The organism is Achromobacter sp. FW305-C-13 (assembly GCF_058783475.1).
Map to the genome: position 1 here is coordinate 1 of NZ_JBYSYN010000006.1, position 57,054 is coordinate 57,054.

General features: G+C 65.1%; 48 protein-coding genes. 25 read left to right on the plus strand and 23 right to left on the minus strand.

Annotation, left to right across the window (positions count from 1 at the left end; all coding sequences use genetic code 11):
- Nucleotides 1-168: 168 nt before the first annotated feature.
- From AC3WMU_RS28510 to AC3WMU_RS28520, 3 genes are read right to left on the minus strand one after another with little or no spacing between them, the layout of a single operon-like run.
- Entirely contained in the window at nt 169-744 is a 576-nt protein-coding gene (locus AC3WMU_RS28510; RefSeq protein ID WP_492283325.1) for a GNAT family N-acetyltransferase, read from the minus strand.
- A 6-nt stretch (nt 745-750) separates the two neighbouring features.
- On the minus strand, nt 751-2,124 hold the full coding sequence (locus AC3WMU_RS28515) for a sigma-54-dependent transcriptional regulator (RefSeq protein ID WP_492283351.1): 1,374 nt from the start codon (nt 2,122-2,124) through the stop codon (nt 751-753).
- Between the two features lie 38 nt (nt 2,125-2,162).
- Nucleotides 2,163-4,022, minus strand: a complete 1,860-nt coding sequence (locus AC3WMU_RS28520; RefSeq protein WP_492283326.1) for a sensor histidine kinase — start codon at nt 4,020-4,022, stop codon at nt 2,163-2,165.
- A gap of 406 nt (nt 4,023-4,428) precedes the next feature.
- Here AC3WMU_RS28520 and AC3WMU_RS28525 point away from each other — a divergent pair, with 406 nt between their 5' ends.
- A complete protein-coding gene (locus AC3WMU_RS28525; protein ID WP_492283327.1) occupies nt 4,429-5,775 on the plus strand; it encodes a dicarboxylate/amino acid:cation symporter in 1,347 nt (448 codons plus the stop codon).
- A gap of 76 nt (nt 5,776-5,851) precedes the next feature.
- Here AC3WMU_RS28525 and AC3WMU_RS28530 read toward each other — a convergent pair whose 3' ends face one another.
- From AC3WMU_RS28530 to AC3WMU_RS28560, 7 genes are all read right to left on the minus strand, one after another.
- Nucleotides 5,852-6,475 (minus strand): Maf family protein, encoded by a 624-nt coding sequence (locus AC3WMU_RS28530; protein ID WP_492283328.1) that lies wholly within the window; start codon nt 6,473-6,475, stop codon nt 5,852-5,854.
- Between the two features lie 34 nt (nt 6,476-6,509).
- Nucleotides 6,510-6,980 (minus strand): 23S rRNA (pseudouridine(1915)-N(3))-methyltransferase RlmH, encoded by a 471-nt coding sequence (gene rlmH / locus AC3WMU_RS28535; protein WP_424624826.1) that lies wholly within the window; start codon nt 6,978-6,980, stop codon nt 6,510-6,512.
- Nucleotides 6,981-6,989: 9 nt separating this feature from the next.
- The gene (rsfS, locus tag AC3WMU_RS28540; RefSeq protein WP_006227568.1) at nt 6,990-7,394 is read right to left on the minus strand and encodes a ribosome silencing factor; all 405 of its coding nucleotides are present in this window, start codon (nt 7,392-7,394) and stop codon (nt 6,990-6,992) included.
- 74 nt (nt 7,395-7,468) lie between these two features.
- Nucleotides 7,469-8,056 carry a nicotinate (nicotinamide) nucleotide adenylyltransferase gene (nadD, locus tag AC3WMU_RS28545; protein WP_006227567.1) on the minus strand — a complete coding sequence of 196 codons (588 nt, stop codon included), beginning with the start codon at nt 8,054-8,056 and terminating at the stop codon, nt 7,469-7,471.
- Nucleotides 8,053-8,964 (minus strand): oxygen-dependent coproporphyrinogen oxidase, encoded by a 912-nt coding sequence (gene hemF / locus AC3WMU_RS28550; RefSeq protein WP_424624829.1) that lies wholly within the window; start codon nt 8,962-8,964, stop codon nt 8,053-8,055. Before hemF ends, nadD begins: the two co-directional genes overlap by 4 nt.
- Before the next feature lie 14 nt (nt 8,965-8,978).
- The gene (gene purD / locus AC3WMU_RS28555) at nt 8,979-10,286 is read right to left on the minus strand and encodes a phosphoribosylamine--glycine ligase (RefSeq protein WP_006227565.1); all 1,308 of its coding nucleotides are present in this window, start codon (nt 10,284-10,286) and stop codon (nt 8,979-8,981) included.
- Nucleotides 10,287-10,357: 71 nt separating this feature from the next.
- On the minus strand, nt 10,358-11,089 hold the full coding sequence (locus AC3WMU_RS28560) for a YebC/PmpR family DNA-binding transcriptional regulator (RefSeq protein WP_006227564.1): 732 nt from the start codon (nt 11,087-11,089) through the stop codon (nt 10,358-10,360).
- Between the two features lie 162 nt (nt 11,090-11,251).
- On the opposite strand from AC3WMU_RS28560, the gene AC3WMU_RS28565 reads away from it, so the two are divergent.
- From AC3WMU_RS28565 to AC3WMU_RS28575, 3 genes are all read left to right on the plus strand, one after another.
- A complete protein-coding gene (locus tag AC3WMU_RS28565; protein ID WP_006227563.1) occupies nt 11,252-12,775 on the plus strand; it encodes a helicase HerA-like C-terminal domain-containing protein in 1,524 nt (507 codons plus the stop codon).
- 120 nt (nt 12,776-12,895) lie between these two features.
- A complete protein-coding gene (locus AC3WMU_RS28570) occupies nt 12,896-13,963 on the plus strand; it encodes a tartrate dehydrogenase (protein ID WP_006227562.1) in 1,068 nt (355 codons plus the stop codon).
- A 35-nt stretch (nt 13,964-13,998) separates the two neighbouring features.
- A complete protein-coding gene (locus AC3WMU_RS28575; RefSeq protein ID WP_035214153.1) occupies nt 13,999-14,985 on the plus strand; it encodes a WaaZ-like lipopolysaccharide core biosynthesis protein in 987 nt (328 codons plus the stop codon).
- 29 nt (nt 14,986-15,014) lie between these two features.
- On the opposite strand, the gene AC3WMU_RS28580 is transcribed toward AC3WMU_RS28575, so the two are convergent.
- The 5 genes from AC3WMU_RS28580 to AC3WMU_RS28600 form a co-directional block, all read right to left on the minus strand.
- Nucleotides 15,015-16,637 carry a DHA2 family efflux MFS transporter permease subunit gene (locus tag AC3WMU_RS28580; protein WP_492283329.1) on the minus strand — a complete coding sequence of 541 codons (1,623 nt, stop codon included), beginning with the start codon at nt 16,635-16,637 and terminating at the stop codon, nt 15,015-15,017.
- On the minus strand, nt 16,634-17,827 hold the full coding sequence (locus AC3WMU_RS28585; protein WP_492283330.1) for an HlyD family secretion protein: 1,194 nt from the start codon (nt 17,825-17,827) through the stop codon (nt 16,634-16,636). Before AC3WMU_RS28585 ends, AC3WMU_RS28580 begins: the two co-directional genes overlap by 4 nt.
- A 22-nt stretch (nt 17,828-17,849) precedes the next feature.
- Complete coding sequence (locus AC3WMU_RS28590; RefSeq protein WP_035214151.1) at nt 17,850-19,304, minus strand: efflux transporter outer membrane subunit; 1,455 nt, start codon at nt 19,302-19,304, stop codon at nt 17,850-17,852.
- Between the two features lie 108 nt (nt 19,305-19,412).
- Nucleotides 19,413-19,919 (minus strand): MarR family winged helix-turn-helix transcriptional regulator, encoded by a 507-nt coding sequence (locus AC3WMU_RS28595; protein ID WP_035214150.1) that lies wholly within the window; start codon nt 19,917-19,919, stop codon nt 19,413-19,415.
- Between the two features lie 31 nt (nt 19,920-19,950).
- Nucleotides 19,951-20,841 (minus strand): DMT family transporter, encoded by an 891-nt coding sequence (locus AC3WMU_RS28600; RefSeq protein WP_492283331.1) that lies wholly within the window; start codon nt 20,839-20,841, stop codon nt 19,951-19,953.
- Nucleotides 20,842-20,913: 72 nt separating this feature from the next.
- Here AC3WMU_RS28600 and AC3WMU_RS28605 point away from each other — a divergent pair, with 72 nt between their 5' ends.
- From AC3WMU_RS28605 to AC3WMU_RS28650, 10 genes are all read left to right on the plus strand, one after another.
- Nucleotides 20,914-21,894, plus strand: coding sequence for a DMT family transporter (locus tag AC3WMU_RS28605; protein WP_006227553.1), 981 nt, complete (start codon nt 20,914-20,916; stop codon nt 21,892-21,894).
- A 52-nt stretch (nt 21,895-21,946) separates the two neighbouring features.
- Nucleotides 21,947-22,936: a quinone oxidoreductase family protein gene (locus AC3WMU_RS28610; protein WP_006227552.1), complete on the plus strand. Its 990-nt coding sequence runs from the start codon at nt 21,947-21,949 to the stop codon at nt 22,934-22,936.
- Between the two features lie 192 nt (nt 22,937-23,128).
- Nucleotides 23,129-24,640, plus strand: a complete 1,512-nt coding sequence (styD, locus tag AC3WMU_RS28615; protein ID WP_006227551.1) for a phenylacetaldehyde dehydrogenase StyD — start codon at nt 23,129-23,131, stop codon at nt 24,638-24,640.
- A gap of 70 nt (nt 24,641-24,710) precedes the next feature.
- Entirely contained in the window at nt 24,711-25,592 is an 882-nt protein-coding gene (locus tag AC3WMU_RS28620; RefSeq protein ID WP_492283332.1) for a transporter, read from the plus strand.
- A 28-nt stretch (nt 25,593-25,620) separates the two neighbouring features.
- Nucleotides 25,621-26,814, plus strand: coding sequence for an amine dehydrogenase large subunit (locus tag AC3WMU_RS28625; RefSeq protein WP_006227549.1), 1,194 nt, complete (start codon nt 25,621-25,623; stop codon nt 26,812-26,814).
- The gene (locus tag AC3WMU_RS28630) at nt 26,811-27,365 is read left to right on the plus strand and encodes a MauE/DoxX family redox-associated membrane protein (RefSeq protein ID WP_006227548.1); all 555 of its coding nucleotides are present in this window, start codon (nt 26,811-26,813) and stop codon (nt 27,363-27,365) included. The genes AC3WMU_RS28625 and AC3WMU_RS28630 overlap by 4 nt, the downstream gene beginning before the upstream one ends.
- 11 nt (nt 27,366-27,376) lie before the next feature.
- Nucleotides 27,377-28,012: a methylamine dehydrogenase accessory protein MauD gene (gene mauD / locus AC3WMU_RS28635; protein ID WP_006227547.1), complete on the plus strand. Its 636-nt coding sequence runs from the start codon at nt 27,377-27,379 to the stop codon at nt 28,010-28,012.
- Nucleotides 27,996-28,529, plus strand: a complete 534-nt coding sequence (locus AC3WMU_RS28640) for a methylamine dehydrogenase light chain (RefSeq protein WP_006227546.1) — start codon at nt 27,996-27,998, stop codon at nt 28,527-28,529. Before mauD ends, AC3WMU_RS28640 begins: the two co-directional genes overlap by 17 nt.
- A gap of 95 nt (nt 28,530-28,624) precedes the next feature.
- A complete protein-coding gene (locus AC3WMU_RS28645) occupies nt 28,625-29,059 on the plus strand; it encodes a cytochrome c family protein (RefSeq protein WP_234704860.1) in 435 nt (144 codons plus the stop codon).
- A gap of 150 nt (nt 29,060-29,209) precedes the next feature.
- A complete protein-coding gene (locus AC3WMU_RS28650) occupies nt 29,210-30,163 on the plus strand; it encodes an AraC-like ligand-binding domain-containing protein (RefSeq protein WP_492283333.1) in 954 nt (317 codons plus the stop codon).
- A 33-nt stretch (nt 30,164-30,196) separates the two neighbouring features.
- On the opposite strand, the gene AC3WMU_RS28655 is transcribed toward AC3WMU_RS28650, so the two are convergent.
- Both AC3WMU_RS28655 and glnE read right to left on the minus strand, forming a co-directional pair.
- Nucleotides 30,197-30,871 (minus strand): epoxyqueuosine reductase QueH, encoded by a 675-nt coding sequence (locus tag AC3WMU_RS28655; protein ID WP_006227543.1) that lies wholly within the window; start codon nt 30,869-30,871, stop codon nt 30,197-30,199.
- A 54-nt stretch (nt 30,872-30,925) separates the two neighbouring features.
- A complete protein-coding gene (gene glnE / locus AC3WMU_RS28660) occupies nt 30,926-33,691 on the minus strand; it encodes a bifunctional [glutamate--ammonia ligase]-adenylyl-L-tyrosine phosphorylase/[glutamate--ammonia-ligase] adenylyltransferase (RefSeq protein WP_492283334.1) in 2,766 nt (921 codons plus the stop codon).
- Nucleotides 33,692-33,781: 90 nt separating this feature from the next.
- On the opposite strand from glnE, the gene AC3WMU_RS28665 reads away from it, so the two are divergent.
- Entirely contained in the window at nt 33,782-37,471 is a 3,690-nt protein-coding gene (locus tag AC3WMU_RS28665; protein WP_492283335.1) for a YhdP family protein, read from the plus strand.
- Between the two features lie 64 nt (nt 37,472-37,535).
- Here AC3WMU_RS28665 and rho read toward each other — a convergent pair whose 3' ends face one another.
- A complete protein-coding gene (gene rho / locus AC3WMU_RS28670; RefSeq protein ID WP_006218533.1) occupies nt 37,536-38,795 on the minus strand; it encodes a transcription termination factor Rho in 1,260 nt (419 codons plus the stop codon).
- Nucleotides 38,796-38,912: 117 nt separating this feature from the next.
- The gene (trxA, locus tag AC3WMU_RS28675) at nt 38,913-39,239 is read right to left on the minus strand and encodes a thioredoxin TrxA (protein ID WP_006218534.1); all 327 of its coding nucleotides are present in this window, start codon (nt 39,237-39,239) and stop codon (nt 38,913-38,915) included.
- 327 nt (nt 39,240-39,566) lie between these two features.
- Here trxA and parE point away from each other — a divergent pair, with 327 nt between their 5' ends.
- The 5 genes from parE (at nt 39,567) to AC3WMU_RS28700 (ending at nt 46,479) form a co-directional block, all read left to right on the plus strand.
- On the plus strand, nt 39,567-41,528 hold the full coding sequence (gene parE / locus AC3WMU_RS28680) for a DNA topoisomerase IV subunit B (RefSeq protein ID WP_088590933.1): 1,962 nt from the start codon (nt 39,567-39,569) through the stop codon (nt 41,526-41,528).
- Nucleotides 41,528-42,124 carry a YcxB family protein gene (locus AC3WMU_RS28685; RefSeq protein WP_492283336.1) on the plus strand — a complete coding sequence of 199 codons (597 nt, stop codon included), beginning with the start codon at nt 41,528-41,530 and terminating at the stop codon, nt 42,122-42,124. The genes parE and AC3WMU_RS28685 overlap by 1 nt, the downstream gene beginning before the upstream one ends.
- Before the next feature lie 45 nt (nt 42,125-42,169).
- Nucleotides 42,170-44,500 carry a DNA topoisomerase IV subunit A gene (gene parC / locus AC3WMU_RS28690; protein WP_088590935.1) on the plus strand — a complete coding sequence of 777 codons (2,331 nt, stop codon included), beginning with the start codon at nt 42,170-42,172 and terminating at the stop codon, nt 44,498-44,500.
- A 135-nt stretch (nt 44,501-44,635) separates the two neighbouring features.
- Complete coding sequence (locus AC3WMU_RS28695) at nt 44,636-45,280, plus strand: TetR/AcrR family transcriptional regulator (protein WP_492283337.1); 645 nt, start codon at nt 44,636-44,638, stop codon at nt 45,278-45,280.
- Nucleotides 45,277-46,479, plus strand: coding sequence for a DUF418 domain-containing protein (locus AC3WMU_RS28700; protein WP_492283338.1), 1,203 nt, complete (start codon nt 45,277-45,279; stop codon nt 46,477-46,479). The genes AC3WMU_RS28695 and AC3WMU_RS28700 overlap by 4 nt, the downstream gene beginning before the upstream one ends.
- Here the strand turns inward: AC3WMU_RS28700 and AC3WMU_RS28705 are convergent, their stop codons facing one another.
- The 4 genes from AC3WMU_RS28705 to AC3WMU_RS28720 form a co-directional block, all read right to left on the minus strand.
- A complete protein-coding gene (locus AC3WMU_RS28705; protein ID WP_492283339.1) occupies nt 46,480-49,143 on the minus strand; it encodes a TRAP transporter permease in 2,664 nt (887 codons plus the stop codon).
- 85 nt (nt 49,144-49,228) lie between these two features.
- Nucleotides 49,229-50,233 (minus strand): TAXI family TRAP transporter solute-binding subunit, encoded by a 1,005-nt coding sequence (locus AC3WMU_RS28710; RefSeq protein WP_006227532.1) that lies wholly within the window; start codon nt 50,231-50,233, stop codon nt 49,229-49,231.
- A 158-nt stretch (nt 50,234-50,391) separates the two neighbouring features.
- Complete coding sequence (locus tag AC3WMU_RS28715; protein WP_280029093.1) at nt 50,392-51,732, minus strand: aspartate aminotransferase family protein; 1,341 nt, start codon at nt 51,730-51,732, stop codon at nt 50,392-50,394.
- Nucleotides 51,733-51,790: 58 nt separating this feature from the next.
- Nucleotides 51,791-52,723 carry a MurR/RpiR family transcriptional regulator gene (locus tag AC3WMU_RS28720; RefSeq protein ID WP_492283340.1) on the minus strand — a complete coding sequence of 311 codons (933 nt, stop codon included), beginning with the start codon at nt 52,721-52,723 and terminating at the stop codon, nt 51,791-51,793.
- Between the two features lie 258 nt (nt 52,724-52,981).
- On the opposite strand from AC3WMU_RS28720, the gene AC3WMU_RS28725 reads away from it, so the two are divergent.
- From AC3WMU_RS28725 to thpD, 5 genes are all read left to right on the plus strand, one after another.
- The gene (locus tag AC3WMU_RS28725; protein ID WP_006227529.1) at nt 52,982-53,533 is read left to right on the plus strand and encodes a MarR family winged helix-turn-helix transcriptional regulator; all 552 of its coding nucleotides are present in this window, start codon (nt 52,982-52,984) and stop codon (nt 53,531-53,533) included.
- Nucleotides 53,530-54,090 (plus strand): diaminobutyrate acetyltransferase, encoded by a 561-nt coding sequence (ectA, locus tag AC3WMU_RS28730; protein ID WP_006227528.1) that lies wholly within the window; start codon nt 53,530-53,532, stop codon nt 54,088-54,090. The genes AC3WMU_RS28725 and ectA overlap by 4 nt, the downstream gene beginning before the upstream one ends.
- A 124-nt stretch (nt 54,091-54,214) precedes the next feature.
- Nucleotides 54,215-55,522, plus strand: a complete 1,308-nt coding sequence (gene ectB, locus AC3WMU_RS28735) for a diaminobutyrate--2-oxoglutarate transaminase (RefSeq protein WP_006227527.1) — start codon at nt 54,215-54,217, stop codon at nt 55,520-55,522.
- Entirely contained in the window at nt 55,519-55,923 is a 405-nt protein-coding gene (locus AC3WMU_RS28740) for an ectoine synthase (RefSeq protein ID WP_006227526.1), read from the plus strand. Before ectB ends, AC3WMU_RS28740 begins: the two co-directional genes overlap by 4 nt.
- A 19-nt stretch (nt 55,924-55,942) precedes the next feature.
- Nucleotides 55,943-56,869 (plus strand): ectoine hydroxylase, encoded by a 927-nt coding sequence (thpD, locus tag AC3WMU_RS28745; protein WP_006227525.1) that lies wholly within the window; start codon nt 55,943-55,945, stop codon nt 56,867-56,869.
- The last annotated feature ends 185 nt before the right edge of the window (nt 56,870-57,054 follow it).

The following is a 57,054-nucleotide window of genomic DNA, read 5'->3' on the forward strand; positions in this document are numbered from 1 at the left end:
ACGTCTGTGAAAGTAGGTCATCGTCAGGCTTTTATTCCGCAAAACCCCACAGGTAATCCTGTGGGGTTTTGTCTTTGGGAAAACGGATTTGAATTAAAGAACCCCCTCGCGGCGCCAGCCGCGAGGGGGTTTTGCATTGGAGCGGAGGATTCAAGAAGGTGTTCGCGATTAGAGATCCGCGGGGTTTATCAGTGCGGTCAATACATGATCGTGCCAGGCACCGTTGATTTGCAGATATGACCGTGCCTCTCCTTCGCGCTGGAAGCCCAAGCTGGACAGCAGGCGCGCGCTGCGCGCATTTTCGGGGCGGTAATTAGCCATGATCCGGTGCAGCTTCATGTTCTGGAAGACGTGGGCGATGGCAGCCGTCAACCCTTCGCGCATCAAACCCTGGCCTTGCCATTGTTCCGCAATCGAATAGCCCAAATGACACGCTTGGAATGCACCACGGACGATATTGCTGAAGTTGCAGACGCCAATGAGCTCGTCGGTATCCTGGATGAACAACAGCAAGTGAAGCGACTCGCCGTTGGCGTTCCGCTGAGCCATCCCTTGCAGCCGTTCGGCGACGGCATAGTGTTCAAAGAAGCCGGCATGGCGCAGCGGTTCCCAGGGCTGCAAATAGTCATGGTTGTCCAGCAGATACGTGCGAACGCTGGCGGCATGGGATACCGCCGCCGGTACCAGGCGTAGCCTCGGCGTGAGAAGCCCGTTGGCGGGAAAAGCGAAGGGAAGGGAAATCACGAAGCTTCAACCCGGGCCACGCAAGTATTGTTGGCGATCGATGCCGTGACGTTGAAGCTTGTCGTAGAAAGTCTTGCGGGGGATGCCGAGCGACTCCAGCGTGGCTTTGATGTCGCCTTGATGTGTGGACAGCGCGTCGCGTATGAGCTGCGCTTCGAAGTGCTCCATCCGCTCCGGCAGGCTGCGCGTCGCGTCGTGCTCAGACGGTGTTTCCAGCGAGGGGCTGTTCAGCACCCCCAGGACCACGCGCTCAGCGAAGTGTGCGAGTTCTCGCACATTGCCTGGCCAATCGTGCGTCATGACATATTGCTTGATCGACGCGGGCATCTCCGGGATGTCGCGGTGAAAGCGGCGCGATGCGTGGCCAAGGTAGTGTGCGAAGAGCAGCGGGATGTCGTCACGGCGTTCGCGCAGGGGCGGAATGCGGATCGTGACGACATTCAGCCGATAGAACAGGTCTTCGCGGAATTTGGCCCGGATGGCAGGGCTGCCCAGATCTTCCTTGGTGGCGGCGACGACGCGCAGATCCAGGTTGCGGACGTCATTGCTGCCTAGTGGGGTGATCTGACGCGATTCGAGCACACGCAGCAGCTTGACCTGCACGGCCAAGGGCATGCTTTCGATTTCGTCCAGGAACAGGGTGCCGCCGCTGGCGTGTTCGATGCGGCCGATACGTTTTTTCTGGGCGCCGGTGAAGGCGCCGGGTTCGTGTCCGAATAGTTCGCTTTCGATGACGCTTTCGGGCAAGGCGCCGCAATTGATGGCGACCAGGGCGTGATGTCGGCGGCGGCTGAGCCGGTGGAGCGCGGTGGCCACGACTTCCTTGCCGGTGCCGGTTTCGCCTTCAACGAGCACGTCGACATCGGCGTCCGCGATATGGCGCAGCGTCTGCTTGATGCGCTGCATGGCGGGCGTAGTGCCGATGAAAGGCACTTCGTCGGCTTCCACTGCAAATGCGGCTTCTCGCAGACGCCGGTTCTCCAGGATCAGACGCCGCTTCTCGGCGGCGTGGGTGATCGCGGTAAGCAGTCGGTCGGGAGGATAGGGCTTGGCCAGGAAGTCGTACGCGCCGTCGCGCATGCATTGCACGGCAGTGGCGATATCGCCATGGCCGGTAATGAGAATGACGGGGAGCTCAGGATCGATATCGCGCAGGCGGTGGAACAGTTGCAGGCCATCGATATCGGGCATGCGAATGTCCGTCACGACGACCCCGTCGAATTCCCGGTGCAGATGAGGTAGCGCTGCGCGCGCCGAGCCGTGGGCATCGACTGTCATGCCGTGCAGTTTCAGGGTCTGGACGTTTGCCCGCCGCAATTCCTCATCGTCGTCGATGAAGACGACGTGAGGCTGGGTGGGCTGGCGTAGCGATTCCTCCATGGAGGAGGAAGGGGAGGAAAGCGGAGCAGGGGCGCGGGTCATGGCGTGAGGGCCGGAACGGATGTTCCAGGGGCTGCCTTGCGCAGCGTCAGGGTGAACATGGCCCCCTGTTGGGGACCGTGTGGAGTGGGAAAGCCTGGATCGGTGGGGTGCGCCGCGCGCAATTCGCCGCCGAATTCGTTGACGATGTCGCGGCAAATGACCAATCCCAGGCCCAGGCCTTCCGGTTTGCTGGTTTGAAATGGCGTGAACAGGCGTGCCCGGGCGGCCGGCGACAGGCCGGGGCCGTTGTCGCTGACGTGGACCTGCACCGTTGCGCCCAGGTCTTCAAGCGCGACGACGACGCGCCCGTCCGGCCGACCTTCCAGCGCTTCGAGCGCGTTTTGCAGCAGATTCACCAGCACCTGTTCCAACCGCACTCGGTTGGCACGGACAAGGCAGTCTTGGCCATCAAGCGGCCGCTGCAGCGTGACGCCTTGGCGGCGAGCTCGGGGGCCGACCAGCAGCAGGGCTCCGTCCAGCGCTTCCTTCAGGCTGGTGGGCCCCACCGAGGCGCCGGCCTTGCGGGAAAACGCGCGCAGTTCACCGGTGATGTGGCCGATGCGTTCGGTCAACGAGGCGATGGTGCCCAGGTTCTCCTGAACAGAGCCGGCATCTGCGCGGCGAAGGAATTCGGATGCGTTGTCCGCGTAGGCGCGGATGGCAGCGACCGGTTGATTGATCTCGTGCGCGACGCCGGCGGCGACCTGGCCCAGCAGGGCAAGCTTGCTGGCTTGCACCAGTTCATCCTGCATGGTGTGCAGCCGGGCCTCTGTGCGCTGGCGCTCGTCCATCTCGTCCGTCAGTTGCTCATTGACCGCCAGCAACTGGGCGGTGCGTTCGTCCACCAATGACGCCAGCTGCGCCTGGATGGCGGCCTGCTGTTCCGCGCGTTCGCGTTGGCGGTTCCGTCGGACCAGCACGATACCCAGGGCGGCGGCCAGCAGGCTCAGGGCGAGCAGGACACCCAATTGCGCGTTGGCGCTTGCCTGGTTCATGGCCGTCTGCACGGGGGTCAGGAGGTGCAACGTCCAGCCCGGCGATTCCACGATGGGCAGCGTCGTGTGCAGCAAAGGCGCGCCTTTGGGCAAGGGCGGCAAGGCGTCATCGGTGCGCACCAGCTGGCCTGTGCTGACCGGTGTGAGCGGCGGCGACAGCGGCAGCGGCCGGAACTGCGCGTCGCCAAACTGCAGGCTGGTGCGCAAGCTCTGCGCCATATCGGGCGCAAGCGGGGCCAGCACATCGAAGCGCCAGCCGGGGATGCTGCCCAGCAGCACCACGCCGTGTTCGTCGGTGACGAAGATAGGCGCGCTGGACTGGCGCCAGTCGGACTCCAGGTCGCGGAAATCCACCTTCAGCACGATGACGCCCAGTAATGCGCCGTTGGTGTCGTCGATGCGCCGAGACAGGTACAGGCCGGCTTCATGGCTGACCGTGCCCAACGCGAAGTGTTCTGCGAAGCCGCGGGTGACGGAGCCTTGGAAGTAAGGCCGGAACTGGTAATCCACGCCGACGAAAGTCGCCGGTTCGCGCCAGTTGCTGGCGGCAATCGCCAGGCCTTTTTTGTCCAGCAGGTAGATGGCGGACGCGCCGACGCCACGGCTGAGCGTATCGAGTTTTTCGTCCAGCGATTCGATCTGTGCGGCAGATGCCCCCTGGAGCGCCGCCCGCACGTCGACGTCGCGCGTCAGCACGAAAGGCAGCGCCCTGAATTTGTCCAGGTTGTTGCGGAGCAGGGCGGCATTGATCTGGCCGGCGGCGCGTGCTTGCACGGCCGCGGCCTTGACTGCGCCATCGCGCGCCCATTGCGTAGCGACATGCAGCACGCCGAAAACAACGGCGACGGCGATGAGGACCATGGCCGTTCGCCCCAGCCATGAGCCGTTGCCGGGCGAACGTCGCTGTTGCAACGGTACGGCGGCTTGATCCCAGCCTTGGCGGGCGGGCGTTGAGGAGGAAGGGCGAGTCGGCATGGCGTGTGCGGTTTTCCGCACATTCTATCCGGTTTTTGTGTGATTTTCCGCCGAATCGGTGGGATGAAATCCAATCGATTCGGCGGGAAGTGCCGAGATATCAAAGGGTTGGCAATAGACGCAACCCGTATTCCACGCTGGCACGGCTCTTGCATATATCGATGCAAGCCTGGCAGGGAATGCCCGGTGAAATGGGCTTGCGGCGATAACGCAAAGCCACAAAACAGATAACGCTCCGTCGCCCGCCGCGCTCAGCCGCCCGGGGCAAGGGGCATTGGTGGGGACAAACCCAATGATCGACGTGGATCACGGCGCGCCTGCGCGCAAGCTCAAGTTCTATCAAATCCTCTATGTCCAGGTGGTGTTCGCCATCGTGGTGGGCATTTTGCTGGGCGCGTTCAAGCCTGAACTCGGCCAGCAGATGCAGCCGCTGGGCGACGCCTTCATCAAGCTGGTGAAGATGATCATCGCCCCGGTGATCTTCCTGACCGTGGCATCCGGCATTGCCGCCATGAGCGACCTGAAGAAAGTCGGCCGCGTGGCGGGCAAGGCCATGCTGTACTTCCTCATCTTCTCGACGCTGGCCCTGATCGTGAGCATGCTGGTCAGCCATCTGGTCCAGCCGGGCGCGGGGATGCACATCGACCCCAAGACGCTGGATGAGAAGGCGGTGGCGACGTACGTGGCCAAGGCGCACGATTCGACGATCACCGGTTTCCTGATGAACATCATCCCGACGACGATCTTCAGCCCGTTCGTGGGCGGGGACATCCTTCAGGTCCTGTTCGTGGCGGTGCTGTTCGGCATCGCCCTGGCGATGGTCGGCGAGCGCGGCAAACCCATCCTGAACTTCATGACGGCCCTGGCCCAGCCGATCTTCAAGCTGGTCGCCATCCTGATGAAGGCGGCCCCGATCGGCGCCTTTGGGGCGATGGCATTCACCATCGGCAAGTACGGCATCAAGTCGGTCGTGAACCTGGCGATGCTGGTGGGAACGTTCTATGCCACGTCGGTGCTGTTCGTGGTGGTGGTGCTGGGTCTGGTGGCTCGTTACAACGGCTTCTCGATCCTGAAGCTGGTGCGCTACATCCGTGAAGAGCTGCTGCTGGTGCTGGGCACGAGTTCGTCCGAGGCCGCGCTGCCCACCTTGATGCAGAAGATGGAGCGCGCCGGGTGTTCGAAGTCGGTGGTCGGCCTGGTGGTGCCCACGGGATACTCGTTCAACCTGGACGGCACCAACATCTACATGACGATGGCGGCGCTGTTCATTGCGCAGGCCTGCGATATTCCGTTGTCGCTCGGAGATCAGATCCTGTTGCTGGCGGTGGCGATGCTGAGCTCCAAGGGCGCCGCCGGTGTGACGGGCGCGGGTTTCATCACCTTGGCCGCGACGCTGTCCGTCGTGCCGTCCGTGCCGATCGCCGGGATGACGCTGATCCTGGGCGTGGACCGCTTCATGTCGGAATGCCGCGCGCTGACGAACCTGGTCGGCAACGCGACCGCCGCCGTGGTCGTGGCCCGCTGGGAAGGCGAGCTGGATCAGGAACAATTGCATGCAGCGCTTGACGGCCAGGCGCCGGCCTTGCCCCATGCCGTTCCGGCCGCCGAGGTCCAGACGCCCTTGAGCCATACGGCGTAAACCGCGGAAACTGCCCTGCAATGAAAAATCCCCCGGGTCGCAAGACCACGGGGGATTTTTTATCGTGTGGCGGGATTCAGGGCGTCTGGATACCCGCGGCCCGCAATAGATTGGCCGTTTCGAACAGCGGCAGGCCCATCACGCCCGTGTAGCTGCCGGAGATATGCGAGATGAAGGTGCCCGCCAGACCCTGGATGCCATAGGCGCCGGCCTTGCCGAAGGGTTCGCCGCTGTCGCAGTAGCGGCCGATTTCGTCGTCGCCCAGCTCGCGCATGCGGACCTGCGTGATCGAGACGGCTTCCAGCAGTTGATCGCCCGTCCAGACGGCCACGGCGGTATGCACTTCATGGGCCGCCCCGGACAGGGCGCGTAGGATGCGCAGGGCGTCGTCGCGGTCGGCCGGCTTGCCCAGCACGGCGCCATCCAGGATAACGGTGGTGTCGGCGGCCAGCAGCGGCAGGTGGGGCAGGGCTTGGCTGTTCATCCAGTCGCGCCCGCGCAAGGCTTTGTCGCGCGCGGTGCGCCGGACGTAGTCGGCCGCGCTTTCTCCCGGATGCTGGGGTTCGTCTTCACCCGGAGGAGCCGGCACTCGCAGGACTTCATGGGCCAGGCCGATCTGGGTCAGCAATTCGCGCCGCCGCGGGCTAGCCGAGGCAAGGTAGAGGCGGGCAGGGGATTCGGAGGCGGCTGTCTGGGTCATGCGGGAACAGGATGGGCGCCGGCCCGGCCAGCGGTCAGGCGCGGTGGTAAGGATGGTTGGTCATGATGGCCCAGGCCCGGTAGAGCTGCTCGGCCAGCACCACGCGCACCATGGGGTGCGGCAGCGTCAGGGATGACAGGCGCAGTTGACCGCTGCACGAGGCTTTCAGGTCGGGGTCGAGCCCATCCGGCCCACCGACGAGGAAGGCGACATCCTGTCCGCCTGCCCGCCATTGCTCCAGCTTTTGCGACAAGGCCATCGTGGTCAAGTCGCGGCCGCGTTCGTCCAGCGCCAGCCGCAACGCGCCGGCGGGCAGCGCGGCTTCGATACGTTTGGCTTCCGCCGCCATCATCTGGGCCGGCGTCTTGCCGGTGGTACGGGGTTCGGGCTTGATCTCGCGCAGTTCAAGTGCGCAGTCGACCGGCAGGCGTTTCGCGTAGTCGGCCCAGGCGGTTTCTACCCAGTCCGGCATCCGCGTGCCCACGGCCGCAACGATCAGTTTCACGGCAGGAACTCAGCTTTCGGCGTCGTCGTAGCCGCTGTCGGTGGGGATCGGCGCCGCACGAGTCGATTCGGGCAGGAGCTTCACGCGCACCGGCTTGCCGCCCCAGATCTCTTCCAGGTTGTAGTACTGGCGGATGGCGGGCTGCATGATGTGCACGACGACGTCGCCCAAGTCGACGACGACCCATTCACCGGTGTCTTCGCCTTCGATGGTGATGCCGGACAAGTCCAGCGCACGGCCGCTGTCAGCCACGCTGGAGGCGAGGGCCCGGGTCTGGCGGTTGGAGGTGGCGCTTGCAATCACGACGCGATCGAACAGGCTCGTCAGATGCGTGGTGTTGTAGACCTTGATGTCTTGCGCCTTGACGTCTTCGAGGGCATCGATGACGGCGCGTTGGAGTTTCGTTATATCCATAGCTGCAAATATAACCCGCGGACGGACGGCGGATGCCGGCTCCGTGGCGCTTTGGGCGCCCGGCGGGTGTGGGTTTATCGGTAAAGCTTGTGCGCCGCAATATAAGCGGCGACAGCGGGGGGCAGCAGGCCATCGGTGGATTCGCCGGCAGCCAGGCGCCGGCGGATCTCGGAGGCGGACACTGCCATGGGGGCAAAAGGCAGTTCTTCCAGGCTGTGTCCCTGTTCGCCCAGCCAAGCGGCCAGTTCGGCGGGGGGCGTCAACGGGGTGCCGGGGCGGGTGGCCACCGCCAGGTCAACCAGGCTGGCGATGTCGCGCCAGTTACGCCAGGTGCAGAAATTGGCCAACTGATCGGCGCCCAGCAGCCAGACATAGCGCGCGTCCTGCGGCAGGGCGCGCAGGGTGTCGATGGTGTAAGTGGCGCCGCCGCGTTCGATTTCAATGGGATTGACGACCAGGCCGTCATGGCCGGCGATCGCCAGGTCCAGCATGGCGCAACGCTGGTGGCCGGTGGCGTGCAGCGCCGCGCGTTGCCAGGGGTTGGCGGCGGGGATCAGTTCGACAGCCGCCAGGCCCAGGGTTTTCAGGGCATTTTGCGCCAATGCCAGATGCGCGACGTGGACGGGGTCGAAGCTGCCGCCCAGGAGACCGATGCGTTTCAAACCCAGTCCCGCGGCGTCAGGTAGGCGGCGAGCTCGGCTTCGGGGGTGCCCGCTTCCGGCTGCCAATCGTATCGCCACTGCGCAAGCGGGGGCATGGACAGCAGGATCGATTCCGTGCGGCCGCCCGATTGCAGCCCGAACAGCGTGCCGCGGTCGAAGACCAGGTTGAATTCGACATAGCGGCCACGGCGATACGCCTGGAAGTCGCGCTCGCGCTCGGAATAGGGTAGTTCGCGCCGGCGTTCGACGATGGGCAGATAGCTGGGCAGGAAGGCGTCGCCGACCGAGCGCGTGAGGGCGAACGAGGCGTCAAACCCCGGAGCATTCAGGTCGTCGAAGAAAATGCCGCCGATGCCGCGGGTTTCGTTGCGGTGCTTGAGGAAGAAATATTCGTCGCACCAGCGTTTGTAGCGCGGGTAGTACTCGGCCCCATGCGCCGCCAGCGCATCCCGGCAGACCGTGTGGAAGTGCCGGGCGTCTTCTTCGAAAGGGTAGTAAGGCGTCAGGTCGATGCCGCCGCCGAACCAGAACACGTCGGATTCCGTGTGACCGGGACGGGCCGCGGCCATGAACATCCGCACGTTCATGTGCGTGGTGGGCACATACGGGTTGCGCGGGTGCAGCACCATCGACACGCCCATGGCTTCCCAGCTACGCCCGGCAAGCTCGGGGCGGTGGGCGCTGGCCGACGGGGGCAGCTTCGTGCCCTTGACGTGGCTGAACAGCACGCCCGCCCGTTCGAACAGCTGGCCGCCTTCAAGCAGCCGCGACAGGCCGCCGCCGCCTTCAGGCCGGACCCATTCATCGGCGCGGAAGGCGCCGCCTTCCGCTGCTTCCAGGGCGCCGACGATGCGGGCCTGTAAGCCGGTGAGGTAGTCGCGGACCGAGGCGACGGGCAAGGCGTTCATCTATCGCTTTCCCTTCAGGCGTGGGACTTGGGTTTTTGCTGCGACGGCTTGAGCGCGCGCCAGCCGATGTCGCTGCGGTATTGGCGGCCATCGAAATGGATGCCGTCGATGGCTTCGTACACACGGTCGCGCGCCATCTTGACCGAGTCGCCCAGGGCCGTGACGCACAGCACGCGGCCGCCGGTGGTCTTGGTTTCGTCGCCGTCGAGTTCGGTGGCGGCATGGAAGACCATGCAGTCTTCGGCGTCGGCGGGCAGGCCGCGGATGACGTCGCCGGTGCGCGGGGTGTTGGGGTAGTTGTGCGAAGCCAGCACCACGCCAAGCGCCGTGCGGCGGTCCCAGACGATGTCGGCCTGGTTCAGCGTGCCTTCCACGGCGTGCTCAAGGGCGTCCAGCAGGTCGCTCTTGACGCGCATCATGATGGGCTGCGTTTCCGGGTCGCCCATGCGGCAGTTGAACTCCAGGGTCTTGATGGCGCGGTCGGGATCATCGCCGGGGGCGATCATCAGGCCGGCGTACAGAAAGCCCGTGTAGGGAATGCCGTCGCGCGTCATGCCTTGCACCGTCGGCAGGATGATTTCGCGCATGATGCGGTGGTGGAGTTCCGGCGTGACCACGGGGGCGGGCGAATACGCGCCCATGCCGCCCGTGTTGGGGCCTTGGTCGCCATCCTGCAGGCGTTTGTGGTCCTGGCTGGTGGCCAGCGCCAGCACGTTGCGGCCGTCGCACATGACGATGAAGCTGGCTTCTTCGCCCACCAGGCATTCTTCGATGACAACGCGCGCGCCGGCGGCGCCCATGGAGCCGTCGCCCAGCATGGCGTCGACGGCGGCGTGGGCTTCTTCCAGCGTGGTGGCGACAACGACACCCTTGCCGGCGGCCAGGCCGTCGGCCTTGATCACGATCGGGGCGCCTTCCTTGTCGATATAGGCGTGGGCCAGGGCCGGATCGGTGAAGGTCTCGTAGCGGGCGGTCGGGATGTTGTGCCGGACCATGAAGGCCTTGGCGTAGTCCTTCGAGCTTTCCAGCTGCGCAGCGGCCTTGGTGGGGCCGAAGATCTTCAGGCCACGGGCGCGGAAGACGTCCACGACGCCTGCGGCCAGCGGCGCTTCGGGGCCGACGACCGTCAGGGCGATCCCTTCGCGCTGGACGAAATCAGCCAATTCCTCGGCATTGGTGAGCGCGATGTTTTCCATCTGCTCGGCCCGTTGCGTGCCGCCGTTGCCCGGAGCGACGTACACCTTGTGTACGCGCGGGGAGCGGGCTAGCCGCCAGGCGAGGGCATGTTCGCGGCCGCCCGAGCCAATTACCAGGAGTTTCATGTTGCGTGAGTCTGAAGGTTGCCACTGGCGCGCGGGCGGCAAGGGCCGCCCGTGCGTCAACAGGGTGGGATTTACTGCGCTTCGTCGAAAATGACGGTCGTATAGACTTCCTGCACGTCGTCCAGGCCTTCCAGGGCGTCGAGCAGTTTCTGCATCTTGATGGCGTCTTCGCCAGCCAGTTCGGTTTCGTTCAGGGCCTTCATGACGATGCCGTCGACTTCGGCCTTCAGGCCCGCGTCGTCAAAAGCCTTGCGTACGGCGGCGTAGTCGGCCGGCGCGCAAACGACTTCGATCACGCCTTCCTCGTCGGTCAGGACGTCTTCGGCGCCTGCTTCCAGCGCGGCTTCCATGACCTTGTCTTCCGGCGTGCCGGGGGCGAACACGAATTGGCCGCAGTGCTTGAACATGAAGGCCACCGAGCCTTCCTGGCCCAGGTTGCCGCCGTTCTTGGCGAAGGCGTGGCGGACTTCCGCCACGGTACGGGTGCGGTTGTCGGTCATGCAATCGACGATGACGGCCGCGCCGCCGATACCGTAGCCTTCGTAGCGGACTTCCTCGTAGGCGTCGCCGTCGGCACCGCCGGCGCCACGCTGGATGGCGCGCTGGATGTTGTCCTTGGGCATGTTGGCGTCGGTCGCCTTGTCCCAGGCCATGCGCAAGCGCGGGTTGCTGTCCGGGTCGGGGCCGCCGGCGCGCGCCGCCACGGTGATTTCACGAATGATCTTGGTCCACAGCTTGCCGCGCTTGGCGTCTTGACGCCCTTTACGGTGCTGAATATTGGCCCATTTGCTGTGTCCGGCCATGGCTTCCCAGGAGAAATTGTCTGCAAAAATGGCATTTTACCGTGCCGGCGGCCCGCGCGCCCGGCGGGCAGGCGCCTGTGTCCTTATTGCCACGCGCACAAGCCGGGCGGCAGGCTCTACACTTGGGCATCCCCTCTGATTCCCTGGTCCGGAGCGCTGCACATGCCCAACCCCATCGTCATTGCCAAAAATGCACAGGCCGAGTTGGCGCTGCTGCCCGCCCTGGCCAACCGGCATGGATGCATCACCGGCGCCACCGGCACCGGCAAGACGGTCACCCTGCAGGTGCTGGCCGAATCCTTTTCCCGCATCGGCACGCCGGTCTTCATGGCCGACGTCAAGGGCGACCTGACCGGTATTTCCCAGGCGGGCGCGGCCAGCCCCAAGTTGTCCGAACGCTTGAAGAGCCTGGGCCTGGCCGAACCGGCCTGGGGCGCCAGCCCGGTGACGCTGTGGGACGTCTTTGGCGAGCAAGGGCTGCCGGTACGCGCCACCATTACCGATATGGGGCCGCTGCTGCTGTCGCGCATCCTGGAACTGAACGACACGCAGGAAGGGGTGCTGACCCTGGTATTCAAGGTTGCAGACGATGAAGGCCAGTTGCTGCTGGACTTGAAAGACCTGCGGGCCATGCTCCAGAACGTGGCCGACCGGTCGGCCGAGCTCAAGACCCGCTACGGCAACGTGTCGTCGGCCAGCGTCGGAGCCATCCAGCGCGGGCTGTTGGCGCTGGAGTCCCAGGGCGCCGAGAAATTCTTCGGCGAACCCATGCTGGACGTGGCCGACCTGATGCGTACGGACCCCCAGGGCCGCGGCATGGTCAACGTGCTGGCGGCTGACAAACTGATGCAGGCGCCGCGCCTGTATGCCATTTTCCTGCTGTGGCTGCTGGCCGACCTGTACGAAAAGCTGCCCGAAGTGGGCGACATGGACCAGCCCAAGCTGGTGTTCTTCTTCGACGAGGCACACCTGCTGTTCAACGATGCGCCGCCGGCGCTCCTGAACAAGATCGAGCAGGTCGTGCGCCTGGTCCGGTCCAAGGGCGTGGGCGTTTATTTCGTGACACAGAACCCGTTGGACATTCCCGATACCGTTCTGGGGCAACTGGGCAACCGCGTCCAGCATGCCTTGCGGGCCTTCACGCCGCGCGACCAGAAAGCCGTCAAGACGGCGGCGCAGACGATGCGCCCCAATCCGGGGCTGGATATCGAAGCGGCCATTACTGAACTGGGCGTGGGCGAGGCCCTGGTGTCGTTACTCGACGCCAAAGGCCGGCCCATGCCGACCGAGCGCGCCTTCATCGTGCCGCCGGCCAGCCGGATCGGTCCGGCGACGGATGCCGAGCGCCAGGCGCTGCGCCAGGGCAGCTCGCTGGCGGCCAAATACGAAAAGGCCATCGACCGCGAATCCGCCTATGAAGTCCTGGCCGGCCGTGCGGCGGCGCCGGCCGATCAGGTGCAGACCAAGGGGGCGCCGGCCAAGCCGGCTGCGGGGGCGCCGGCTGAGGCGTCGGGAGGCGGCCTGATGGACAGCCTGAACGACGTGCTGTTCGGGTCGACCGGCCCGCGCGGCGGCAAGCGCGATGGCGTTGTCCAGACCATGGCCAAAAGCACGGTCCGATCGATTGCCCGGGAGCTGACGCGGGGCATATTGGGGTCCTTGCTGGGCTCGAAGAGCCGGCGCTGAAACCGCCTCGCTGTTAGTCGAAAATGGCGACACCACCGTTTTGTAACGGGGGGTGTTGCGGCGCGCCCGTTTATGCCTATGATTCTGGGCGGTCTATCAAAGGAAAACTAAGGAAACGTGGTGGCTAAGAAACACAAGATTGCGGTAATTCCAGGAGACGGGATTGGCAAAGAGGTCGTGCCTGAAGGCTTGAAAGTGCTGGATGCCGTTGCGGCGCGCTTCGGCATTGATTTCCAGTGGGATCATTTCGACTGGAGCTGCGACTACTACGCCACGCACGGCAAGATGATGCCGGACGACTGGAAGGCGCAGATCGGCCAGCACGAAGCGATATTCTTCGGTTCGATCGGTTGGCCCGCCACGGTGCCGGATCACGAAGCGCTGTGGGGTTCGCTGTTCAAATTCCGTCGCGAATTTGATCAATACATCAATTTGCGACCGGTTCGCCTGATGCCTGGCGTGCCGTCCCCGTTGGCGGACCGCAAGCCTGGCGACATCGATTTCTTCATCGTCCGTGAGAACACTGAAGGCGAATACTCCAACAGCGGCGGCCGCCTGTTCGAGGGGACCGAACGCGAAGTCGTCATCCAGGAAAGCGTGTTCACGCGCATCGGCGCCGACCGCGTGCTGAAATTCGCCTTCGAACTGGCCCAGAAGCGTGGCAAGCACCTGACCGCCGCTACCAAGTCCAACGGCATTTCGATTTCGATGCCGTGGTGGGACGAGCGCGTGGCCGACATGGCCGGGAACTATCCGGACGTGCGGTGGGACAAATATCACATCGACATCCTATGTGCGCATTTCGTGCAACATCCTGATTGGTTCGATGTGGTGGTGGCTTCCAACCTGTTCGGCGACATCCTTTCCGACCTGGGGCCGGCGTGCACCGGGACGATCGGTATCGCCCCGTCGGCGAACCTGAATCCGGAGCGCAAATTCCCGTCGCTGTTCGAGCCGGTGCACGGTTCGGCGCCCGACATCTACGGCAAGGGCATCGCCAACCCGATCGGGCAGATCTGGAGTGGCGCCTTGATGCTTGATTTCCTGGGGTACCCCGAGGCGTCGGCCGCGGTGGTGAAAGCGATCGAATCGGTCTTGGCTGACGGTCCGCGCACCCGGGACATGAAAGGCAACGCTTCGACAGTCGAAGTCGGCGACGCGATTGCGTCGCTGATTTCCGCCGGTTAGGCGTGTTCAGCCCGTACGGCCAGCCAGGCTAGTTGATGGAAAATTCAATCACCCCCTTGCCCGCCGCGCCGCCTGTGGGGGGAGGGCGGGCCGACCGTTTTGTGCGCAAGCTGTTTCGCTTGCTGCGTTCGCGCACACAAAGGCACAACCAGCATCTGTGGCCGTTCGTGCGTATCTGGCGGGACCATGAGGGGGTGATTTGCGGTTTCCGCGCCTTCGGCCGCTCACTTCCCATCACGCCGCTGGCGCAGGGCTACGACCGCGCTGATGAGATGGTGCATTTGATCCTGAGCGGCCCGTCGGTTGCTCAGATTCCGTACGACCAGCTGGACATCCGTGTCGCGATGGGTGTGAACGGCGCGATCGCGCTTGCGCGCAAGTTCGACCTGCCGTTCAAGTATTACTGCATCATCGACCAGAATTTCGTGCGAGACCGCATCGATCTGGTGCGCGAAATCGTCGGGCGCGACCTGACGTTGTACGTGTTTCCCGAAGTCCTGCGCTACATCATGCAAGGCATCCCGCAGGACGAAATCCGCTGCAGGATCTGCATCATTGAACTGATCTCGGAACGGGCCTACCAGCGTAGCGCCGCGCCCGGTGTGCTCAAGCGGATCGCCGCGGCAACGCCTGACGTGCAATTGCTGGATGCGAAGCAAGGCATGGGTTACAGCTTCGATGCGTCGCTCGGCGTATTCGACGCCGACACGGTGGCCTACGCCGCGCTGCAGGTACTGGTCTCCGGCGGCGCCCGCCAGGTGTATGTGCACGGCCTGGACCTGACCGTCCAGCACGGCCTGCGCTTCTATGACGAGGGTGCGCAACCCCAGTCCAGCCGCCTGGCGCGCAAGTTTGCCAATCTGATCGAGCCCTCGTTCCGGTTTGCGTCCGCCCAGTGGCGGGCCCGGGGCGTGTCAGTGTTCAACCTGTCGCCGGTCAGCGCCTTGTCGGCCGACATCATCGAGCGCAAGGACTGGCAGGTTTTGCTGAAAGAAGAATCGGCCATGCAAAAGGGCGCCTGAGAAGGCGCCCTTTTTTCGGCCATGCGCGGTCAGTGCGCGCCGGCCGCCGCTTCGGCCGCGCCGCCGCCGCCGCCGCCGGCCTTGGTGGAGCGGGGGCGCGCGAACCAGACCAACCCCGTCAGCATCAGGAAGATGATCGCCGAGGCGTAGAACACGTCCACCGCGGACATGGTGAACGCCTGCGCATTGATCAATCCGTCCACCATGGTCAGAGCCTGCTGGTGCGACATGCCCAACCCGTTCTGCAAGGAATTCAGCGTCTGGTCGAACGCCTGCTGGCCGGGTTTGGCGATTTCGGTCAGCTGCGAGTGGTGCATGGTGGCGCGGTTTTCCCACAGCGTGGTGGCGATCGAGGTGCCGAACGCGCCGGCCGTCAGGCGCAGGAAGTTCGACAGCCCCGAGGCCGCGGGGATGCGCCATGGTTCAATGCTGGACAGCGTGATCGAGGTCAATGGCACGAAGAATGCTGCCATCGCCGCGCCCTGGATGATGGTAGGGATCATCAGGGTGCGCACGTCGGTCTGGGTATTGAAGCCCGAGCGCATGAAGCAGACCAGCGCGAAGATCAGGAAGGCCACCGTCACGATCTGGCGCGGATCGCGCGTTGCCAGCATCTTGCCCACCAGCGGCGTCAGCAGGATGGCCAGCAGGCCCACCGGCGCCGTCACCAAGCCGGCATAGGTTGCCGTGTACCCCATATTGCTTTGCAGCCACAGGGGCAGCAGCACGACGTTGCCGAAGAAGACGCCGTACGCCACCGCCAGCGTCAGGGCGCCGACCGTGAAGTTGCGGATCTTGAACAGGCGCAGGTCCACGACGGGGTGGGCGTCGGTCAGTTCCCAAATCAGGAAAAAGACGAAGGCCACGAAAGCGGTTGCCGCCAGCGCGATGATGGTCGGGCTGGCGAACCAGTCCAGTTCCTTGCCCTTGTCCAGCATGATCTGCAAGGCGCCGACCCAGACGACCAGCAGCACCAGGCCCAGCTTGTCGATAGGCAGCTTGCGGGTCAGGGATTCGCGGTTGCCATAGATGCGCCAGCTGATCCAGGCCGCGAGCAGGCCAACCGGCACGTTGATGTAGAAGATCCAGGGCCACGTGTAGTTGTCCGAGATCCAGCCGCCCAGCAACGGCCCGGCAACGGGCGCGACCAGTGTGGTCATGGACCATACTGCCAGCGCCATGCCCGCCTTGGACTTGGGGAAGCTGGCCAGCATCAGCGTCTGCGACAGCGGAATCATGGGACCGGCCACCGCGCCTTGCAACACGCGGAAGGCGATCAGGGCTTCAAGCGACGGCGAAAAGCCGCACAGCCAAGACGCCAGCACGAACAGCAGCGTTGAAATCAGGAACAGCCGTACCTGGCCGAAGCGCTGCGTCAGCCAGCCCGTCAAGGGCACGGTGATGGCGTTGGCGACGGCGAACGACGTGATGACCCAGGTGCCCTGGCTGGAACTCACGCCCAGGTCGCCCGAGATGGTGGGGATGGACACGTTCGCAATCGAGGTGTCCAGCACGTTCATGAAGACCGCGGTGGATAGAGCGATCGACCCGATGATGCGGGTCGCGCCTTCCAACGGGGGGTAGGTGCCTGCCGGCAGGACCGGCGGCACGTCGGGCGCGCCAGCGCCCGCGGGCTGGGCGGTCGTGCTCATGATGCCAGGTTGTCCTGGATGATTTTGGTGATCATGGTGTCGACTTCATCGTGCGCGGGTTCGAAGGCGCGGGTCGACCAGGCCGGCTCCTTGCGGGAGGCTTGCGTCAGCGCCTCGCCTTCCTGCTTGCCCACATCGACTTCCACGTCCATGGACAGGCCGACGCGCAGCGGATGCGTCTTCAGGTCTTCGGGATCCAGCGTGATGCGCACGGGCACGCGCTGCACCACCTTGATCCAGTTGCCGGTGGCGTTCTGCGCGGGCAGCAGGGCAAAGGCGCTGCCGGTGCCGGCGTCCAGACCAGAGATCTTGCCGTGGTAGGTCACCGCGCTGCCGTACAGGTCGGCCACCATCTTGACCGGTTGGCCGATGCGCATCTTGCGCAGCTGGCCTTCCTTGAAGTTGGCCTCCACCCAGACCTGATCCAGCGGAACCACCGTCATCAGCGCATTGCCGGGGGCGACGCGCTGGCCGACTTGTGCGCTGCGGCGGGCGATGACGCCGCTGACAGGCGCCGGCAACACCGTGCGGGATTGCGCCAGCCAGGCATTGCGCAGACCAGCCGCGGCCTGCAGCACGTCGGGGTGGTTGGCGACCGTCGTGCCTTGCGTCAGGGCCTGGTTGGTGGCCAGCTTGGCGCGCGATGCGGCCAGGGAGGCGCGGGCTTGCGCCAGGCCGGACTGGGCGGACTTCAGGGCGGCTTCGGCGTGCAGGATTTCTTCGCCGCTGACGCCGCCGGACTTGGCCAGCTGCTGGCGACGGGTGACGTCGCTCTGCGCACGGGTCAGTTCGGCCTGGGCGCGCATGATGTCGGCGTTGCGCAGATCGACGTCGGCAGCCAGCGCATCGTTTTGCACGTAGTAGGTGCGGACCTGGCGCACCATCTGCGCGAGTTTCGCCTGAGCCTGTTGCAGGGCCACGTCGGTGTCGGCCGGGTCCAGGCGCACCAGCGGCTGGCCGGCAACGACGGTTTCGGTGTCGTCGGCTTCGATGGCGATGACCGTGCCGGGCACTTGGGGCGTAATCTGCACCAGGTTGCCGTGCACGTAGGCGTCGTCAGTGCTTTCGAAGTGGGCCCCGAACAGGGCCCACCAGATGCCGTAGGCAATGGCGACAAGGATGAAGGCGCCGGTGGCCAGCAGCAGCAGGCGTTTACGGGCGGGGTTGGTCGTGGGGGTGGCAGCGTTCATGACGTCTGAATCCGGGGATCGTTCAATGAATGGGGTTCGTGGCGGGGGCGGCAGGCGCCTGGGCGGCAGGCGCGGTGCCTGGCTCGGTCCCAGGGGCATAGCCGCCGCCCAGCGCGTTGGCCAGATTGGCGTCCAGCTGATACGCGCGGATGCGCAGGTCGGTGTCCATGCGGGCTTGCGTCAGCACGCCGGTCTGCGCGATGAGCACGGTGATGTAGTTGCCCAGGCCGACCTTGTAGCGGTTCACCGCCAGGTCATAGGCGGCTTCGATCGCTTCGCGGGCCTGGCGTTGCTGCGCCCGTTCCTGATCCAGCAGACGCAAACCGTCCAGCGCATCGGCCACTTGGTGCACGGCGTCCAGCACGGACTGGTTGTAGTCCGAGACGGCCAGATCGGCGTCGGCGCGGCGGCCTGCCAGGTTGGCGTTCAATTCGCCGCCGTGGAAGATGGGCAGTGTGATGGCCGGACCAAAGCCGGCAGTGCGCGCGGCGGCGCCCAGCAGGTTTCCAGTGCCCAGGGCCTGGAAGCCGGCGAAGGCGGTCAGGTTGACGTTGGGGTAGAACTCGGCCTTTGCGGTATCGATGGCGCTGCGGGCGGCCTCGGCGCGCCAGCGGGACGCGACGACGTCGGGGCGGTGGCCCAGCAGATCCAGCGGGATTTGGGCCGGCACGACCCCTGCGGGGGCAGTCAAGTCGACAGCCACGAGCGATTGGCCGCGTTGCGGGCCCGCGCCGGTCAGCGCAGCGACCTGGTTGCGCAGCTGTGCCAACGTGGTTTCGGTCTGGGTCAATTCCACGCGGCCGGCGGCCAGCGACGATTCCGCCTGCTTCACTTCCACCTGGGTGTCCAGGCCGGCGGTGTAGCGCCCCTGCGTCAGGGACAGCACGTCGGCGCGTTGCGCGATCACGCGCTTGAGCACGTCGCGCTGGGCAAAGGCGTTCTGCAGGTTCAGATAGGCGCGGACCGTGGCGCTGGCGAGCATATTGCGGGCGGCTTGCGCGTCGGCCACGGCCGCTTCGCGGTCGGACACGGCCGACTTCAGGCGCGACCGGTTCTTGCCCCAGAAGTCCAGCTCATAGCTGAAGTCCAGCGCCAGCCGGTTGTCGCTGACGACCGAGCCGCCCAGCGGGGCCGGGTAGATGTAGTCCGACGAGAGGTGCTCGCGGGTCAGCGAATAATCGGCATCCACGCGCGGCATCAGCGGGGCGCGGGCCGTGCTGACGGCGGCATTGGCTTTGGCCAGGCGGGCTTGCGCGGCGCTCATGGACGGGCTGTTGGCCAGCGCTTCGTCCATGAGGGCGTTGAGTTGGGTGTCGCCGTAGCGCTGCCACCATTGCGTGTTGGGCCAGACCGTTTCTTGGCCGCCGGTCAGTCCCAGTTTGGCCGCATCCAGCGCCGCAACAGGCTCGGGCCCGGGTTCCATCAGTGCGCAACCGCTCAGGGCCAGCACCAATACGGTTGAGAGAAGGCGTTTCATCCTGACTGTTTGCTGAAAGTAATTGATTGATCTGTATTTGCCTAGGCAAATATTATGCCAAATAAAACCCCAGTTGAATGGGGCGGGGCGCGCAGGGGCAGAGCGCCGTCAGCGTTCAGGCGCGGTGCTGGAAGCCGAGCCGTTGGCGATCATGCGGCGCATGAAATGCATCAGCTGGGTGACTTCGTCTGCCGAAAAACCCCGCAGGTGATGGTTCAGCGAGCGGGCGATATTCGGGGGGATTTCGCGGGCCTTGGATTCACCCAGTTCCGTGAGTTCGATCTTCACGACGCGGCGATCAGTCTGGCTACGCGTGCGGCGTAGCAGGCCTTTGGCTTCCAGGCGGTCTAGCGCGCGGGTCATGGCGCCGGTGTCCATGTCGTTCAGCCGCGCCAGTTCGGCGGGGGTGTCGGCACGGCCCAGGAACACCATGGCGAGCGGCCGCCATTGCATGGCGGTCAGGCCCAGCGGGGCCATTTCCTGGTCCAGCATCCGGTTGAGCGAATGATAGGCGAGCTTGATCAGGTAGCCGGCATTGTCTTCCACCATACAGCGGTTGTCGTTGCGGTAGTGGGTAGGAGTATCTGACGACGGCAGGGATGTTTCGGCATTCATGCGCCAAATTTTACTGCCTAGTCAGTTATTGTCAAGGCTGTGTTTTTGGGGCCGGACCGGTCTCCGTGGCCGCGCTCTTGCGCAGTCCCGACCAGACAATGGCAGCCACGATGAGGGCGGCGCCCGCAATCATGCGCGGCGTGGGCTCCTGGCTGAAAAGCGCCCACGCGAAGGCAATGGCGTAGACGGGTTCCAGGGCAATGACCAAGCCGGCGGTCCGTGCATTCAGGCGGGTCAGGCTGGAAACGAACAGGTAGTGCGACAGCCCCGTGCAGAAAATGCCCAGTAAGGCCAGCCAGAACCAATCCACGGCGGGCAGGGCGGGCAGCTGGCCCACCGCGAACGGCACCATGACCAGCGCCACCACCACGTTCTGCCAGCAAGCTACCTGCATCGGGTCCATGCCAGAGGCCGACCGGCGGTTGCTCAGGGCCAGCAGGGCGAAGGTCAGGCCGGACAACAGTCCCCATGCGAGGCCAATGGTGCCCTGGTCGGAGAAGTCGAAAGACGGCGTCACCAAGACCAGGCCGGCGGTGACCAGCCCCAGCAGCATCCACTCGGCCGCCCGGATGCGCTCCCGGAAGATCAGGCCTTCGAACAGCGTGATGAAGGCGGGAAAGCTGGCGAAGCCCAGCGTGGCGATGGCGATGCCGCCGACCTTGACCGAAATGAAGAAGGTGACCCAGTGCGTGGCCAGCAGCGCGCCGGCGATCACCAGCACGAACAACTGCGCGGGCGTCAGGACGCCCAGCAGGGGCTTGCGACGCATGCGGGCAAACACGCCCAGCGAAATCACCGCGAAGATCGCCCGGCCCAGCGTGATGACGGCGGCGCTGGCCTGGATCAACTCTCCGAAGACGCCGGTCAGGCCGAATAGCACGGCGGCAATATGGATTTGGGTCAGAGCGCGTTGTCGGGTCATGCGTAGGGGAATTTGATGCCAAAAGCATAGATAGGCGTGCAAATCGCTTTGCACTGAATCTAAAATCATCGCATGAATCGTCTTGCCAAGTTTTTGCCGCCTTCCTACCTGTCCGGCCGCGCGGCCGGAATCCTCATGGCGACGCTTGGCGCGGTGCTGTTTTCGGCCAAGGCGATCGTCGTCAAATTCACCTACCGCTACGGCATCGACGCGGTCACCCTCATCGCCTTCCGCATGCTGTTCGCCATGCCGTTTTTCGCGGCCGTAGCCTGGCATCAGTCGCGCCGCGCTGCCCGCGGTGAAATAGTCGTCATGACGGCCAAGGAGCGCGCACAGGTCATCGTGCTGGGTCTGCTGGGCTACTACCTCTCCAGCTTCCTGGATTTCCTGGGCCTGCGCTATATCACCGCCAGCCTCGAACGGCTGATTCTCTTCCTGTCGCCCTCGCTCGTGGTGCTGCTGTCGGCGTTCTGGTTCAAGCGGCCGGTCGAGCGCCGGCAATGGCTGGCCATGGTGCTGTCCTATGCGGGCGTGGTGCTGGTGTTCGCCCACGACCTGTCCTTTGGCGGCGGTGGCGAGGTGCTGTTAGGGTCTTTGTTCGTTTTTGGCTCGGCGGCAAGCTATTCTGTCTACCTGATTTGTTCTGGCGAACTGATCAAGCGGGTCGGCCCGACGCGCCTGGTGGCCTATGCCATGCTGGTGTCGTGCGTGGCCTGCATCATCCAGTTTTTCGTGATTCATCCGCCGTCGATGCTGATTCAACCGGCCGGGGTTTACGGATATTCCGTGATCCATGCCACGCTGAACACGGTGGTGCCGGTCTTCATGCTGATGTGGGCAGTGTCGCTGATTGGCGCACCCACGGCGTCGCTGCTGGGCATGGTGGGGCCGGTGTCGGTGCTGTTTCTGGCGTCGTGGTTCCTGAATGAGCCCATCACCGTATGGCAGATGGCAGGGACTGCGTTGGTGCTGGCCGGTGTGCTCGCCCTGATGGGCGTTGGCGCCGGCAAGCAGGCGTCCGTCACGCCGCGCGAGGCTCGCCCGCCGCGCTGAAGTCTGGTTTTCCCGGTTACACCCCATTTATTTCCCATGAAAGGAGGCCAGCATGGCCAGCAATCTCGTCAAGGCAATTCGTATCGAGCAGCACGGTGGTCCCGAAGTCCTGAAGCTGGTCGAGGTGGAAGTCCTGCCGCCCGCCGCCAATGAAGTCACAATCGAACAGCACGCCGCCGGCCTGAATTTCATCGATATCTATTTCCGCACGGGCTTGTATCCGCATCCGCTGCCGCACGGCTTGGGCTTTGAAGCCGCCGGCGTGGTCACCGCCGTGGGCGCAGACGTCAAGCATCTGAAGAAGGGTGACCGCGTCGCCTACGGCCAGAGCCCCATCGGTGCCTACGCCAAAGCGCGCAACGTGCCGGCCAACCAGGTCGTCAAGGTGCCCAAGGGCATCGGTTTCGACGAAGCCGCTGCGCTGATGCTCAAGGGTCTGACGGTGCAGTACCTGTTCCGCCAGACCTATCGCCTGCAAGGCGGCGAAACCATCCTGTTCCATGCGGCCGCCGGCGGCGTGGGCCTGATCGCTTGCCAATGGGCCAAGGCCCTGGGTGTGAAGCTGATCGGCACTGTCTCCAGCCCGGAAAAGGCAGAACTGGCCCGCGCCAACGGGGCCTGGGAAACCATCGACTACTCGCGCGAGAACGTCGCGGAACGCGTGCTGGAACTGACCGGCGGCAAGAAGGTGCCGGTGGTGTATGACGGCGTGGGCAAGGACACCTGGGAAACCTCGCTGGACTGCATCGAGCCGCGCGGGCTGATGGTCAGCTTCGGCAATGCCTCCGGCCCCGTCGCCGGCGTCAACCTGGCCGTGCTGAACCAGAAGGGCAGCCTGTACGTCACGCGCCCGTCGCTGGGCGTGCATGTGAACACGCTGGAAAAGCTGCAGGCCGCATCCGAAGAGGTGTTCGACCTGGTGCTGAAGAAGAAGATCAAGGTCCGTATCGACCAGCGCTACAGCCTGGAGCAAGTGGGCGAAGCGCAGACCGCGCTGGCCTCGCGCAAGACCACGGGCGCCACGGTGCTGATGCTGGACTGATCGGCGATATCCGCGGCGCGGGCTCCCTGGCGAGCCTGTAATGGGCCAGGTCGACCGCCAAAGCGCGGTTGGCCTGGCCTTTTTCATGCAAGGTCCGCGTGCGCAGAATGACAAATCCCCATGCACGGCCCGACAAGCCAGCCTGAAATGCCGTTGCTATTCTGGCTCCCACACTTTTCGTTGGAGCTTCAGATGTCTTTCCCAAGCGATTCGACCGCCGGCCCAGCAGGGGGCGACCGCCCGGAATTGGGCGCGATCAGGGAATTCATGCTGATCGACGGCAAGCCGGTGCATGAAGGGCAGGGCAAGCCGATTCCCGTCTACGACCCGGCCACGGGCCAGGTCATCGCGCATCAGCCGGATGCCGGCCCCGCGCAGGTGGACCTGGCGGTCCAGGCCGCGCGCCGCGCCTTTGCCTCCGGGCCCTGGCACGACATGCTGCCCGCAGGCCGTGAACGTCTGCTGCTGAAGCTGGCAGACCTGCTGGAGCAGCACGGCACCGAACTGGCCCGACTGGAAACGCTCAACAGCGGCAAGCTCCTGGGTATCGCCCAAGGGCTGGAAGTGGGCGCGGGCGCCCAGTGGCTGCGCTACATGGCCGGTTGGGCCACCAAGATCACGGGCGACACCCTGTCCTTGTCGATCCCGTTTCCGCCAGGCGTCCAATACAGCGCCTACACCCTGGCGCAGCCCGTCGGCGTGGTGGGCGCGATCATCCCGTGGAACTTCCCGCTGCTGATGGCGGTGTGGAAAATTGCGCCGGCGTTGGCCGTCGGCTGCACCGTCGTGCTCAAACCCGCCGAGGAAACGCCCTTGACCGCCTTGCGGCTGGCCGAACTGGCGCTGGAAGCCGGCTTTCCGCCCGGCGTGGTCAACGTGATCACGGGGCGCGGCGAAACCGCAGGCGCCGCGCTGGTGGCGCATCCCGGCATCGACAAGATCGCGTTCACCGGCTCTACCGAGGTCGGCAAGCTGATCGGGCGGGCCGCGATGGACGACATGAAGCGTGTGTCGCTGGAGTTGGGCGGCAAGTCGCCCGTGATCGTGCTGGACGATTGCGACGTCGACCGCGCCGTCCAGGGCGCCGCCGCGGCCATCTTCTTCAACCAGGGCCAAGTCTGCACGGCCGGGTCGCGCCTGTATGTGCAGCAGGGCCTGTACGCCAAAGTCGTGCAGGGGTTGGCAGATGTGGCAGCCAGCCTGACGCTGGGCTCCGGTTTTGACGCGGCCACGCAGATCGGGCCGCTGATCTCGGCCCGGCATCAACAGCGCGTCATGGATTACATCGGTATCGGCCGGGCCGAAGGCGGTCGCGTGCTGGCGGGCGGCGCCGCCGGTGACGGGGCGGGCTATTTCGTGCAGCCCACCGTCTTTACCGACGTGCGGCAAGACGCCCGCATCGCACAGGAAGAGATCTTCGGCCCCGTCGTCGTGGCGCAGCCGTTCGACACGCTGGATGACGCCGTGCGGCTGGCCAACGACAGCGCCTTCGGCCTGGGCGCCAGCCTCTGGAGCAATGACCTGTCGCGCGTGCAGCGCCTGATCCCGCGCATCGACGCGGGCACGGTGTGGGTCAACACCCACAACATGCTGGATCCCAACATGCCGTTTGGCGGATTCAAGCAATCCGGCATCGGCCGCGAACACGGCCGTGCCGTGATCGAGATGTACCTGGAGAAGAAGTCCGTCTGCATCGCGTACTAGAACGTAGCGGCGCGTTGGCCAAGCCGGGAGATACCGGCGGCGGCGCGTTCGCAAGACCAAGGGGAAGTGCATGGCAAGCAAGATACATGGCCGCGCCCGGGCGGGCGCCGCGCTGGTGCTGGCATGGGCGGGCGCGACGCAGCCGGCTTGGGCGGGCGACCCCAGCGCACGCGACTGGATACCGGCGCCCGTGGGCACCAACATCGTGGCGGGGTACCTGGCGGGCCTGCGCTCGTCGGGGCTGTACTCGGAAGGCAAGCGGGTGGACGGCGCGTCCCTGGACGTGAACGCGTTGATCTATCGCCAGATGCACTACCGCGATTTCTACGGCAAGACCGTGCAGCTGGAATTCATCGTGCCCATGTACCGGACGTCGCTGGACTTGCCCGGCGCGCCGGGCGACCACCAGACCGGCATTGGCGACGTGACGCTGGGCTCGGCAATCTGGCTGTACAACAATGAGCAGACCAAGACCTGGTTCGCCTGGGAGCCCTTCATCGTGGCGCCGGTGGGCCGCTACGACCGCTCGCGTCCGGACGTGTCGCCGGGCAAGAACCGATGGTCCACCATCCAGGACTTCTCGTTCGTCAAGGGGGTGGGCGAATCCACGTTCCTGGAGGCCATCGCCGAAGTGGAAATCTACGGACGCAACACCGACTGGTACGGACAGACGCTGAAGAAAGACCCGTCGTTCCGCTTCTTTGCGCTGGCGTCCACCAACCTGACGCCCGACACGTACACGGGCATCCGCTATCGCTATGAAACCGGCGGGCGCGAGACGTCCTCGGGCGAAACCGTCGCTACCCGGGCGCGCAATCACCAACTGGCCGTCGAACTGACGCATCAGATCAACGACGCCAACCAGATTCAGACGCAGTACATCCACGACCTGAAGGTCGAGAACGGGCCGCGGATGCGGGGCGTGCAGTTGCGCTACGTCTACGCGTTCTAGGAAACCGGATCATGAGAGGAGAATATCGATGATTGCGCTTCGAGCCACATCACGCGCATCGCGGGCCGGACGGTGGGCGCTGTGTGCCGCCCTGGCAAGCGCCACGGGCCTGGCCTGGGCGGACCTGCCCGTGGAAGAACTCAAGGGCGGCACCCGCTTGCCCCCGGCCACGCCGCACCGGCTGTACGTGATGGATGCGGCCTTCAACCACCTGGTCGACAGCCGGGTCAACATCTACGACGGCGATTCCGGGAAATTCCTGGGGCTGGTGCCCACGTCATTCAACGGCCACATGACGGTGTCGGCAGACGGCCGCGACATTTATGTCATGACGACCTATTACGAACGGCTCAACCGGGGCAAGCGCACCGACGTGATCGAGGCCTGGGACGCCGAGACGCTGACCCCCAAGTACGAAGTGCCGATTCCGCAGAAGCGCGCGCAGGCGCTGAACTACCGCAACTACCTGCGCCAGAGCACCGACGGCGAACTCTTGTTCGTGCAGAACGCCACGCCTGCGACTTCGGTCACGGTGGTGGACTTGAAGACCCGCCAGTTCGCCGACGAGGTCACGGCGGCGGCAGGATGCTGGAGCATCATCCCGCTGCCCTCGCGTCCGCGCAGCTTCGCCACCATCTGCGGCGACGGCGGCCTGTTGACCATCGACCTGGATGCCGCCGGCAAGCCCGCCGGCCAGCAGCGCAGCAAACCGATGTTCGAGCTTGAGAAAGACCCCATCTTCACGCATACCGAGAACGTGGGCGATACCTTCTACTTCGTGTCCTACAACGGCAACGTCTACAGCGCCGACTTCAGCGGCAAGGAAGTCAGCTTCGGCGCCCCGTGGTCGCTGCTGGACGCGTCGGGCAAGGACCGCGGCTGGCGGCCCGGCGGCTACAACCTGCTGGCCATCAACCGGGCGTCCAAGCGGCTGTACGTGGGCATGCATCCGAATGGCGCGGAAGGCACGCACAAGACGCCCGCCGCCGAGATCTGGGTGTACGACCTGGCCACGCACAAGCGCCTGGCGCGCGTGCCCGGCAAGAACGCCTTGTCGATGTCGGTCTCGCAAGACGACAAGCCGCGCCTGTTCACCATCGACGGGGGCAACGTCAACATCTATGACGCGGCGCCCGTGGCCCCCGTGTTCAAGACCACGATCCAGGCGGCGGGCGAGACCGCGTTGCAAGTCGAACCGCAACCCACAGGAGGCCCGAAATGAACGATCCGGTCCTGCTCTATGGCGCTAGCGCCGCGTTGGCGTGCGTGCTGCTGCTGGGGGCGCTTGAAAAGCTGAAAGACCTGGCGGGGTTCTCCCGTGCCGTCGCCGCCTACGAGATCCTGCCTTCCAGCCTGAGCGGCGCGTTCGCGCGTGGGTATGCGCTGGCGGAAGCCGCGGCGGGCGCCATGTTGCTGATGCCCTCGCTCCAGGCTTGGGGCGCGGCGCTGGCCTTGCTGGTGTTGCTGGTGGCGACGCTGGGGCTGGCCTACAACCTGGCGCGCGGGCACCGCGACATCGATTGCGGCTGCGGCGGCCCCGCCTCTCGGGGACGCGACGGCGCGCAGGGCGGCGGGCTGTCGTGGTGGCTGGTGCTGCGCAATGCGGTGCTGGCGCTATGGACGGCACCGGTGCTGATCGCGGCGGCTGGGCAATCGCGCCATCTGCAATGGGCGGACGCCGCTGCAGTTTTCGGCCTGGCGATGACCGCCGTGGGCCTGTACTTCACTGCCAATCACCTCTTGGCCTCGCATCTCAAGCTGCGGAATCTTTGAAGGAGTTTCATATGGATGCCTTGATCATTTCCAATTTCCTGTTGTGGGGCGTGGTGCTGTGCCTGGTGCTGGTCATCCTGGCCTTGTCGCGTCAGATCGGCGTGCTGTACGAACGCGTGGCGCCGATGGGGGCGCTGACGATGGACAAGGGGCCCGCCGTGGGCGAGGCCGCGCCGCGCTTTGCGCTGCCCGACTTGCTGGGGCGCCGCATCACCGTCGGCGAACGCGGGCAGCACAGCCAACTGCTGTTTTTCCTGTCGCCCACCTGCCCCGTGTGCAAAAAGCTGCTGCCCATCCTCAAATCGGTGGCCAGTACCGAAAGCGCCTGGCTGCGCATCGTGCTGGCCAGCGACGGCGAAATGCCCGAGCACCTGGCGTTCTACAAGCAGGCTGGGTTGGAACGGTTCCCGTATCTGCTGTCGACCGAACTGGGCATGAAGTTCCAGATCAGCAAATTGCCGTATGCGGTGCTGATCGACGAGTCGGGCGTCTTGCGCGCCAAGGGCCTGATCAATTCCCGTGAACAGCTGGAAAGCCTGTTCACGGCCAAGGAACTTGGCGTGGCGTCGGTACAGGATTTCCTGGCCGCGGGCATGGACGAGACCCGGATTTCCCGCAAGGAGAGCGGCAATGCATTGGCTGGATAAACTTGGCGAGCGCGCTACGCGCTCCGTCGCGCACACCACGTCGCGCCGCAGCGTGCTGAACCGTATCGGCAAGCTGCTGGTGGGAACCGCGTTCCTGATGCCGGTGCTGCCGGTGGCGCGTTCGGCCCCTGCGGCGGGCAAGAAGCCGCAGATGGACGACACGGCCTGCGATTACTGGCGCTACTGCGCGGTGGACGGCTTCCTGTGCTCGTGCTGCGGCGGCAGCATGACGTCATGCCCGCCCGGCACGTCGCCGTCCGCCGTGTCATGGGTGGGAACGTGCCACAATCCGCTGGATGGCAAGGACTACCTCATCAGCTACAACGACTGCTGCGGCAAGACGGCTTGCGGCAAGTGCATGTGCGCGTCAGCGGAACGCGAACGTCCGGGCTACCAGATGTTCCTGCATAACGACGTGAACTGGTGCATGTCCAACGAGTCGTCGATCTTCCACTGCACGACCTCGGTGATCGTGGGGCTGGCCAAGCCACAACCCAAGGCAGCGCCCAAGCCATGAGGCCTTGGGGGCGGCCGTCGGCAGGATGGCGCGGGGGAATTGCCCTTGCCGTCCTGCTGTGCGCGATGCAGGGCGCGGCGGCGCAGGAAGGGGGCATGGCCGCCCGGGACGCCGCCGATGCTGAGCGCCTGCGGCAAGCCGTGCGCGCCGACTATGTGTTGCAGTGCGCAGGCTGCCACCGTGTGGATGGCCGGGGCAGCAGCCCGCATGGCATACCGGACTTCCGCCAATCGGTCGGCGCGTTCACGCATCTGCCGGCGGGCCGCGAATACTTGATCCGCGTGCCGGGCGCCGCGCATTCGCAACTGAGCAACGCCGAGCTTGCGGCGGTGCTGAACTGGGTGCTGGGCGAATTCAGCAGGGCCCAGTTGCCCGCGGATTTCAAACCCTATAACGAAGCGGAGGTTGCGGCAGCGCGGCCGAATCGCTACGACGACGTGGTGCCGGTGCGCCACGAACTGGCTGAAAAGCTCACGTCGATGGGATTCACGTTGTCCGAATACTCGTATGGCAGCGACAGGAAACCGTAGACAGGCAGGCAGTTAGGGGTTGTCACCGATACTCCCTCCCGACGCGCAGTGCTAGAAAGAGGCAGCATTTCCATTCAACGCTGTAGCTGTGCCGCCGGGCGGGTTGTCCACGGCACAAAAGGCACGCCGTTTCGAGACGCCGGAGTCGCCATGTCATTATCCCTTTTGCACAGCGCGCCCAGGCACTTCCTGGATCGCGCCAGCTGGCAGGAAAGTATCAGCAGCACGTTCGTGCCTCTGGAAGTATCCGCTGTATTCCCCACGCGTTTTCGCAACAGCGTGGCGGTGGGCTGCCTGGGCTGGATGCAGGTCAGCGAATTGCACAGCAGCGCGCAACGCGTACGCCGCAGCAAATTGCTTGCGGCTCGTGCCGAGGAAGCCGGCTACAAGGTCACGCTGCAATTGGCGGGCCGCAGCGAAATCCGCCAATCGAATCGCACCGCCTTGCTGATGCCGGGGGAGTGGAGCATCTACGACACCACCCGGCCGTATGAGGTCGACGTGGATGATGGCGCGCATTTTTTGGTGATGCAGGTGCCGGGCAAGCAGACCGAGGCCTGGCAGCCGTATATGCAGAACGCCGTGGCCCGCAATTTCAGCGGTCAGCATGGCTGTGGCCGCATGGCGATGGACCTGTTGCGCGTGGCCTTGGGCGAACACGCCCACCTGTCCGAAAGCGCGGCGCGCGATGCGGCCAATGCGGTATTGCAGATGATGGGGCTGGATATCAGCGAGCGGGCCGGGGGGCAGGCCGAGCAAGACCAGGCGGGCCTGAAGCAGGCGCAGTTGCGCCGCGTCCAACAGCACATTCTTGAAAACCTGCACGATCCGGCCTTGTCGCCGGCATCCGCCGCCGCGGCATTTCGGATGTCGCGGCGCTATCTGTATAACCTGTTCGCGCTGGCAGCCACCACGCCTGCCGATTTCATCCTCAGCGCCCGGCTGGAACGCAGCCGGGAGGCGCTGTGCGATGCGACACAGTCCGTGCGGCAGATCGGCGATATCGCCTACCGGTTCGGGTTTTCGGATGCAGCGCGGTTCAGCCACGCGTTCCGCAAGCGGTATGGCGCGTCGCCCTCGGAATACCGCCGGCAGGCGCGCTAGGGTCCACCCGGCCGGATCAGTGCTGCGCTGGGCTCAGAGCAGCTCTTCGTTGATCAGGTCTTCCTTGCCGTAGAACTTCACGCCGATATGGATGCGGTCGCGGCCTTGTGAACGGCGGTGGCGGTTGGTGTCGCGCAGGGAATAGACGCAGCCGCAGTATTCCTGCTGATAGAAGTTCTCGCGCTTGCTGATTTCGATCATGCGGGCGGACCCGCCGCCCTTGCGCCAGTTGTAGGTCCAGTAGACCAGGTCGTCGTAGCGGGCGGCGGCGCGTTCGCCGCAGCCGTTGATCTGGTTCATGTCCTTCCAGCGCGAAATGCCGAGCGAGCTGGTGATGGTGTCGAACCCGTGCTCGTGTGCGTACAGCGCGGTGCGCTCAAAGCGCATGTCGAAGCAGGCGGTGCAGCGTTCGCCGCGTTCGGGGGCGTTTTCCATTCCCTTCACACGGTCGAACCAGTTGTCCATGTCGTAATCGGCATCGATGAATTCGATGCCGTGCTGTTCGGCGAAGCGGATGTTCTCCTGCTTGCGGATCTCGTACTCTTTGACCGGATGGATGTTCGGGTTGTAGAAGTAGATCGCGTAGTCGATGCCGGAGGCCGTCATGGCTTCCATGACTTCGCCGGAACAGGGCGCGCAGCAGGAGTGCATCAGCACCTTGCTGCGGCCAGCGGGGAGGTCAAGCTTGGGGCGGACGAGTTCGGACATGGCTTGCAGGCAAAAAAGGCGGAAAACCCCTTATTTTACCGCGAGTTGCCGGGCTTAGCCCAGCACCGCGTCCCAGAGCTCGCGCACCGCCGCGCGTTCCTCCACCAGCTGCTCCGGCCCCACGCGCGCTTTCTCCACCCCCTGCATGCGCAGCTGATGCTGCACGCGGCGCAGGGTGCGGTAGGCGTCGGCGGCACGCGTGGCCAGTTCAGGCGCGATCAGGCCGGCCTCGCTGGCCAGGCGCAGCAGGGTGATGTTGCCCAGGTTTCGCACCAGCACCGGGTGCGTTCCCGCGTAGCACAGCACCAGGTACTGCGTGACGAATTCCACATCGACCATGCCGCCCCGGTCATGCTTTAAGTCGAACTTCTGGCTGGTGTTCGGGTGGCCGGCATTGATTTTTTCACGCATGGCCAGCACTTCAGCGCGCAGCGCCGCCTGGTCGCGGGGCTGCACCAGGATGGCTTCGCGGATCTTCTCGAACCGGGCGCCCACCTCGGCATCGCCCGCCGCATGGCGCGCGCGGGTCAACGCCTGATGCTCCCAGGCCCAGGCATGCTTGTTCTGGTATTGCTCGAAGGCTTCCATCGAAACCGCCAGCAGTCCGGCATCGCCGTCCGGCCGCAGGCGCAGGTCTACCTCGTAGAGCCGGCCGGACGAGGTCATGGTCGACAGCCAGGACGTCATGCGCCGGCCGAGTTTGGCGTAGACCTCGGCCGCGTCCTCGCGCGGATCGTCAAACAGGAAAACCAGATCCAGGTCCGAGGCATAACCCAGTTCCTTGCCGCCCAGCTTGCCGTAGGCGATGACGGCGAAATAGGGCAGGGCGCCCGGCACCTTGTTCACGAGTGGCCAGGCGCGGCGGATGGTTTCGGCCAGCAGCAGGTCGGCTAGCGCCGACAACTGGTCCGCCAGTTTTTCGACAGTGAGCTCACCTTCCAGATCCTGCGCCAGCAATTGGAAGCTGGCCTGGCGCTGCACGTCGCGCATCAGGTTCATCTGGCGCTCGATGTCGGGATCGCCGTCGGGCAGCTTGCAGGCGTCCAGGTCGGCGGTCAGTTGCCGGGCGATCTGTGCGAAGTCCAAGGGTTCGAACAGCGTGCGCCAATCGATCAGGCTGTCCAGCAGCAAAGGATGCTGGGTCAGGTACTGCGCAGCCCAGGGGCTGGCGGCGACCATGCGCGCCACGCGCGCCAGCGTGTCCGGGTATTCGGCCAGGAGCGCCAGGTAGGCGCTGCGCTGGGCGATCTTTTCGATCAGGTCGAACAGGCGGACGGCCGCGTCCAACGGCGCCGGGGTCTGGCGCGCGGCGCGCAGGGCGGCCGGCAGCAAGGCTTCCATGCGGCGGCGGCTGCTGTCGGGCAGGCTGCGCACGCGGTGGCTGCCCAGCAGGGTTTCGGTGCGGCGCAGCAGGTCTTGCGCTTCGTCGCCGAAGGCCTGCCGGATCTGTTCGGCAAGCTCGCATTCGTTGTCGGGCGTTTCGGGGGCGTCATCGGCCGGCGTGCTGGTGTCTTCCGCGTCGCCCATGCCCACCATGCGGAACACGTTGCGGAAGGTCTGCGAGACGAACTTGCGGTGTGCGGCAAGCGTGCTTTCGAATGCTTCCGGGCTCATGCCCAGGGCGGCGGCCAGCGCGGCGCGCTGGGCCGGGTCGCCGGGCAGCAGATGGGTCTGCTCGTCTTCGCGGTACTGCAAGGCGTGTTCGGTGCGGCGCAGGTAGCGGTAGGCTTCCTCCAGCCGCCGCGCGTCGTCTTCCGGTATCAGGCCCGCCAGTTGTTCGGCGTGCAGCGCTTCAAGCAGGCCGCGCTTTTGCAGCGCGGGCATCCGGCCGCCTCGGATCAGCTGGGCCAATTGCACGACGAACTCGATCTCGCGGATGCCGCCGTCGCCCAACTTGATGTTGTTGGCGCTGTCGATGCCGTTGCGCGCCATGGCGCGCCGTTGCCAGTCCTGGCGGATGCGCTCGCGCAGCGCGCGCAGCGCGGCCAGCGCGTCGAAATCGAAATATTTGCGATAGACGAACGGCACGCGCAGGCTTTCCAGCTGTCGGGCCTGCGGCGCGCTGTCGCTGCCTTCGAAGGCCTGGGCGGGCATCAGGCGGGCCTTCAGCCAGGCATAGCGTTCCCACTCGCGGCCCTGGCCAATCAGATAGTGCTCAAGCGCGTCCAGGCTCCAGGCCAGCGGGCCGGAGTCGCCGTCGGGTCGCAGGCGCAAGTCGGTGCGGAATACCTGGCCGTTGGCGTCCACTTCGGAAATGACCGGCATCATGCGCCGCGTCAGGCGGCCGTAGAACTCGTGGTGGCTGATGCGGCGCGGGCCGTCGGTTTCGCCTTCTTCGCCGTACAGCATGATGAGATCGATGTCGGACGACACGTTCAGTTCGCAGCCGCCCAGTTTGCCCATGCCGACGATCAGCATTTCCTGCGGCTTGCCTGTAGCCGGATCGCGCGGCACCCCGTGCACGGCCGCCAGCTCCGCCGCCACGCTGCGGTAGGCTGCGGCCACCGCGATATCGGCCAGCGTGGTCATCGCGCCGACCACTTCCTCCAAGTCTGCCTGGCCCGCCAGGTCGCGCACGATCAACGTGCTGAAGACGCGCTCGCGCAGCTTGCGCAGCACCATGCGGCAGGTATCCACCGGCAGCGTAGCGGGGGCGTCGGGCCCGGCGAGTTCAGACTGCCATTGCGCAAGGCGGGCCGGAGTGACCGGCTCTTGCACGGCGTCAGCCAGCCAGGCGGCCAGGTCGGGATGGGCATCCAGGCGGCGGCGCAGGTGACCGGACCAGGCAAGGGCGGGGGCAAGCATAGGAGACGATGACATGGCGTAAGGGCGGGAGACGAATGGGCGCGTTTCAGGTATAAGTGGGGACGATACCGCAAGACATCTTCTCCTGCCCACCACACACGATCCGTGTCTGTTTCAAACACCGTCCCCACGCCGCACGCGCGTCGCGTGCTCTGCTGCCTGTTTTGGGTCGCGCTGACTATTTATGGCGTGGTGGCCATCGGTCTCCTGGGCGTACGTTACTGGGTTTTGCCGCGTGTGGATCAGTGGCGTCCGCAGATAGAGGCGTATGCCAGCCAGGCGCTGGGCGCCCGCGTCACCATCGGCGGCATCCAGGCCAACTGGCAGGGGCTGAATCCCAAACTCGATCTTACTGCCGTACAGGTTTACGACGACGAAGCGGCACCGGTCCTGACCCTGCCTTCCGTCTCGGCCGTGCTGGCGTGGCGCAGCATCCTGGCGTTGTCGCCCACGCTGGTGCGCTTGCGGGTGGAAAAGCCCGAACTCACCCTGCGGCGCGACACCGCCAATCATCTGTGGGTGGCCGGGCAGGACATCGACCTGAACGCCAGCGACCATGAGTCCGACCTGAACCATCCGGCCCTGCGCTGGCTCGTTGCCCAGCGTGAACTGCTGATACGCGACGCGACCGTCGTCTGGCAAGACGATTTGCGCCAAGCGCCGGCGCTGACCTTGAACGGCGTGGATTTCCTGATGCGCAACGGCAGCTTGTCGCACCGCTTTGTGCTGCAGGCCTCCGCCGGCGAGGCCCTGGCCCGCAAGGTGGAGCTGCGTGGGGAATTCAACCGCAGCTTGTTCGCCGCGAACGCCGCCAATCCCGCGAACTGGAGCGGGCAGCTTTACGCCGAAGCCGATGACGTGGAGCCGCTGGCCTGGGCGCCCTGGGTAAAGCCGCCCCAGGTCGCGGGCCGAATCGCGGGCCGGGCATGGCTGCAACTGGATCGGGGCAAATTTACCGAATTGACCTCGGACATCGCCGTCAGGGGCGTGAACTGGTCGGCGGGCAAGGATGGCCCCGCGGTAAGCGGCGCTTCGGGCCAATTTCGCATACAGGGCCTGCCCGGCGACTTCATGCAGATCGAAGACGTGCCGCTCGCACGCAGCCCGGGCGCGGCGGACGCGTCGATCAAGGGCGCGGTGCAGCAGCTGCGGGTGACGCTGCCGGGCGTATTCGAAGAACCCACGCTGGCGGCGCGCGAGCTGGCGCTGGATGCCCAGATCAAGGGGCCGGATGCCCAGAACTGGTTCGTGGATGTGGCGCAATTGCATGTGGTCAATGATGACCTGGACGTGCGCTTGCAGGGTCAATGGCGGCGCGAGGGCAAGACGGCGGCGGGCAGCGCCGACATGCGCGGCACGATGGTGCGCGGTTCGATGCCGTCCATACACCGCTACCTGCCCCTGGAGGTCAATGCGGACGCCCGCGAGTGGCTGGCTACCGGCTTGCCGGCGGGCGAAATGCGTTCGGCCGCCATCACGCTGAAAGGGGACCTGGACGACTTTCCGTTCAATTCGCCGGGTGTCGTGGGTGAATTCGTGATCGCCGGCGCCTATGCCGGCGCTAAGGTCGACTATGCGCCGGCCCGGCCGCACCGCAAGGGCTGGCCCATGCTGGAGAACCTGTCCGGCAGCTTCCGCATCGACAAGGTAAGCCTGACGCTGGACAGCCCGGGCGGCGCCCTGATGCGCACCGGGGCGGGCCAGACGGTCAATCTGGGTGCCATGACGGCGACGATCCCCGATATGGACCATAACGCCGAGCTGCTGCTTGATGGCGAGACCTCGGGCCCCGTTCCGGCCTATTTGGCGGTGGCCGCGAATTCCCCCTTGGGCGAACTGCTGGATGGCGCATTGGACGAGGCTCGCGGCACGGGTGACTGGCGCCTGCCGCTGAAGCTGAAAGTGCCGCTGCTCAACACGGACGACACCCAGGTTCAGGGACGTATCGTGTTTTCGGAAAACACCTTCACCTTCATGCCCGAAATGCCCTTGCTGAGCCAGATGCACGGCGATCTGGAGTTTTCGGAGAAGGGCGTCCAGGCCAAGGATATCCGGGCGCAGTTCCTGGGCGGGCCGGTCAAGATTTCCGGAACGCTCGCGCAAGGGTCGGATGCCCTGCATTTCGACGGCACCCTGGCCGGCTCGGGCTTGTCGCAATTGAGCAATACGCCGTCCATGGCGCGTTTCAGCGGCAAGGCCGCCTACAAGGGCCGCGTGGGATACCAGAAGGGCGGTTCGGTCGAGATATCGATGGAGTCCGACCTGGCCGGCATGGCGATCGATATGCCGGCGCCGGCAGGCAAGCCCGCCTCGTCGTCCCAGTTGCTGAAGCTGCAATGGGGCGCGGCGCAGGACCGCGGTACCAAGGGCCGGCGCTGGTTGACCGCAAGCCTGGGCGAAAACGTCAACGCGCTGTTCGAGCGCGATCCGGGCGATGCAGCACCGTCTTACTTTGCGCGGGGAGCGCTGGGCATCGGCCGGCCGGCCAGCTTGCCCGAGCGCGGAATGAGCCTGAACGCCAGTCTGCCGGAACTGGACATGGACGGGTGGGAAACCGTGCTGGATGGCTTTGACGCGCCCGCCGGCAAGAGCGGGGCCAAGAAAACAGCGGCCAAGCCGGTGTTCCCCGAACCCGAGCGCGTCAGCCTGGCGACCGGCCTGCTGCGCGCCAGCGGCTACACGCTGAACGACCTGACGCTATACGCGACCCGGCCGGGGCCGGCGCAGTGGCGGGTGGATATCCAGTCGCGGCAGGCGACGGGGTCGCTGGAGTGGCGGGAAGCCTCCGGTGCGATCGCCGGTCAGATCACCGCCCGCCTGAAGCACCTGTCGTTTGGCGGCGCCGACGACACCAACGAGGCCGACAAGGCCCTGGCGTCAGGCAACGATTTGTCGGATATCCCGGCGATCGACCTGCAAGCCAAGGAGTTCTTCCTGTATGGCAAGAACGTGGGCGAGCTTCAAGTGGTGGGCACCAATCTGGAACGCGGCCACCAGTGGCGCCTGGATAAATTGTCGATCACCAACGACGCGGCCAATCTGAATGCCACGGGCAACTGGCGGCTGGAGGGGCCGGATCGGGGGCTGACGGTGGACGCCACGGCCAAGTTCGTCGATCTGGGCAAGTTCTTGAATCGGATCGGCTTCGAGAACATGGTGTCCGGCGGCGAAGGCTCGGCGGTCGGCAAGGCGACGTGGCGTAATCTGCCCTGGACCCACAACATCGCCGACGTGGCGGGCGAAGTCGATGTCAGCCTGGACAAGGGCCGTTTCATGCATGTGAACTCCCGCACGGCGCGGCTGCTGGAGTTGCTGTCGCTCCAATCGCTGCAGCGGCTGGCCCGGCTGGACGTGAACCCGACCAACCTGCTGCGCGACGGCTTTCCGTTCGACACCATCCGGGGGCGCGTGAAGATGGCGGACGGACAAATGTCCACCGAAGGCTACAAGATCACCGGCCCCGTGGCCACGATCGTCCTGGCGGGCGGGGTCAATATCATCCGCGAGCGCTGGGACCTGAAGGCAGTGGTGATTCCGAACCTGGACGCCAGCGGCGCGGCCATGGTGACGGCGCTGGCCGTGAACCCATTGATCGGCCTGGGCGCGTTCGTCACGCAATGGCTGCTTAAGCAACCGTTGGCGCGGGCGATGACCATGGAGTATTCGGTGACGGGTAATTGGGACGATCCCCGGATCGAACCGATTGACGGGTCGGGCAAGGAGCCCGACAAGCAGACGCCGCGGCCGGCCGATGCGGCGCCCCGCGGCCGCATGCCTCAATACATCGAACACTGAGCCAGCCATTGGCCAATAAAAAAACCGCCGGATGGCGGTTTTTTCATGGCGGGCAAGACCTGTCTTACTTCTTCTTCATCATGTCGAAGAATTCGGCGTTGGTCTTGGTGGCGCGCATCTTGTCCAGGATGAATTCCATGGATTGCACTTCGTCCATGTCGTGGATGAACTTGCGCAGCACCCAGACCTTTTGCAGCAGGTCCGGGGCGATCAGCAGTTCTTCGCGGCGGGTGCCCGACTTGTTCAGGTTGATCGACGGGTAGACGCGCTTTTCAGCCAGACGACGCTCAAGGTGGACTTCGGAGTTGCCCGTACCCTTGAATTCTTCGTAGATGACTTCGTCCATGCGGCTGCCGGTTTCGATCAGCGCGGTACCCAGGATGGTCAGCGAACCGCCTTCTTCCAGGTTGCGGGCTGCGCCGAAGAAGCGCTTGGGGCGTTGCAGGGCGTTGGCGTCCACACCGCCGGTCAGCACCTTGCCGGAGGCCGGCACCACGGTGTTGTAGGCGCGGGCCAGACGGGTGATCGAGTCCAGCAGGATCACGACGTCCTTCTTCATTTCGACCAGGCGCTTGGCCTTTTCGATGACCATTTCGGCCACTTGCACGTGACGGGTAGCGGGTTCGTCGAAGGTCGACGCCACCACTTCGCCGCGCACCGTGCGTTGCATTTCCGTCACTTCTTCCGGGCGCTCGTCGACCAGCAGAACGATCATGACCGCGTCGGGATAGTTGGTGGTGATGGCATGCGCAATGTGCTGCATCATCACCGTCTTGCCGGACTTCGGGCTGGCGACGATCAGGCCGCGCTGGCCCATGCCGATCGGGGCGAAGACGTCGAGGATACGGCCCGTCAGGTTCTCTTCGCTCTTGATATCGCGTTCCAGACGCATCGTCCGGTTCGGATGCAGCGGCGTCAGGTTTTCGAACATGATGCGATGCTTGATCGCTTCGGGCGCCACGCCGTTGACCTTGTCCACCTTGACCAGCGCGAAGTAGCGCTCGCCGTCTTTCGGCGTGCGGACTTCACCTTCGATCGAGTCGCCGGTGTGCAGGTTGAAACGGCGGATCTGCGACGGCGAAATGTAGATGTCGTCCGTGCTGGCCAGATACGAGGTCTCGGGCGAGCGCAGGAAACCGAAGCCGTCGGGCAGGACTTCAAGGACGCCGTCGCCAAAGATCTGCTCGCCTTGCTTGGCGCGCCGTTTCATGATGGCGAACATCAATTCCTGCTTGCGCAGGCGGTTGGCGTTCTCGATTTCCAGGCCAGCGGCCATTTCCAGCAGCTGCGAGACATGCAGCGCCTTCAGTTCGTTGAGGTGCATCGCGGTGATTGGTGGGGGAAAAGTAAAGGAGGGCTCTGGCGGCGCGCCACGGACGGGCTCGCGCGGTATTGAATGAGCGCCGCCTCCAGGGCGGCGCCTTCGTTCACAGCACGCAGTTTACAACGCGCCGTCCAGGAATGCGGTGAGTTGCGACTTCGACAGCGCGCCAACTTTGGTGGCGGCGGCTTGGCCGTCTTTAAAGAGCATAAGGGTCGGAATGCCGCGGATGCCGTATTTGGTGGCGGTACCCTGGTTTTCGTCCACGTTCAGCTTCGCGATCGTCAGGCGACCTGCGTACTCGGTGGCGACTTCTTCCAGGATCGGGGCAATCATCTTGCAGGGGCCACACCAGGCAGCCCAGTAGTCCACCAGCACCGGCTGGCCGGATTTCAACACATCGGCATCGAAGCTTGCGTCACTGACGTTCTTGATTTGGTCGCTCATGATGGTGATTCTCGGTTCGGCAGCAAAAGGCGCGAAAAAAAGGACGCGCCTTGCCGTTGTTCTTGTATGTGGAATGGATTAAAGCATACCACTGTCAATAACAACAGGCATACCACTGTTAATAACAACAGGGTTTGCTGGTTTTGTGTAGGATGTTGCGGCGCAGTCGTCGTGATCCGGGTGATTGAACCCTGACGCGCGGGCTGTGACTGTCATCATCCTACCGAATTCGAGGCTGGTCAGGTCGTGCGCATCCTACTGGGAGCCGCGCAGAATCTAGGCTTATCCGTAAAATGTCGGTTTTTTTCCACAGATGTTGGGGATAACTTGGCCACTCCACGTTACACCGAGGCGTCCATTCGCGTCCTGAAGGGGCTGGAGCCCGTGCGCCAGCGCCCGGGCATGTACACCCGCACCGAAAACCCACTGCACGTTGTGCAAGAGGTCATTGATAACGCCGCAGACGAGGCCTTGGCCGGCTACGGCAAACAGATCCAGGTCACGCTGCACATTGATGGCAGCGTGTCCGTCGAGGACGACGGGCGGGGCATCCCCGTCGGTCTGCATCCCGAAGAAGGCGCTCCCGTTGTGGAGCTGGTCTTCACCCGCCTGCATGCGGGCGGCAAGTTCGACAAGGCAGGCGGCGGCGCCTACGCCTTTTCCGGCGGCCTGCACGGCGTGGGCGTGTCCGTCACCAACGCGCTGGCCACCCGGCTGGAAGTGGTGGTGTGGCGCGACGGCGCGGTCAACCGACTGGTGTTCAAGGGCGGCGATGTCGCCGAACCGCTGGCGCCGTACGCCGAGGGCGGCCGCAAGAAGTCCGGCACCCGCGTGCGCGTCTGGCCGGATGCGAAATACTTCGACAGCCCCAACATCCCGTTGGGTGAACTGACGCACCTTTTGCGCAGCAAGGCCGTGCTGTTGCCGGGCGTTAAGGTCACGCTGATCAACGAGAAATCGGGCGACACCAAGACCTGGCAATACCAGGACGGCCTGCGCGGCTACCTGGCTGAAGCGCTGACCGGCGCCGAGCTGATGGTGCCGTTCTTCGAAGGCCAGCAGTACGCCGGCGCCGACCACGAGAACTTCGCCGAAGGCGAGGGCGCGCAGTGGGTGGTGGCCTGGACTGAAGACAGCAACGCCGTGCGCGAGTCCTACGTCAACCTGATTCCGACGCCTGCCGGCGGCACCCACGAATCCGGCTTGCGCGAAGGCCTGTTCGGCGCGGTCAAAGGCTTTGCCGAACTGCACAGCCTGCTGCCCAAGGGCGTGAAGCTGCTGCCTGAAGACGTGTTCGCGCGCGCCAGCTTCGTGCTGTCGGCCAAGGTGCTGGATCCGCAATTCCAGGGCCAGATCAAGGAACGCCTGAACAGCCGCGACGCGGTGCGCCTGGTGGGCGGCTTCTCCAAGAGCGCGCTGGACCTGTGGCTGCACAGCAATGTGGAATACGGCAAGAAGCTGGCCGAATTGGCGATCCGCCAGGCGCAGGCGCGCCAGCGTTCCGCCCAGAAGGTCGAAAAGCGCAAGAGTTCGGGCGTGGCGGTGCTGCCCGGCAAGCTGACCGACTGTGAATCCAGCGACGCGACCCGTACCGAAGTCTTCCTGGTCGAGGGCGACTCCGCAGGCGGTTCCGCCAAGATGGGCCGCGACAAGGAATTCCAGGCCATCCTGCCGCTGCGCGGCAAGGTGCTCAATTCCTGGGAAGTGGATCGCGATCGGCTGTTCGCCAACAATGAAATCCATGACATCTCCGTTGCGATCGGCGTGGATCCGCACGGCCCCGGCGATACGCCGGACCTGTCGGGCCTGCGCTACGGCCGCATCTGCATCCTGTCGGACGCGGACGTGGACGGCTCGCACATCCAGGTGCTGCTGCTGACCTTGTTCTACAAGCACTTTCCCAAGCTGGTCGAAGCCGGGAACGTCTATGTGGCCAAGCCGCCGCTGTTCCGCCTGGACGTGCCGGCGCAGGGCAAGCGCCCGGCCCGCAAGATCTATTGCCTGGACGAAGGCGAGCTTGAGGCCGCGCAGGACAAGCTGCGCAAGGAAGGCGTGCGCGAAGGCGCCTGGGCGGTCAGCCGCTTCAAGGGCCTGGGTGAAATGAACCCGGAACAGTTGTGGGAAACCACGATGAATCCGGACACGCGCCGCTTGCTGCCCGTGGGCTACGGCGATCAGACGCCCGAAGACACCACCCGCATGTTCGACATGCTGATGGGCAAGGGCGAGTCCTCGCAACGCCGCGCCTGGATCGAAGAAAAGGGCAACCTGGCGGAGCTGGATATCTGATGACGTCCGCCACGCCCGGCCAAGCCCGGATGACCGTCGACATGACGGCCGACGATTACGCGGAGTTCGCGGCGTACGTATACAAGCGCCCTGAACTGCGCCGCCGCCGCTACCGTTCCCACCTGCGCTTCGCGGTCCTGATGATCGTGGCCTTACTGGCCTATCTGATCTGGCAGACCTGGGATGGCAAGGGGCCGGACTGGGGACGGATACTGCCCGTGTATTTCCAGGGCCTGGCCGTGGGACTGGGCATCCTGGCGCTGCTGGCGCTGGCCTACGAGTTCGCCTTGCCGCCGCTGGTCAGGATGAACACGCGGCGCATGCTGAAAAAGCAGCCTGACGACCTGTTCCTGGGCCGGCATCAGCTGGACTTCGGGCCCGAGGGCATCTCGGACACGACCGCAACCGCCTCGGGGCGCATGGAGTGGTCCGACATCCGCCGGGTGGAAGAGACCCCGCAGCACCTGTACGTCATCCTCGGCACCTTGCAAGGCGTAATCATTCCCAAGCGCGGCCAGGACGCCGCTACGTTGGAGGCGGTGCGCGCCCAATTGCGCGCGCATGTCGACGATACGCAACTGGCGCCGTCCGTTTGAGGCGCATTGACGCCGTTTCGATGAATTTGTCTACCTGAAACCATCATGACCGACAGCAATCAACCCGGCTTGTTCGACCCCACTCCGCCTGACGGCGATGGCGACGCCAACGCGGCCATCACGCTGGCGCGCTATGCCGAACAGGCCTATCTGGACTACGCGGTTTCCGTCGTGCGGGGCCGCGCCTTGCCCGACGTCGGCGACGGGCAGAAACCCGTGCAACGCCGCATCCTGTTCGCCATGCAGGCGATGGGGCTGGCCGCAGGCGCCAAGCCCGTGAAGTCCGCGCGCGTCGTGGGCGACGTGCTGGGTAAATACCACCCGCACGGCGACCAGGCCGCCTACGACGCCATGGTGCGCATGGCGCAGGATTTTTCGCTGCGCTATCCGCTGATCGACGGCCAGGGCAACTTCGGCTCGCGCGACGGCGACAACGCCGCGGCGATGCGATACACCGAAGCGCGCCTGACGCCCATCGCCAAGCTGCTGCTGGATGAGCTGGACGAGGGCACGGTGGACTTCGTGCCCAACTACGACGGCAGCCAGCAAGAGCCGCAGATGCTGCCGGCGCGCTTGCCCGTGATGCTGCTGAATGGTGCCTCGGGCATCGCAGTCGGCATGGCCACTGAAATCCCGTCGCACAACCTGCGTGAAGTGGCCCAGGCCTGCGTGGCGCTGATCAAGCATCCGCAATTGCCGGACGAAGAGCTGCACGCCATGATCCCCGGCCCCGACTTCGCCGGCGGTGGCCAGATCATTACGCCCGCCGCTGATATCGCGCAGATCTACCGCGCCGGCCGCGGTTCGCTGAAGGTGCGGGCCCGCTGGCAGTTCGAGGAAATGGCGCGCGGCCAGTGGCAACTGGTGATTACCGAGCTGCCCCCGGGCACGTCGGGCCAGAAGGTCCTGGAAGAGATCGAGGAAATCACCAACCCGAAGGTCAAGTCCGGCAAGAAGAGCCTGACGCCCGAGCAGACGCAGGCCAAGGCGGTCATGCTGAACCTGCTGGATGCCGTGCGCGACGAATCCGGCAAGGACGCCGCGGTGCGCCTCGTCTTCGAACCGAAGACCTCGCGCGTGGACCGTGACGAATTCGTCAACACGCTGCTGGCGCAGACCAGCATGGAAAGCAGCTCGTCGATCAACCTGGTGTGCATCGGTACCGACGGCCGGCCGCGCCAGAAGGGCCTGCGCGACATCCTGGTCGAGTGGGTGGCGTTCCGCACCAATACCGTGGTGCGCCGCACGCGCTTCCGCCTGGACAAGGTCACCGACCGCATCCACGTGCTGGAAGGCCGCATGCTGGTCTACCTGAACGTGGACGAAGTCATCCAGACCATCCGCGAATCGGACGAGCCGCGCGCCGCGCTGATGGAACGCTTCAAGCTGTCCGAACGCCAGGCCGAAGACATCCTGGAAATGCGTTTGCGTCAATTGGCCCGTCTTGAAGGCTTCAAGATCGAGCAGGAACTGGCTGACAAGCGTAAGGATCAGATCTCGTTGCAAGAGCTGCTGGACAACCCGAACACGCTCAAGCGCCTCTTGATCAAGGAAATCGAGGCTGACTCCAAGCAGTATGGCGACGACCGCCGCACCCTGATCGAGACGGCCGAACGCGCTGTGCTGGAAACCAAGGTGCTGGACGAGCCGGTCACGGTCATCGTGTCGCAAAAGGGCTGGCTGCGCGCCCGTCAGGGCCATGGCCACGACGCCTCGCAATTCGGCTTCAAGCAGGGCGACGACCTGTACGGCGCCTTTGAGTGCCGCACCACCGACACGCTGATTGCAATGGGCGACAACGGCCGGGTGTATTCCGTGCCAGTCGGGGGGCTGCCTTCGGCGCGTGGCGACGGCCAGCCGGTTACCACCATGATCGACCTGGAGTCCGGCACGCGCATCGTGCATACCATTGCTGCGGCGCCGGACACGCGTTGGCTGTTGGCCACCCGCGGCGGCTACGGCTTTGCCGCCAAGCTGTCCGACATGGTCAGCCGCCAGCGCGCCGGCAAGCAGTTCATCACCCTGGAAGAGGGCGACGAGATGCTGCGCCCGGTACCATTGTTCGACGGCGCCACGCAATTGGCCCTGCTGTCTGCCAAGGGCAAGTTCCTGGTCTTCGGCCTGGACGAGTGCAAGTCCTTGTCCGGCGGCGGCCGCGGCACCATCCTGATGGGCCTGGACGCCTCGGACAAGCTGGACCAGACGGTGCCGATCGGCGCCCGCGGCCTGCGCGCCACGGGCATCTACCGCAATAAGCTGACCGAAGACATCCTGGTCGGCGACGCCCTGGCGCCCTATGTGGGCAAGCGTGCGCGCAAGGGCCGGCAGCTGGACGTGCGTCCCAAGCAGCCGGTGCTGTCGCCCGTACTGGGGTGATGGCGGGCCGACAGGGAGCGAATCCGCTCCCTGCCTGGCGACAAGGAAGGGCGGGCCGCAGGGCCCGCCTTTTTTCTTGACCCGACCCAAGGTGCTGCTATTTAATAGATAGATCAGTCAGTCTATTAATTATCCATGCGCAAAACAGATCCCATTAAGCAGCAAGAACGCCGCCGCCATATCCTTGACGCCGCGGCGCATTGTTTTGCGGAGCACGGTTTCCACGCGACCTCCACTGCGCAGATCTGCGAGCGGGCGGCGATGAGCCCCGGCAATCTGTTCCATTACTACGCCAGCAAGGCCGACATCATCGAGGCGCTCGTCGCCTCCGACACCGACGACATCCGGTCCCGCATGCAGGCGGCCAGCGCGGCGCCCGATGCGCGCCAAGCGCTGCGTGAATGGGTCGACGGTCAACTGGCGCTGTATCAGGATCCGGTGTTTGTGCGCCTGGGCATGGAGGTGCTGGCCGAGGCAGTGCGCAATCCGCGCGTGCACGCATTGGTGATGGCAAACGAGGCCGAGCGCAAGACAGGCCTGCTGACCCTGCTGGAGGCGGTCTGGATGGGGCAGGTTGCCCCGCAGCCGCTGGCGGCCATGGCAGATGTGTTGTTGCTGCTGTTGGACGGCGTCTTCAGCCGGTCGGTGGTGGATCCCGCCTTCGGCGCCCGCGCCGCGGCCAACCTGTTGGGCGAGGCCGTGGAACGCAGCCTGCCGCCAGCCGCCTCGGCGGGCAACCGCGTCCCGCGCCGCCCGCAAGCGGAAAGGGGCCGAGCATGAGCGCCGCCCGTCAGGACCCCGGCCGCCTGGCCCACGTGGACGCACTGCGCGGCTTTGCGCTCTTTGGCATTTTGATCGTGAACATCGGCGTTTTCTCGTCGCCGTTCTACGGCGCAGGAATGGCCGATCCGGCCTATTCCCGCCCGGTGGATCTGGCGGTGCGCTGGCTGATCGCGTGGCTGTTCGAAACGAAGTTCTATCTGCTGTTCTCGTTCCTGTTCGGCTATAGCTTCACCTTGCAGATGTCGGCGGCCGAACGCAGCCAGGCGGCGTTCGCGCCGCGCTTCCTGCGGCGGCTGGCGGGGCTGGCGCTGCTGGGCCTGGCGCATGCCGTGCTCTTCTATCAGGGCGACATCCTGCTGACCTACGCGCTGTTGGGCCTGGGGCTGCTGCTGTGCCGCAGGATGGACCCAAAACGCGCGTTGCGCGCCGCATTGTGGTTGATCGTACTGGCCGCGTCGGTCTGGGCGATTCTGGGCTTCTTGAGTTTCCTGGACCCGGTGCCCGCCGGCTACCAGGCGCTGTACAAGGCCGAGGCGCTGGCCTCCATCGAAGCCTACCGCGGCACCATCAGCACGACCATCGCGCAGCACATCAAGGAACTGACCGAGAGCGTCTGGTTCATGGTGCTGTTCGTGCAGGGGCCGTTCGCTTTTGCGATGTTCCTGGTCGGCTATGCGTTGGGGCGTCGCAATGCGCTTGCGGATCCCTGGCAGCAGCCGCGCGCGCTGGGGCTGTTGTGCGCATTGGGGTTGTTGCCGGGTCTGGCCGGGTCAGCGCTGTATGCAACGTCGTCGCTGCCGTTCGCAGGCGCCGCCTGGGAGCTTCCAGGCTTGGCGGCGGACCTGCTGACCGCACCGTTGCTAAGCATGTCCTACGCCGCCGCCTTCCTGCTGGCCCTGCGGACAAGGGTTTTCGGGGCTGTGGGCGCATGGCTGGCGCCTGCCGGGCGGATGGCGTTGACGAACTATCTGATGCAGTCCGTCGTCTGCGCCTTCCTGTTCACGGGCTGGGGCCTGCGCCTGTTCGCGTCGGTGTCGCCCTTGGCGGCAACCGGCATCGCCGTGGCCATCTTCGCCGCGCAATTGCCCTTGTCCGCGTGGTGGATGCGCCACCACGCCTATGGCCCGGTGGAGTGGTTCCTGCGCGCGCTCACCATCGGGGCCGTGCCGCCCTGGCGGCGCGCGCGCGCAGGCTGATCAGGCCGTTCCCGGCCGCAACCGGCCAACCGAGGAGCCGCCGTCCCGGCGCCCCTGCCGCATCCACATGCCTGCCAGCAACAGCAGGGCGGGCAGGTAGACCCAGTGGTCTGACCAGCGCTGCGGGTTGGGCGCTTTGACTTCCAGCACGTCCCAGCCTTGCTCCCAGCCCGAGCGTTGGGCGCGGCTGCCGAAACGCACGCCGCCGATCTGGGTCTGGTCGCCCAGGCTCATCAGCGTCAGCCCGGCATCGGCCAGGCGCTGGCGTCCAACGGCAGGCGATGCGACCTCAGGCGCGTCGGCGCTCGACGCAGCAGCGCCCGACGCATCGGCGCCTGGCTCCAGCGCGGGCAGCGCCACGGCGACGGTCTTGGTCAGCTCGTCGCCTTCCAGGTTGATCCCCCGCAGCACCACGGTCAGCCGGCCGTTGTCCGGCATGGCGGCGGCGATCGCCAGCATGTCGGAGGCGGGACGGCTTTCGTATTGCGGAGCAAAATGGTCCATGAACCAGTCCGGGCGGAACAGCATGAACGTCGCCAGCAGCAGCACGCCGACTTCAGCCCACGTGCAGCGCGTACGGAACCAGCGCATGGTGGCCGCGGCAAACGTCAACGACGCCAGGGTGGCGCCGGCCACGACCAGCGCCAGCTCCCATCCGTAATTGACGTCGATCAGCAGCAGCGCCGGATTGAACACGAACATAAACGGCAGGATGGCCGTGCGCGCCGCGTAGGTGACGCCCTGGATGCCGGTCTTGATCGGGTCTTCGCCCGATATCGCCGCCGCGGCGAACGTGGCCAACCCGACGGGCGGCGTGATGTCGGCCATGATGCCGTAATAGAACACGAACATGTGCACGGCGATCAGGGGGATGACCAGGCCGTTCTGCGCACCCAGCTCCACCACGACCGGCGCCATCAGCGTCGCCATCAGGATGTAGTTTGCGGTCGTCGGCATGCCCAGCCCCAGGATCAGGCACACGAGCGCGGTGAAGATCAGCATCAGCAGCACGTTGCCCATCGACACCAGTTCGACGAACGCGGTCATGCGCAAGCCCAGCCCGGTCAGCGTGATGGCGCCGACGATCAGGCCGGCGGTGCCGCAGGCGATCGCGATGCCGATCATGTTGCGCGCGCCGTCCTGCAGGCCGCCGATGGCGTCGCGCCAGCCCTGGCGCCAGGCCGGCGCCGCGTCCTGCTTGCGGAACCAGGCCATCAGCGGGCGCTGCGTCACCATCTGGAACAGCATGGCCATCGCCGCCCAGAACGCCGACAGGCCCGCGGACAGTTCCTCCACGCTCAGGCACCACACCAGGATGCCGATGGGGATCAGGAAATACAGTCCGGCGCGCACCGTGGGCCAGGGTTGCGGTCGCACGGGATGATTGATGTCGATGTCCTGCGGCAGGTCGGGATGCGCGGCGGCAACGCGCAATAGCCACAGGTAGAGCGCCGCCAGGATTGCCAGCAGCACCCAGATGGCCGCGGCGCCCGCCACGGCCTGCACGCCGGTGCCGATCCAATAGGCCGCGCCCATCACCAGCAGCGTGCCGCTGATCCCCATGCCCCAGCCCGCCAGTTTCTGCAGCGGCGTGCGTACGGGGCCCGTGGCCATCATCGGCTGGATGCCCAGCTTCAGGGCTTCAAGGTGGACGATATAGAACAGCGCGATGTAGGAAATTGCCGCCGGCAGGATCGCGTGGCGGATGATCTCCGTGTAGGGGATGCCGACGTATTCGATCATCAGGAATGCGGCTGCCCCCATGACCGGGGGCATGATCTGTCCGTTGACCGAGGATGCGGTCTCGATCGCGCCGGCCCGCACACCGCCATAGCCGGCCTTCTTCATGAGGGGGATCGTGAAGATCCCGCCGGTGACCACGTTGGCCACCGAGGAGGCGGACACCAGCCCGTTGACTGCCGAGGACACCACCGCCACCTTGGCCGGCCCGCCGCGCAAATGGCCCAGCAGCGCGAACGAGACCTGCATCATGTAGTTGCCCGCACCGCACTTGTCCAGCATCGAGCCCAGCAGCACGAAGATGAAGATGTAGGACACCGAGACGCCCAACGCCACGCCATACACGCCTTCGGTCGTCAGCCACATGTGCGACATCAGGCGCTCAAGCGACGCGCCGCGATGGGCCAGCACGTCAGGCAGCCACGGACCCGCCAGCGCATAGGCGACGAACACCAGGCCGAGCACGGTCATGGGCAGGCCGAGCGCGCGGCGCGTGACTTCCAGCAGCAGCGCCAGGCCAATGACGGCCGTTGCTACATCCATCGGCGTGGGCTGTCCGGGGCGGCCGGCCAATTCGTTATAGAAGACGTACAGGTAGCTGCCGCAAAACCCGGCGGCCAACGCCAGGATCCAGTCGTACCAGGGCATGCGGTCGCGCGCGGCGCGTTTGCTGGCCGGATACGCCAGATACCCCAGGAACATCGCGATGCCCAGATGCAGCGCGCGCGCTTCCGTGTCGTTGAAGATGCCCCAGTTGAACGAGAACGGCAGCGGCGACGCATACCAGAGTTGGAAGATGGACCAGAGCAGCGCGCCAGCCGCCAGCGTGGCGCCGGCGACGCCGCCCACGTTGCGGCCGCCGCGGTCGGCGTCGGCGACAAGCTGTTCCAGGTCCGGGGCCGGCGTGTGCGGCGCTTTAGTCATGAAATTCCCCTACGAGTCATGGCGCGCGCCGGCGAAGCGGCGCGCGTTGAATGCTGGCGCGCGGCGAGCGCGCGCTGGCCAGGCCTTAGAGCAGGCCCTTTTCCTTGAAGTACTTCTCGGCGCCCGGATGCAGCGGCGCCGACAAGCCGTTCTTCACCATGTCCGCCGGCTTCAGGTTCGCAAACGCAGGGTGGAGCTTTTTGAAGTCGTCGAAATTGTCGAACACCGCCTTGACCACGGTGTAGACCGTGGCGTCGGGCACGTCGGCCGATGTGACGAAAGTGGCGGTGACCCCGTACGTCTTGGTTTCCCCGGGGTTGTTCGGATACAGCCCGGCGGGAATCGTGGCGTGGGCGTAGTAGGGGTACTTTTCCACCAGCTTGTCCACTGCGGGGCCAGTCAACGAAACGAGCTTGGCGCCGCAGCTCGTGGTGGGGTCCTGGATGTTGGCCGAAGGGTGGCCAACGCCGTAGAAGAACCCATCGATCTTGCCGTCGCACACGGCGGAGCCGTGCTCGTCGGGGCGCAGTTCCGAAGCCAGCGAAAAGTCCTTCAGCGTCCAGCCCATTGTTGCCAGCAGTTCCTCCATCGACGCGCGCGTGCCCGAGCCCGGATTGCCGACGTTGAAGCGCTTGCCCTTCAGATCCTCGAAGCTCTTGATGTTCGCGTCTTTGCGCGCAACGACGGTGAAGGGCTCGGGGTGGATCGAAAACACCGACCGCAATTTCGGATAGGGTCCGGCCTGCTTGAACTGGCCCTCGCCGTTGTAGGCGTTGAAGCCGACGTCGGACTGCACCACGCCCAGGTCAAGTTCGCCGGCCTTGATGGTGTTGGCATTGAATACCGAGCCGCCGGTGGATTCGACCGAGCAGCGGATGCCGTGCGTGGCTCGGTCTTTATTGACCAGGCGGCAGATGGCGCCGCCGGCGGCATAGTAGACGCCGGTGACGCCGCCCGTGCCGATGCTGACGAACTTTTGTTGGGCGGCGGCGGGTGCCGGCGCCATGGACAGCAATGCCGTGGCCACGCCGGCCGCGGCGAGCGTCCAGGCGTTGCGATGGCCCAAGGGATGTTTGACGGACGTGGTCATGCAAACTCCTTATGGGGTTTTTCCCCGTGATTTGCCGGTCTTTGCCGGCGGTTGGTCCACCCCGCGAGCCTGCGAGGCGTCCTGTACGAATCATCACGTGCCCGTGGGTGGCGGGCGGCGCGCGGCGGATCCCCTCGCGGCGCGTATGCAGGCCGGCGCTAGGCGCGGGCGTGTGCAATGGCGGCGTCGATGGCGCCAGCCAGGCGTTCGGTCAATTGGTCCAGTTCGTCGTTGGAAATGATGAAGGGCGGCGCAAGCAGCACGTGGTCGCCCTGGCGGCCGTCGATCGTGCCGCCCATCGGGTAGACCATCAGGCCGCGGGCCATGGCTTCGCGTTTGATCCGCGCATGTAGCGTCAACGCAGGGTCGAAGGTCTGCTTGGTCTCTCGGTCTTGCACCAGTTCGAGGCCCATGAAGAGGCCGCGGCCGCGGATGTCGCCCACATGCGGATGCGCGCCCAGCGCCTGTTCCAGCCGCTGTCGCAAGCCTGCGCCCTGTTCGCGCACCCGCGCCAGCAGGTTGTCGCGGCGGATCACGTCCTGCACGGCCAGCGAGGCGGCGCAGGCGATGGCGTGGCCCAGGTAGGTGTGGCCGTGCTGGAAAAAGCCGCTGCCTTGCTGCATGGCGTCCACGATCCGCTGTTGCGCCATCACTGCGCCGATGGGCTGATAGCCGCCGCCCAAGCCCTTGGCGATGGTGATCAGGTCCGGCACGATGCCTTCCTGCTCGACCGCGTAAAGCGTGCCGGTGCGGCCCATGCCGCACATCACCTCGTCGGCGATCAGCAGTACGCCATGGCGGTCGCAGACTTCACGGATCCGGCGGAAATAGCCGGGCACGGCCGTCACGGCGCCGGAGGTGGCGCCCACCACCGGCTCGGCCACGAAAGCCATCACGGTGCCAGCGCCCAGCTTTTCAAAGGTCTGATCCAGTTCCAGGGCCAGCCGCTCGCCGTACTGTTCGGCGCTTTCGTCGGGGCGCTGGTCGCGATAGGCGTAGCAAGGCGAGACGTGTTCGACCTCGATCAGCAGTGGCGCGAATTGGGCGCGGCGCCAGGCGTTGCCGCCCACGGCCAACGCGCCCAGCGTATTGCCGTGGTAGCTCTGGCGGCGCGCCACGATGTGGCGGCGTTCGGGCTGGCCGGTTTCCACGAAATACTGACGCGCCATTTTCAACGCGGCCTCAACGGCTTCGGAGCCGCCCGAGACGAAGTAGGCATGCGAGATGCCGGCGGGCGCGTCGGCGACCAGGCGGTCGGCCAATTGCTCGGCCACTTCGGTCGTGAAGAAGCTGGTGTGGGCGTAAGCCAGCGCGTCGATCTGGGCGTGCATGGCGGCCTGGATGTCGGGGTGGTTGTGCCCCAGGCACGACACGGCCGCGCCGCCCGACCCGTCGAGATAGGCGCGGCCCGCGCTGTCGTGGATCCACACGCCCTGGCCGCGTACGGCGACAGGCGGCGTCTGGCGTAGGGAACGATGCAGGACGTGGGTTTGGCTCATGGGGATTCCGGGATGCGTGAGTGGGCGGTGGGAAATGGCGATGGTTGGACGGGAGCGCTCAGCCGGGCCGCCGCGCTGCAGGGGCGGTCCAGTAGACGTTGTCGGTGCGCAGGCGCGCTTCGACTTCCGTCAGGCGGTTCAGCACGTCGGCGCCGCCGCGGGCGGTCAGGCGCGCGATCAGGTGCTCGGCCAGGCCCAGCAGGCCTGCAGTGGTATGGAAGAACGAGCCGGGCCCTTGGCGCGCCGGGCGCGCCTGGACGCCATCGCGATCGGGCGGCGCGAAACGCAGCGTATGGCGGGCTTCCACGGCCAGCGGCGACAGTGGGTCGTCGGTCAAGGCGATCAGCGCGACGCCGCGCTGCGCGGCCTGGCGGGCCAGTTGCACGGTGGCCGTGGGGTAGGGCGCCTGAGAAATCACGATCAGCGCGTCGCCGGCGTCCAGGTTGTCGGCCTGTTCGGCGGGGGCACCGCCCAAGCCGTCGATCAGCACGCTGTTGCGGCGCACCAGCTGATACGCATAGCGCATCTGGAACGCGATGCCGAACGCCGAACGGGTACCCAGGAAGCCGACCTGGCGGGCGTTCAGCAAGGTCTGCACCGCGGCGTCGAATGCGCTCGACGGGTTCAAGGCGCACACCGAGCTCATCGCCTGGATCTGGTATTGCGTCAGCACGTCGTGGCCGGGCGCCCCGGCGGTGCCCGCAGCGGCCTGCAAGGCGGCTGCACGCTCACGCAGTCCGGGGTTGTGCGGCCCCGCAAGGGCCTGTTGGAACGGCTGACGGAAATCCTCGTAACTGGAATATCCGATTGCCCGCGCCAGCCGCAACATGGTGGCGGGCGCCACGCTCAGCGCCTGGGCTTGCCGGCGCATGGACCACAGGCCGACTTCAGCAGGATGCGCCACCACCCAGTGCGCTGCGCGTTGCAGCTCGGGCGGCAGGGATTCCAGCTTTTCCTGCAGGTTCAGGATGACGTCGGTGGGCAGGGGCATCGTGGGTATCGGCAAAAAAACAAATGATAAATCCTGATCCAAAGATAAAACATATGTTTTATCTAAGGATTTCCACTAGTCCATCCGGCGCGCGCGCGCCCCTTGTGAGGCCGCCGCCAAGTCCAGCAATCCTGCGGTCATCTTCTGCAATTCCGTGTTTATTTATTTACATCATGCGGGGGGTTTTTGTTTGACTCGAATAAATCGTGCGCATATCATTTGTGTAGAAATCAATTTTGATCGAACCTTTTAATTTCCATGAACAACGCCGCGCAATCCGATCCGACACAGCAGTACGACCTGCGCATTTTGCGAGCCCTGCGCCGCATCACGCGCTCGATCGCATTGCATTCGCGCCAGTTGTCCGCGGTCAGCCACATCACCGCGCCCCAACTGATGTGCTTGCGCACGGTGATGGCCAATGGCCCCATGACGGCCACCGCCATCAGCCGCGAGATGCACGTCAGCCCCAGCACGGTAGTCGGCATCCTGGACCGCCTGGAAGATAAAGGGTTCATCCGCCGCGAGCGCGGCCGTGAAGACCGCCGCATCGTCTTTGTCACGGCCACCGACACCGGCCGTGAACTGGCGCAAGGCGCGCCGTCGCCGTTGCAGAAGCACCTGGCCGACGCGCTGAACGCTTTGCCTGAACTTGAGCAAGCCACGATCACGCTGTCGCTGGAACGCATCGTGGCGCTGATGGAGCAAGAAGGCCAGGCAGTTGCCGCGGAAGCGCACGGTGACGTGTCGTCGCCCATCCTTGAAGTGCCCACGGGCGGGGCACCCCCAGAATCGGGAATCGTTGCATGAAGACAATCGAACTGGATACAACAACTCTCTCAAGTGCCGTGGCGCCGGCGGTTCGCGCGCAGACCCATACGATGCGTCTGCCCGACCGCAAAGACGGCGCCGCCATTCACCGCCTCATTTCCGAGTGCCCGCCGCTCGACCTGAATTCCCTCTACGCCTACTTGCTCCTGTGTGAGCATTTCAGCGACACCTGCGTCATCGCCGAAAGTGCCGGCGGACGTATCGACGGTTTTATCTCCGCTTATGTGATCCCGACCCGGCCCGACGTGTTGTTCGTCTGGCAGGTCGCGGTGCACGCCCGCGCACGCGGCCACCGGTTGGCCCGCGCCATGCTTCGCGAACTCTTGCAGCGCAAGGGGCTCGCGCATGTTCGTCATCTTGAAACCACGGTGGGGCCTGACAACCAGGCATCGCGCCGCAGCTTTACCGGCTTGGCCGGCGAGCTGGGCGCCCACGTGTCTGAACAGCCGTTCTTCGACCGGCAATTGTTCGGGGGCGCGGACCATGACGACGAGATGCTGTTGAGGATAGGCCCGTTCGCATTGCCTGCCCCGTAGGGCGGCGCAACCCCAGCGGACTTATCGAAATACCGGGATGGCTTTGCCGATCCGAATGCGTTCACGCATCCGGAGGGGAGCTGGCCGTCTGTCAACTTATGAGATGAAAGGGAGGATTAATCATATGGACTTGAAAATCTTTGACCGGATGGAGTCGGAGGTGCGGGGCTACATTCGGTCGTTTCCCGTGATATTCAGCCAGGCCCGAGGCTCGACGCTGATTGATGAGGACGGCACCGAATACATCGATTTCTTCAGCGGCGCAGGCACGCTGAACTATGGCCACAACAATCCTGTTCTCAAGGAAAAGCTGCTGGAATATGTACAGTCGGACGGCGTCGTCCACGGACTGGACATGGCCACCAGCGCGAAGAAGCGTTTCCTGGAGACGGTGGATCGCGTGCTGCTCAAGCCGCGCAACTGGCAATACACGCTGCAGTTCACCGGCCCCACCGGCACCAATGCCGTGGAAGCCGCGCTGAAGATCGCGCGCCAGGTCAAGGGCCGCCCCAATGTGATTTCGTTCACCCATGGTTTTCATGGCGTGAGCGGCGGTTCGCTGGCCGTGACGGCCAACATGAAGTTCCGCGATGCCTCGGGCTACGCGCTGGGCAACACGACGTTCATGCCCTATGACGGCTACTTCGGTCCGGACGTGGACACCATGGCGTATCTGGAACGCATGTTGGAAGATCCCAGCAGCGGCATGGACAAGCCCGCCGCCGTCATCGTGGAAACGGTGCAAGGCGAGGGCGGCGTCAACGTGGCGACGCTGCGCTGGCTGAAAGAGCTGGAAAAGCTGTGCAAGCGCCACGACATGCTGCTGATCGTGGACGACATCCAGGTCGGCTGCGGCCGCACCGGTACGTTCTTCAGCTTCGAGGCCGCCGGCATCCGTCCGGACATCATCACGCTGTCGAAGTCGCTGTCCGGTTTCGGGCTGCCGATGTCGCTGGTGCTGATGAAGCCCGAGCTGGACATCTGGAAGCCGGGTGCCCACAGCGGCACGTTCCGCGGCAACAACCTGGCCTTCGTCACGGCGACGCAGGCGCTGGAAACCTATTGGGCCAACACGGCATTCACCGCCGAGATCCAGCGCAAAGAGCGCCAGGTTCGCGATTGGCTGGAAAACCTCGTCCACAGCTATCCCAATGCCGGCTTGTCGGTGCGCGGCCGCGGCCTGATCCAGGGGCTGGTGTGCAACACGACGCCCGCCCTGGCCAATCGCATCGCACAGAACGCTTTCAAGAAGGGCGTCGTCATCGAAACCTCGGGCGCGCACGACGAAGTGCTGAAGCTGCTGCCTGCGTTGACGATCGAGGAAGAGCTGCTCAGCAAGGGCCTGGACGTGATCGAGGCCAGCGTGGCTGAAGCGCTGGCCGAAGAGGGGCAGTCTGCCCGCATTCTGAAATTTGGAGGAAAACGCCAATGATCGTACGCAACGTCAAAGATGTGATCGGCACCGCCGACGAAGTTCGCACCGACACCTGGGTCAGCCGCCGCGTGCTGCTGAAGAAGGACGGAATGGGCTTTTCCTTCCACGAGACCACCATCTTCCCGGGCGGCCGTACGCACATCCACTACAAGAACCATCTTGAAGCGGTGTGGTGCATTGAAGGCGACGGCTCCATCGAGACCATCGCCGACGGCAAGAAGTACGACCTGGGCCCCGGCGTGGTCTACGCCCTGAACGACAACGACGAGCACTGGCTGTGCGGCGGCAAAGAGCCGCTGCGCGTCATCTGCGTCTTCAACCCGCCGCTGACGGGTCAGGAAGTGCATGACAAAGAGGGCGTCTACGCCCTGCCTGAAGCCCAAGCCAAAGCGGCCTGAACAAGACAAGGAGGTTCGCATGATCTCACCTGCACAGGATCCGTACGCCTCCCGTACGGATCGAAGTTCCGCCATCATCGCCCGTCAGGATCCGGTGGTCTATGAAGACGGCCAGTACGCCAACGCCCTGTCCGGCGAGCAAGTCGGCCAGTACGAGCGCGACGGTTTCCTCTTGCTTGAAAACCTGTTCTCGGAAGCCGAGATCCGCGCCTTGTCGTCCGAGGTCGAGCGCATGACGCGCGACCCGTCGATCATCCGGCGCGAAGAGTCCATCACCGAGCCCGGCAGCAATGCCGTGCGTTCCATCTTCATGGTGCATGTGCTGAACCCCGTGTTGTCGCGCCTGGTGCGCGACCCGCGGCTGGTCAATGTGGCGCGCCAGATCCTCGGGTCCGAGGTCTACATCCACCAATCGCGCGCCAACATGAAGCCGGGCTTCAAGGGCAAGGAGTTCTACTGGCATTCCGATTTCGAGACCTGGCACGTCGAAGACGGCATGCCCTCGATGCGCGCGCTCAGCTGCTCGGTGCTTTTGACCGACAACAACGAGTGCAACGGCCCGCTGATGCTGGTGCCCGGTTCGCATCGGCAGTTCATTTCGTGCGTGGGCGAAACCCCGAACGAGCACTACAAGCAATCGCTGAAGAAGCAGGAGTATGGCGTGCCGGACCCGGTCAGCCTGCAATTGCTGGTGGAGCAGGGCGGCATCCGCTCCATGACGGCCAAGGCCGGTTCGGTGGTGTTCTTCGACTGCAACACGATGCACGGCTCGAACAGCAACATCTCGCCGTGGCCGCGCGCTAACGTGTTCATGGTCTATAACAGCATGGAAAACACCTTGAATCCGCCCAAGTACGGGCTGACGCCGCGTCCTGAACATATCGCGACGCGCAAGGGATTCAAGGCGGTGACGCCGCTGGATACCTTGAAACTGGTCGGCGGCTAGGCTGTACAGCCTGCCGGCGCATTCGGAACCCGGGCCTGCGCGCCCGGGTTTTTTATCGCCGAGCCGCCTCAAGATGAAAACGCCCCCCTGGGGCGGCAAGCCGGCGGCGCAGCATGGGAGGCATTTTTCATGCCCGCGCCCGGGGCAGATCCCAGGGCGAAGGCGGGACGCTCTCTGCTATCCTT

What these genes read in the sequence shown, in the direction of transcription:
- AC3WMU_RS28650 (WP_492283333.1), top strand. Translation starts at nt 29,210, where the DNA reads ATGTCATTATCCCTTTTGCACAGCGCGCCCAGGCACTTCCTGGATCGC.
- purD (WP_006227565.1), bottom strand. Translation starts at nt 10,286, where the DNA reads ATGAAACTCCTGGTAATTGGCTCGGGCGGCCGCGAACATGCCCTCGCC.
- AC3WMU_RS28605 (WP_006227553.1), top strand. Translation starts at nt 20,914, where the DNA reads ATGAATCGTCTTGCCAAGTTTTTGCCGCCTTCCTACCTGTCCGGCCGC.
- styD (WP_006227551.1), top strand. Translation starts at nt 23,129, where the DNA reads ATGTCTTTCCCAAGCGATTCGACCGCCGGCCCAGCAGGGGGCGACCGC.
- AC3WMU_RS28715 (WP_280029093.1), bottom strand. Translation starts at nt 51,732, where the DNA reads ATGAGCCAAACCCACGTCCTGCATCGTTCCCTACGCCAGACGCCGCCT.
- parC (WP_088590935.1), top strand. Translation starts at nt 42,170, where the DNA reads ATGACCGACAGCAATCAACCCGGCTTGTTCGACCCCACTCCGCCTGAC.
- AC3WMU_RS28720 (WP_492283340.1), bottom strand. Translation starts at nt 52,723, where the DNA reads ATGCCCCTGCCCACCGACGTCATCCTGAACCTGCAGGAAAAGCTGGAA.
- thpD (WP_006227525.1), top strand. Translation starts at nt 55,943, where the DNA reads ATGATCTCACCTGCACAGGATCCGTACGCCTCCCGTACGGATCGAAGT.
- AC3WMU_RS28645 (WP_234704860.1), top strand. Translation starts at nt 28,625, where the DNA reads ATGGCCGCCCGGGACGCCGCCGATGCTGAGCGCCTGCGGCAAGCCGTG.
- AC3WMU_RS28530 (WP_492283328.1), bottom strand. Translation starts at nt 6,475, where the DNA reads ATGACCCAGACAGCCGCCTCCGAATCCCCTGCCCGCCTCTACCTTGCC.
- AC3WMU_RS28565 (WP_006227563.1), top strand. Translation starts at nt 11,252, where the DNA reads ATGCCCAACCCCATCGTCATTGCCAAAAATGCACAGGCCGAGTTGGCG.
- AC3WMU_RS28610 (WP_006227552.1), top strand. Translation starts at nt 21,947, where the DNA reads ATGGCCAGCAATCTCGTCAAGGCAATTCGTATCGAGCAGCACGGTGGT.
- hemF (WP_424624829.1), bottom strand. Translation starts at nt 8,964, where the DNA reads ATGAACGCCTTGCCCGTCGCCTCGGTCCGCGACTACCTCACCGGCTTA.
- AC3WMU_RS28740 (WP_006227526.1), top strand. Translation starts at nt 55,519, where the DNA reads ATGATCGTACGCAACGTCAAAGATGTGATCGGCACCGCCGACGAAGTT.
- AC3WMU_RS28580 (WP_492283329.1), bottom strand. Translation starts at nt 16,637, where the DNA reads ATGAGCACGACCGCCCAGCCCGCGGGCGCTGGCGCGCCCGACGTGCCG.
- AC3WMU_RS28695 (WP_492283337.1), top strand. Translation starts at nt 44,636, where the DNA reads ATGCGCAAAACAGATCCCATTAAGCAGCAAGAACGCCGCCGCCATATC.
- AC3WMU_RS28600 (WP_492283331.1), bottom strand. Translation starts at nt 20,841, where the DNA reads ATGACCCGACAACGCGCTCTGACCCAAATCCATATTGCCGCCGTGCTA.
- AC3WMU_RS28700 (WP_492283338.1), top strand. Translation starts at nt 45,277, where the DNA reads ATGAGCGCCGCCCGTCAGGACCCCGGCCGCCTGGCCCACGTGGACGCA.
- glnE (WP_492283334.1), bottom strand. Translation starts at nt 33,691, where the DNA reads ATGTCATCGTCTCCTATGCTTGCCCCCGCCCTTGCCTGGTCCGGTCAC.
- ectB (WP_006227527.1), top strand. Translation starts at nt 54,215, where the DNA reads ATGGACTTGAAAATCTTTGACCGGATGGAGTCGGAGGTGCGGGGCTAC.
- AC3WMU_RS28525 (WP_492283327.1), top strand. Translation starts at nt 4,429, where the DNA reads ATGATCGACGTGGATCACGGCGCGCCTGCGCGCAAGCTCAAGTTCTAT.
- rho (WP_006218533.1), bottom strand. Translation starts at nt 38,795, where the DNA reads ATGCACCTCAACGAACTGAAGGCGCTGCATGTCTCGCAGCTGCTGGAA.
- AC3WMU_RS28655 (WP_006227543.1), bottom strand. Translation starts at nt 30,871, where the DNA reads ATGTCCGAACTCGTCCGCCCCAAGCTTGACCTCCCCGCTGGCCGCAGC.
- AC3WMU_RS28705 (WP_492283339.1), bottom strand. Translation starts at nt 49,143, where the DNA reads ATGACTAAAGCGCCGCACACGCCGGCCCCGGACCTGGAACAGCTTGTC.
- AC3WMU_RS28520 (WP_492283326.1), bottom strand. Translation starts at nt 4,022, where the DNA reads ATGGTCCTCATCGCCGTCGCCGTTGTTTTCGGCGTGCTGCATGTCGCT.
- trxA (WP_006218534.1), bottom strand. Translation starts at nt 39,239, where the DNA reads ATGAGCGACCAAATCAAGAACGTCAGTGACGCAAGCTTCGATGCCGAT.
- AC3WMU_RS28625 (WP_006227549.1), top strand. Translation starts at nt 25,621, where the DNA reads ATGATTGCGCTTCGAGCCACATCACGCGCATCGCGGGCCGGACGGTGG.
- AC3WMU_RS28630 (WP_006227548.1), top strand. Translation starts at nt 26,811, where the DNA reads ATGAACGATCCGGTCCTGCTCTATGGCGCTAGCGCCGCGTTGGCGTGC.
- AC3WMU_RS28685 (WP_492283336.1), top strand. Translation starts at nt 41,528, where the DNA reads ATGACGTCCGCCACGCCCGGCCAAGCCCGGATGACCGTCGACATGACG.
- AC3WMU_RS28575 (WP_035214153.1), top strand. Translation starts at nt 13,999, where the DNA reads ATGGAAAATTCAATCACCCCCTTGCCCGCCGCGCCGCCTGTGGGGGGA.
- AC3WMU_RS28710 (WP_006227532.1), bottom strand. Translation starts at nt 50,233, where the DNA reads ATGACCACGTCCGTCAAACATCCCTTGGGCCATCGCAACGCCTGGACG.
- mauD (WP_006227547.1), top strand. Translation starts at nt 27,377, where the DNA reads ATGGATGCCTTGATCATTTCCAATTTCCTGTTGTGGGGCGTGGTGCTG.
- AC3WMU_RS28620 (WP_492283332.1), top strand. Translation starts at nt 24,711, where the DNA reads ATGGCAAGCAAGATACATGGCCGCGCCCGGGCGGGCGCCGCGCTGGTG.
- AC3WMU_RS28640 (WP_006227546.1), top strand. Translation starts at nt 27,996, where the DNA reads ATGCATTGGCTGGATAAACTTGGCGAGCGCGCTACGCGCTCCGTCGCG.
- AC3WMU_RS28590 (WP_035214151.1), bottom strand. Translation starts at nt 19,304, where the DNA reads ATGAAACGCCTTCTCTCAACCGTATTGGTGCTGGCCCTGAGCGGTTGC.
- AC3WMU_RS28725 (WP_006227529.1), top strand. Translation starts at nt 52,982, where the DNA reads ATGAACAACGCCGCGCAATCCGATCCGACACAGCAGTACGACCTGCGC.
- rsfS (WP_006227568.1), bottom strand. Translation starts at nt 7,394, where the DNA reads ATGGATATAACGAAACTCCAACGCGCCGTCATCGATGCCCTCGAAGAC.
- AC3WMU_RS28595 (WP_035214150.1), bottom strand. Translation starts at nt 19,919, where the DNA reads ATGAATGCCGAAACATCCCTGCCGTCGTCAGATACTCCTACCCACTAC.
- AC3WMU_RS28515 (WP_492283351.1), bottom strand. Translation starts at nt 2,124, where the DNA reads ATGGAGGAATCGCTACGCCAGCCCACCCAGCCTCACGTCGTCTTCATC.
- AC3WMU_RS28560 (WP_006227564.1), bottom strand. Translation starts at nt 11,089, where the DNA reads ATGGCCGGACACAGCAAATGGGCCAATATTCAGCACCGTAAAGGGCGT.
- AC3WMU_RS28585 (WP_492283330.1), bottom strand. Translation starts at nt 17,827, where the DNA reads ATGAACGCTGCCACCCCCACGACCAACCCCGCCCGTAAACGCCTGCTG.
- ectA (WP_006227528.1), top strand. Translation starts at nt 53,530, where the DNA reads ATGAAGACAATCGAACTGGATACAACAACTCTCTCAAGTGCCGTGGCG.